General features: G+C 29.5%; 36 protein-coding genes. 18 read left to right on the forward strand and 18 right to left on the reverse strand.

The genetic code is table 11. From position 1 onward, the window contains the following. Window positions 1–80 precede the first annotated feature (80 nt). Both ABF633_RS13720 and ABF633_RS13725 read right to left on the reverse strand, forming a co-directional pair. The gene (locus ABF633_RS13720) at window positions 81–326 is read right to left on the reverse strand and encodes a DUF370 domain-containing protein (protein ID WP_415524453.1); all 246 of its coding nucleotides are present in this window, start codon (window positions 324–326) and stop codon (window positions 81–83) included. 209 nt (window positions 327–535) lie between these two features. Then, on the reverse strand, window positions 536–1,384 hold the full coding sequence (locus ABF633_RS13725; protein ID WP_415524454.1) for a LysR family transcriptional regulator: 849 nt from the start codon (window positions 1,382–1,384) through the stop codon (window positions 536–538). Window positions 1,385–1,590: 206 nt separating this feature from the next. Between ABF633_RS13725 and ABF633_RS13730 the strand changes: the two genes are divergently transcribed. Together ABF633_RS13730 and ABF633_RS13735 are read left to right on the forward strand one after the other, a co-directional pair. Then, window positions 1,591–2,166, forward strand: coding sequence for a flavodoxin family protein (locus tag ABF633_RS13730; protein ID WP_415524455.1), 576 nt, complete (start codon window positions 1,591–1,593; stop codon window positions 2,164–2,166). Window positions 2,167–2,355: 189 nt separating this feature from the next. Then, window positions 2,356–3,228 (forward strand): DMT family transporter, encoded by an 873-nt coding sequence (locus ABF633_RS13735; RefSeq protein ID WP_415524456.1) that lies wholly within the window; start codon window positions 2,356–2,358, stop codon window positions 3,226–3,228. Between the two features lie 211 nt (window positions 3,229–3,439). Here ABF633_RS13735 and ABF633_RS13740 read toward each other — a convergent pair whose 3' ends face one another. The 7 genes from ABF633_RS13740 to ABF633_RS13770 form a co-directional block, all read right to left on the reverse strand. Further along, complete coding sequence (locus tag ABF633_RS13740; RefSeq protein WP_415524457.1) at window positions 3,440–4,138, reverse strand: response regulator transcription factor; 699 nt, start codon at window positions 4,136–4,138, stop codon at window positions 3,440–3,442. After that, window positions 4,107–5,591 (reverse strand): sensor histidine kinase, encoded by a 1,485-nt coding sequence (locus ABF633_RS13745; RefSeq protein WP_415524458.1) that lies wholly within the window; start codon window positions 5,589–5,591, stop codon window positions 4,107–4,109. Before ABF633_RS13745 ends, ABF633_RS13740 begins: the two co-directional genes overlap by 32 nt. Window positions 5,592–5,712: 121 nt before the next feature. Next, window positions 5,713–6,918 (reverse strand): ABC transporter permease, encoded by a 1,206-nt coding sequence (locus tag ABF633_RS13750; protein ID WP_415524459.1) that lies wholly within the window; start codon window positions 6,916–6,918, stop codon window positions 5,713–5,715. Between the two features lie 38 nt (window positions 6,919–6,956). Next, complete coding sequence (locus tag ABF633_RS13755) at window positions 6,957–7,649, reverse strand: ABC transporter ATP-binding protein (protein WP_415524460.1); 693 nt, start codon at window positions 7,647–7,649, stop codon at window positions 6,957–6,959. A gap of 4 nt (window positions 7,650–7,653) precedes the next feature. Continuing rightward, window positions 7,654–8,916 (reverse strand): efflux RND transporter periplasmic adaptor subunit, encoded by a 1,263-nt coding sequence (locus ABF633_RS13760; RefSeq protein ID WP_415524461.1) that lies wholly within the window; start codon window positions 8,914–8,916, stop codon window positions 7,654–7,656. Window positions 8,917–9,656: 740 nt separating this feature from the next. Further along, window positions 9,657–10,310, reverse strand: a complete 654-nt coding sequence (locus tag ABF633_RS13765; RefSeq protein ID WP_415524462.1) for a hypothetical protein — start codon at window positions 10,308–10,310, stop codon at window positions 9,657–9,659. After that, window positions 10,310–10,888: an NAD(P)H-dependent oxidoreductase gene (locus ABF633_RS13770; RefSeq protein WP_415524463.1), complete on the reverse strand. Its 579-nt coding sequence runs from the start codon at window positions 10,886–10,888 to the stop codon at window positions 10,310–10,312. The genes ABF633_RS13765 and ABF633_RS13770 overlap by 1 nt, the downstream gene beginning before the upstream one ends. Before the next feature lie 128 nt (window positions 10,889–11,016). Between ABF633_RS13770 and ABF633_RS13775 the strand changes: the two genes are divergently transcribed. Further along, on the forward strand, window positions 11,017–11,607 hold the full coding sequence (locus ABF633_RS13775) for a TetR/AcrR family transcriptional regulator (protein ID WP_415524464.1): 591 nt from the start codon (window positions 11,017–11,019) through the stop codon (window positions 11,605–11,607). 127 nt (window positions 11,608–11,734) lie between these two features. On the opposite strand, the gene ABF633_RS13780 is transcribed toward ABF633_RS13775, so the two are convergent. Beyond that, on the reverse strand, window positions 11,735–12,223 hold the full coding sequence (locus tag ABF633_RS13780; RefSeq protein WP_415524465.1) for a hypothetical protein: 489 nt from the start codon (window positions 12,221–12,223) through the stop codon (window positions 11,735–11,737). Between the two features lie 69 nt (window positions 12,224–12,292). Further along, entirely contained in the window at window positions 12,293–12,592 is a 300-nt protein-coding gene (locus ABF633_RS13785) for a hypothetical protein (protein ID WP_415524466.1), read from the reverse strand. 518 nt (window positions 12,593–13,110) lie between these two features. Between ABF633_RS13785 and ABF633_RS13790 the strand changes: the two genes are divergently transcribed. The 8 genes from ABF633_RS13790 to metA all read left to right on the forward strand — a co-directional run bounded on the left by ABF633_RS13790 (window position 13,111) and on the right by metA (window position 24,019). After that, complete coding sequence (locus ABF633_RS13790) at window positions 13,111–13,566, forward strand: YhcH/YjgK/YiaL family protein (protein WP_415524467.1); 456 nt, start codon at window positions 13,111–13,113, stop codon at window positions 13,564–13,566. A 288-nt stretch (window positions 13,567–13,854) separates the two neighbouring features. After that, window positions 13,855–15,210, forward strand: coding sequence for a glucose-6-phosphate isomerase (locus ABF633_RS13795; protein WP_415524468.1), 1,356 nt, complete (start codon window positions 13,855–13,857; stop codon window positions 15,208–15,210). 421 nt (window positions 15,211–15,631) lie between these two features. Beyond that, window positions 15,632–16,291 (forward strand): DedA family protein, encoded by a 660-nt coding sequence (locus tag ABF633_RS13800; protein ID WP_415524469.1) that lies wholly within the window; start codon window positions 15,632–15,634, stop codon window positions 16,289–16,291. A gap of 251 nt (window positions 16,292–16,542) precedes the next feature. Next, window positions 16,543–16,893 carry a hypothetical protein gene (locus tag ABF633_RS13805; protein ID WP_415524470.1) on the forward strand — a complete coding sequence of 117 codons (351 nt, stop codon included), beginning with the start codon at window positions 16,543–16,545 and terminating at the stop codon, window positions 16,891–16,893. After that, complete coding sequence (locus ABF633_RS13810) at window positions 16,890–18,272, forward strand: putative bifunctional diguanylate cyclase/phosphodiesterase (RefSeq protein WP_415524471.1); 1,383 nt, start codon at window positions 16,890–16,892, stop codon at window positions 18,270–18,272. Before ABF633_RS13805 ends, ABF633_RS13810 begins: the two co-directional genes overlap by 4 nt. Window positions 18,273–18,331: 59 nt before the next feature. Beyond that, window positions 18,332–20,317 carry a PAS domain S-box protein gene (locus tag ABF633_RS13815; RefSeq protein ID WP_415524472.1) on the forward strand — a complete coding sequence of 662 codons (1,986 nt, stop codon included), beginning with the start codon at window positions 18,332–18,334 and terminating at the stop codon, window positions 20,315–20,317. A gap of 128 nt (window positions 20,318–20,445) precedes the next feature. Then, window positions 20,446–22,929, forward strand: coding sequence for an MBL fold metallo-hydrolase RNA specificity domain-containing protein (locus tag ABF633_RS13820; protein WP_415524473.1), 2,484 nt, complete (start codon window positions 20,446–20,448; stop codon window positions 22,927–22,929). A gap of 172 nt (window positions 22,930–23,101) precedes the next feature. Beyond that, window positions 23,102–24,019 carry a homoserine O-acetyltransferase MetA gene (gene metA, locus ABF633_RS13825; RefSeq protein ID WP_415524474.1) on the forward strand — a complete coding sequence of 306 codons (918 nt, stop codon included), beginning with the start codon at window positions 23,102–23,104 and terminating at the stop codon, window positions 24,017–24,019. Between the two features lie 59 nt (window positions 24,020–24,078). On the opposite strand, the gene ABF633_RS13830 is transcribed toward metA, so the two are convergent. Beyond that, window positions 24,079–25,251, reverse strand: a complete 1,173-nt coding sequence (locus tag ABF633_RS13830; RefSeq protein WP_415524475.1) for a hypothetical protein — start codon at window positions 25,249–25,251, stop codon at window positions 24,079–24,081. A gap of 383 nt (window positions 25,252–25,634) precedes the next feature. Between ABF633_RS13830 and ABF633_RS13835 the strand changes: the two genes are divergently transcribed. Continuing rightward, window positions 25,635–26,249 carry a DNA-3-methyladenine glycosylase gene (locus ABF633_RS13835; protein WP_415524476.1) on the forward strand — a complete coding sequence of 205 codons (615 nt, stop codon included), beginning with the start codon at window positions 25,635–25,637 and terminating at the stop codon, window positions 26,247–26,249. Window positions 26,250–26,265: 16 nt separating this feature from the next. On the opposite strand, the gene ABF633_RS13840 is transcribed toward ABF633_RS13835, so the two are convergent. Further along, window positions 26,266–26,712 carry a hypothetical protein gene (locus ABF633_RS13840; protein ID WP_415524477.1) on the reverse strand — a complete coding sequence of 149 codons (447 nt, stop codon included), beginning with the start codon at window positions 26,710–26,712 and terminating at the stop codon, window positions 26,266–26,268. Window positions 26,713–26,910: 198 nt separating this feature from the next. Between ABF633_RS13840 and ABF633_RS13845 the strand changes: the two genes are divergently transcribed. The 3 genes from ABF633_RS13845 (at window position 26,911) to ABF633_RS13855 (ending at window position 29,330) form a co-directional block, all read left to right on the forward strand. Further along, window positions 26,911–27,198, forward strand: a complete 288-nt coding sequence (locus tag ABF633_RS13845) for a hypothetical protein (protein WP_415524478.1) — start codon at window positions 26,911–26,913, stop codon at window positions 27,196–27,198. Window positions 27,199–27,390: 192 nt separating this feature from the next. Beyond that, window positions 27,391–28,458: a mannose-1-phosphate guanylyltransferase gene (locus tag ABF633_RS13850; protein WP_415524479.1), complete on the forward strand. Its 1,068-nt coding sequence runs from the start codon at window positions 27,391–27,393 to the stop codon at window positions 28,456–28,458. Between the two features lie 188 nt (window positions 28,459–28,646). After that, window positions 28,647–29,330: a phosphatase PAP2 family protein gene (locus ABF633_RS13855; protein ID WP_415524480.1), complete on the forward strand. Its 684-nt coding sequence runs from the start codon at window positions 28,647–28,649 to the stop codon at window positions 29,328–29,330. 69 nt (window positions 29,331–29,399) lie between these two features. Here ABF633_RS13855 and ABF633_RS13860 read toward each other — a convergent pair whose 3' ends face one another. Beyond that, window positions 29,400–29,642: a GIY-YIG nuclease family protein gene (locus ABF633_RS13860; RefSeq protein ID WP_415524481.1), complete on the reverse strand. Its 243-nt coding sequence runs from the start codon at window positions 29,640–29,642 to the stop codon at window positions 29,400–29,402. 192 nt (window positions 29,643–29,834) lie between these two features. Between ABF633_RS13860 and ABF633_RS13865 the strand changes: the two genes are divergently transcribed. Together ABF633_RS13865 and ABF633_RS13870 are read left to right on the forward strand one after the other, a co-directional pair. Further along, entirely contained in the window at window positions 29,835–30,521 is a 687-nt protein-coding gene (locus tag ABF633_RS13865; RefSeq protein WP_415524482.1) for a Crp/Fnr family transcriptional regulator, read from the forward strand. A gap of 32 nt (window positions 30,522–30,553) precedes the next feature. Then, on the forward strand, window positions 30,554–31,879 hold the full coding sequence (locus ABF633_RS13870; protein WP_415524483.1) for a glycosyltransferase family 39 protein: 1,326 nt from the start codon (window positions 30,554–30,556) through the stop codon (window positions 31,877–31,879). Window positions 31,880–31,993: 114 nt separating this feature from the next. Here ABF633_RS13870 and hcp read toward each other — a convergent pair whose 3' ends face one another. Further along, window positions 31,994–33,286, reverse strand: a complete 1,293-nt coding sequence (gene hcp, locus ABF633_RS13875; RefSeq protein ID WP_415524488.1) for a hydroxylamine reductase — start codon at window positions 33,284–33,286, stop codon at window positions 31,994–31,996. A gap of 934 nt (window positions 33,287–34,220) precedes the next feature. Between hcp and ABF633_RS13880 the strand changes: the two genes are divergently transcribed. Continuing rightward, a complete protein-coding gene (locus ABF633_RS13880; protein WP_415524484.1) occupies window positions 34,221–37,649 on the forward strand; it encodes a pyruvate carboxylase in 3,429 nt (1,142 codons plus the stop codon). A gap of 265 nt (window positions 37,650–37,914) precedes the next feature. Here ABF633_RS13880 and ABF633_RS13885 read toward each other — a convergent pair whose 3' ends face one another. From ABF633_RS13885 to ABF633_RS13895, 3 genes are all read right to left on the reverse strand, one after another. Beyond that, window positions 37,915–39,021 carry an ABC transporter substrate-binding protein gene (locus ABF633_RS13885; RefSeq protein WP_415524485.1) on the reverse strand — a complete coding sequence of 369 codons (1,107 nt, stop codon included), beginning with the start codon at window positions 39,019–39,021 and terminating at the stop codon, window positions 37,915–37,917. Between the two features lie 112 nt (window positions 39,022–39,133). After that, window positions 39,134–39,916, reverse strand: coding sequence for an ABC transporter ATP-binding protein (locus tag ABF633_RS13890; RefSeq protein ID WP_415524486.1), 783 nt, complete (start codon window positions 39,914–39,916; stop codon window positions 39,134–39,136). Next, entirely contained in the window at window positions 39,913–41,010 is a 1,098-nt protein-coding gene (locus ABF633_RS13895) for a FecCD family ABC transporter permease (protein ID WP_415524487.1), read from the reverse strand. Before ABF633_RS13895 ends, ABF633_RS13890 begins: the two co-directional genes overlap by 4 nt. Window positions 41,011–41,446: the final 436 nt, after the last annotated feature.

The raw sequence follows: 41,446 nt of genomic DNA on the forward strand, positions 1-41,446 counted from the left end.
GTACTATTGCTAATATCAAGGTTTGAATAATTGTCATTAAAACTCCACCTTTACTAGTTATTTATTTTGTGTATAGTTAATTATTTTTTTACTATGCTTTTGTATTTTTCAATTAGTATTTCTTTACTAACAGCACTGAGTATGATTTTGTTATCCTTAGTAAATATTATAGATAATGTTTTTCTTCCAGCAGTACAATTTATAAGCTCATTATATTTTGCATCTTTAATAATTCTTCTAGCTGGTGCTGACGAATATTGTGTTATTTTTCCTATCTTATTTATATTTACGTAATTATCAAACCCTATATCTAAAAATTTACACATTATTTTACTCCTAAAAATATATAATTATTAATGTTAATGTATCATTTCATAAACAGAGTTCTTTGCATCAGGTGGAGTTTTTATTCCATCTGATACTTATTGACAAAGTTCTTATTATTTATGATGCTTTTCTATAATAATGTTTCAACATTAAGATTTGATTAAAATATTATAAACAATTAATTATTTTAATTTTATTTGATATTAATTTACAGTAAGAGTGGCAGGTAAGAAGATGCCTGATCTTTTTTTAATACAGCAGAAATAACTCTATGAATAGGAAATTTTTTGATTTCACGTACTACTATTGAGGGATTATTAATACTGTCAGCTACCATTTTAGGAAGGAGTGTAATACCAAAATCTTGTTCAACATAACTGATTATAGATTCAGTTGATTCAAGTTCAAGTACAATGTTTGGTGAAACATTCATTAAATTGCAGTGTTCTCTAATGGTGGCTCTTATTGGGCACGGATCTTTATACATAATCAGCTTTTCTTTTGCAATAGTAAGAAAATCAATATCTTCTAATTTGGATAAATAATTTGAATTTTTCATAGCTAGAAAAAAAGGTTCAACTAACAATGGAATAGTAACCAGTTCAGGCTTTTGCAATGCATCAGATACAAATACTATATTGAAAAAATCATCTTCTAAACTCCTTATTAATTGAGTGTTTGTATCCATGGCCTCAATGAAAACTTCATAATCCATATGTTTAATCTTATTAATATATTTGGGCAAAAAATAAGTTATTAAATTAGATAGTCCACCAATTCTTATAGTATCTTTACCACCAAAACATCTAACTCCAGTTATAGTTTCGTTTAGCATTTTCAGGATTGTGTTACAACGCTCATAAAAATACCTCCCTGAAGGAGTCAATTTTATTCCAGTAGGCGTTCTTAATAATAATGAACGCTTTAATGATTTTTCTAATAAAGCTAATTGTTTTGTCAAAGCTGGTTGAGAAATATATAAATATTGTGAAGCTTTATTTAAGCTTCCATGTTCAACTATTGCTATAAAATATTTCATTTGATCAATACTAATCATTTAAATCCTCCTATATAACTTATAGTTATATACTATATATTTTATTTATATTATCCAAATATAAAAATATATATTAGAATAAATATATGTTGTACAACATATATAGTGATTTTATCAGAAATATTAATAATTTTAAATGAAAATATTGATTTTAATCAAGAAAACTATTTATTAAGTTAAACTAAAATTTTAGGAGGAATATATAAATGAAAGTTATAGCTATTAATGGAAGTGCTAGAAAAGATGGAAATACTGCTATTATTATAGAAAAAATATTTGATGAATTGAAAAAGGAAAATATAGAAACTGAATTAATTCAATTATCTGGTGACAATATACAAGGATGTATAGGATGTGGTGGTTGTTTTAAAAATAAAGATAAAAAATGTGTTTTTAAAAATGACATTGTAAATGAGTGTATTGAAAAAATGATAGAAGCTGATGGTATTATTTTAGGTTCGCCAGTATATTTTGCAGATGTAACAGCAAATATGAAGGCATTACTTGAAAGAATTGGTATGGTTTCAATTGCTAACGAAAATCTTTTCAAGCACAAAGCAGGATCTGCTGTTGTGGCGGTTCGTAGAGGCGGTGACATGCATGCCTTTGATACTATGAATTATTTCTTACATTGCACTCAAATGTATTCAGTAGGTGGAACTTATTGGAATATGGTACGCGGAAAAGAAATAGGGGAGGTATTAAATGATGCAGAAGGTATGGAAAATATGAAATCCATAGGAGAAAATATGGCATGGATTTTAAATAAAATGAACAAGTAAAAATTTAATAATTTAAAAATTCCGTATTATTTTAATAAATTTTACGGTATTTTTATGTGCTGATTTACCAAAAATTGATAATTAATGTATCAAAAAATTATAAATAAATCTTATAATAAACGTGCATTTTACTTATCTTAAAAATTATTGTATCATTTATAATGATTAATTATAGGAAGGAGGATGCAGATGGAGCAAATTTCTCGTAAAAAAATGAGTATATACTTATTATTCTTGGTATTTGTATGGGGGATTAACTGGCCATTAAGCAAATATGCGTTGTCTTTTTCTCCACCATTGTTATTTGCAGGCTTGCGTACTTTAGGCGGTGGGTTAATCTTAATGATTTTTGCATCAAACAGAGTTGAGATGCTTAAATTCAAAGAAATGTGGCCTATTTACGTTACATCATCAATTCTAAATATTGTTTTATTTTACGGGTTGCAAAGCGTTGGGTTGCATTATATGCCATCAGGATTGTTCTCGGCAATTGTGTTTCTTCAGCCAGTTCTATTGGGAATGTTTTCTTGGCTGTGGCTTGGGGAAAAAATGCATACTCTAAAAGCATTAGGTTTGCTGCTTGGGTTTGCAGGGGTTGCCGTTATGAGCAGCAATGGAATTCGGCAAGGTGCCTCAATACTTGGTATTTTATTGGCTTTTGCTACAGCCCTTAGCTGGACATTTGGAACTATATATATCAAAAAATCATGGGAAAAAGTTGATTCTATTTGGTTGACAGCAATGCAGCTTACTATTGGTGGAATAATCATGCTAGGATTTGGAGGGAGATTTGAAAGCTGGTCAAGTATTATTTGGAATCGATCCTTTGTTTATGACACTTTGTTTTTGTCTCTTTTTGTTATTGCAATGGGATGGCTAATATATTTCAAGCTAATTAGTACAGGGGATGTTAGTAAGATAGCTTCGTATACGTTTTTGATTCCATTTATTTCTATTCTTTGCAGTGTTTTTTTTCTAAATGAGAGAATAAATATTAATTTAATAGTAGGATTTCTTTTAGTTATTTCAAGTATAGTATTTGTTAATTATAAAGCGACCTGATTGCATTAGAGTATTCAGAGTATTTTACATATTATTTGATCCGATACTGGAGAAAGGTAATTATCCACTGAATTATTTAATCAATTATTTTTTAGTAAATTATTGGTAGGGATTTGGGCTTAGGCTTTGACTGAGTATAGAAAGGCCCCCTAATCCAATAATTAGAGTGTCTTTCTCAATCAATTATAAGTATCGTCAGTAAAACTGAGTTCTATACTTCAAATCTGTAACCTACTCCCCAAATAGTTTCGATATATTGAGGATTTGAAGGATCTATCTCTATTTTTTCTCGTATCTTTCTTATATGCACAGTTACAGTTGCCAAGTCTCCAAGTGAGTCCATGCCCCATATCTTATCAAACAATTCCTCCTTTGTGTATACTCTGTTGGGATTTGATGCTAGAAAAGTTAATAAATCAAATTCTTTTGTGGTAAAAATAATTTCATTATTATTTAAAAATACTCTTCTAGATACTTTATCTATAGTTAGAGACCTTATTTTAATTTCATCTCTTTTATCTTCCTTATTGCCTATAAGTCTTTCATATCTTGAAAGATGAGCTTTAACTCTTGCCACCAGCTCTCCTGGACTAAAGGGCTTAGTAATATAGTCATCAGCCCCTAAACCTAAGCCTCTTATTTTATCTATATCTTCTTTTTTTGCAGAAATCATTATAATAGGTATATCCTTTATATTTCTGACTGCTTTGCATATTTCAAATCCATCTATTTCTGGAAGCATTACATCTAATATGAGAAGGTCATAGTTGTTGTTTTTTGCCTTAATGAGTCCCATTTTTCCGCTGCATTCTATATCTACTTCATAATCACTAATTTCAAGATAATCTCTTTCAAGTTCTGCTATACTTCTCTCATCCTCAACTATTAATATCTTTTTCAATACAATCATCTCTCCATTTTTTTAATGTAAATATTATATCTGTTCCACTATTTTCAGCGCTTTCAGCCCATATCTTTCCACCATGTTCCTCTATAATTTTTTTCGAAATGGCAAGTCCAAGGCCACTTCCTCCAGTATTGGAATTTCTTGAACTATCTGCTCTATAAAATCTATCAAATATATATTGCAATGATTTTTTAGGTATTCCCATACCATTATCCTTAAAGCTGACATACACATATTCATGATTCTCATTAATTTTAATATCTATTTTTCCTACTGACTTATTTATATACTTAACGGAGTTTTCAACTATATTCATTATAACTCTTTTAAGTTTTTCTCTATCAGCAATTACATAGGAAGTTTCTTTTAACTCATTTACAAAGGTTATATTAATGTTTTTCTTTTCTAGGTCAAATCTTAATTCTTCTATACAATCATTCAGATAATCTGAAAGTTCTACTTTTTCAAAATTAAAGGGAATCTTTTTTAAATCCAATTTTGAAAATAAAAACAACTCATCTATCAGCTTATCCATATCTACAGCTTTTTTATATATAGTATTTACATATCGCTCCATCTTTTCTGGGGTATCGGCTATTCCATCCATTATACCTTCTATATAAGCCTTTATAGCTGTTACAGGAGTTTTTAAATCATGGGATATATTAGAGATTAATTCTTTTCTGTTATTTTCATATTGAAGCTGCAATTCCAAGGATTCTTTTAATCTGAATCTCATCTCTTCAAAAACTCTGCTCAGTTCTCCAATTTCATCATTTTCACTACTGCTTAATTTGAAATCCAAATTTCCATTTTTGATTAATACTGCACCATTTTTAAGTTTTTCCAGAGGCTTAACTATACTCTTTGACATAAAAAAGGTAAGTATACCATTGGTAATAATTAGTATTGATATTAATATACCTATTTCTACGGCTATAAACTCGTAAAAAATACTTTCACTGGAGGTGGTATTTAAAACTAAAAATATAGATATCTTGCTTTCATCCTCCATATAAAAATCATATTGTTTTAATATTACAAATTTACTTTGTCTTAAAAAATCAATTTTGCTGTTCCTGGTGTTTTTACCGAATTGGGGCAGTAGATTGTAAGTAAAATTATTTTTTAGAAAGGGAGAAACATATATAAATTCATCATTTTTTCTTACAATTACTCCTGTATGTTTATTTAAATATTTTTCTTGTTCTGAAAAAAACTCATCCTGTAATAAATCTTTTTTATTCTTAAGGATATAATCTTTTATATTATCTATTGCTCTTGAATCCTTTTCAATAATGTTCTCTATAGGTGCTTCTCCCAAACTGACATTATACGCATTTCCCAATCGATTTTTGAAAATTGTCCCTGTAAAAAATGTGATAACTATAAATGAAATAATTGGTATTAATAACATTGCAATATAAGATACAGTAAGCTTTCGTCTTATTGACATAGTACCTCCGATTTTTATTAATAAAAGGCCAACATAGCATGCTGACCTTTTATTTTTCTCTTGGAATCTTCAAAGAAATAACTAGTATATATTTTAATGGTTATTTTTTAAAATGACTTACCTATTCATATCTTAAGGCTTCAATTGGATCAAGTGCAGCTGCTTTTCTAGCGGGGTATATTCCGAAAAATATTCCCACTGCTGATGAAAATAGTATGGCAGCTATAACTACCGCTGGAGATACTACTGGCACAACATTTACAGCCATTCCGGCAAGTTCAGCTCCGCCAATTCCGATTATCATTCCAATTATTCCACCAATGAGAGAAATAATAACGGATTCCGTTAAAAATTGCAGCATTATATTTTGTGTTGTAGCTCCAATAGCTTTTCTTATACCAATTTCCCTTGTTCGTTCCGTCACTGATACAAGCATTATATTCATAACGCCTATACCTCCAACTACTAAAGATATAGCAGCAACCGCACCTATAAAGCTTGTAAATATTCCAAGTACCTTATTTATTTGATCTAGCTGCTGAAATAAATTACTTGCTGTGTATATACTTTTTCCCCTGTTATTATGTCTGCTTTCCAGTATACTGATAGCACTATTTCCTGCATCTTCTGCATTTTCCTTGGAATCTGCCGCTATAGTTAAGCTATTTATTTGAAAATTGCTTGAATACATGCTCTGTAATAGGGTAATGGGAACCTCTACACTAATTGGCATGTTAGGTGGACCACCTCCAAACATGGCAGAAGAAGCTTTTATCCCAATAATAGTAACTTTTTTACTTCCATTTCCAGGTCCAATGTTCATAGTTTTTCCTACAGCATCTGAATATCCAAATAAAGTCTTTGCTGCATTTTCATCTATAACAGCCACAGCTTTTCCTTCATTTTGTTCCATTTCGTTATAGTATCGTCCATAAATTATATCTTCATTTTGGATATCTGCGTAGTCAATGGTTGCTCCAGTTATTGTAGCATTTTTAGATGCAATACCCGTTACTGCCAGTCCCCTTTCTTGAACTGTTGGGCTGACATATTTTATGGTACTTACATCACTTTTTATTTGAGCTGCATCCTTTAAAGTGAAATAATCACTTTGTTGTGCCTTACTTGTATCAAGACTTATAGTTACCGTTGTGGCTCCTATTTTATTAAACTCATCTGTAACAGCACTTTGTCCTCCTTGACCTAGTGATACAATTGCTATTACAGAACTTATTCCTATAATAATTCCAAGCATAGTAAGAAAGGATCGCATTTTATTTGCTTTAATGCTTTCAAGTGCTATTTTAAAACTCTCTAAAAAATTCATGTTTACCTCCTTTACAAAACCTTAGCAAATAATTGCTGTTATAGTCTTATTCTATCCTTTACTTCTTCATCAGATGTTATTTCTCCATCCTTAAATCTTACAATTCTCTTGGTATATACGGCAACATCAGGTTCATGAGTTACCATAACAACTGTAGAACCTTCATCATTTAAATCCTGGAAAATTTTCATTATTTCAAAGGTGGATTTTGTATCAAGGTTTCCTGTTGGCTCGTCTGCCATAATAACATTTGGCCTATTCACTATGGCCCTTGCAATTGCAACTCTCTGTTTCTGTCCGCCAGAGATTTCATTAGGTCTATGTTTAACCCTATCTCCCAGTCCCACCTTTACCAGTGCTTCCAATGCTCTCTCTTTTCTTTCCTTAGCAGGAACCCCTGCATAAACCATTGGAAGAGCAACGTTATCCAGTATTGTGAGTCTTGGCAATAGATTGAAGGCTTGAAATACAAAACCTATTTCTTTGTTTCTCACAAGAGCTAATTCGTTACCACTTAAATTGGAGACATCTTTTCCATTTAGCATATATGTGCCGCCGTCCATTTTATCAAGACATCCCAATATATTCATGAAGGTAGATTTTCCTGAACCGGAGGGACCCATAATTGAAGTGAATTCTCCCTTTTCAATTTTTAAATTAACACCTTTTAGTGCAGTAAAATCTATTTCTCCAGTTACATATTTTTTAACTATGTTTGTAACCTCAATCATTATTTTACCTGCCTCCTGTACTTGTACTGTCTTTCACTGCTGTACCATTCTGTATTGAGGCACTTGGATTAAGTATGATCTTATCACCAACATTGACTCCACTGTTTATCTGTGCCTCTGTATCTGATTGTAATCCCAATTGCACTTCTTTTTGCACAGCCTTATTATTTGATACAATAAATACGTAGTTCTTTCCGGATTTATCTGTCTTTATGCTTTCTGCAGGAATCTTTATAATATCGTTAACTTGTCCAGTCAATATATTTACATCAGCATCAAAGCCTTCAACTAATCCATCTTGTGGAGCGTTAATATCAATATCCGCCGTGAGAGTTGTGTTTTGTCCTGTAGTAGAAGTTGTTGTCTCAGCAGCTGGTGCTACATAGGATACCTTGCCTGTATAGTCTTTATTTGCAAAACTTAAGTTTGCAGTCTGTCCGACCTTAACTTCTGTGGCACTATATTTATCTAAATTTACTTCTGCCTCTAGACTACCTTGATCTTCTATGGTTACTGCAGCACCTGCGGATCCACCTGATGCACCTGCAGCTGACGCACTTACAACTTGGGAACTTCCTACAACAGCATTTACAGCTGTAACTACTCCATCAAAATCTGCTACATTTCTATCAGTATTTTGAGCTGCATTTGTGTTTGCAGTATCTAAATTTATCTGTGCCAAAGATATTTGATTGTCAGCCTGTTTTAACTTTTCTGTTAGATCTGGTATTGAACTCTTTGTGCTGTTTAATTGAGATAATGTAGAATTCAACTGCTGCAGTTGAGTAGCGCCTCCATCCTTTTGAAAATTAGGATCTTTACTTTGTTGTTCTTTTAAAGCATTTATTTGATTTGTAATGTCGTTTATCTGATTATTTGTATCATTAAGCTTTTGATTATTGCTTGCCACTGTATTCAATAGATCCTGCTTTTGACTTTGAGCATTATTTAGATTAATTTGTGCTTGCTTTACTGTCGCAGAAGTATCTTGAACTTGATATGTAACCAGTACATCTCCTTTTTTTACTTTATCTCCAACTTTTACATTTACTGATTTAACCTTTGACTGCTGTGGTGCAAAATAGCTCTTGCTGTTTTTTGATTTTATTGCAGCAGTTGTAGATAAATAGGCATTTATGTTTCCTTTTGTAACACTTGCAGTTCTGACAGCGGTAAAATTATTCTTATTTTTAGCTGACATTCTTAAACCTACAATTCCTACGATAACTACTGCTGCTATAATAGCAATAATAACTTTTTTCTTCATAGTAAATTATATCCCCCTTATTAATTTTAAGACATGGTAAATAAATAATTAGTAAGTATGTTATATTTAACTTTTTATTTATTTTCATATGATCAGATTGTTTTCTAAATATATTTTATAATTTGTTTCTAAATAAGTAATAAAATAATTCTAAAATTTTTCTAAAGTATATAAATTAAATTTTTCCTTTTTTAACAAATAAATTCTTGTAATAGGCAATGCTTATTCAAATGAACAATATAACAAAGTAAGGGCATCAGCTTTTTTTAATTAGCTAAGTGTAATCAACTCTTATTTTTACAAAATAAACTTATTAATTCCATTATACCAAAAATTGACTCGTCTTAAGTCATGATTATTAGTTATTAAGGTAAATTTTTATTGTATATCTGATAACTAGTTGCTGTAACACTCCAGTGCATGCTGCGAAAGTGATTCACACAAAATCCAAGATTGTGGTTCTCTACTTGTGCTCAAAACAAAATAAATTTTGTTTTGTCTGCTTTCTACGAGGCAAAAATAACAGTGACACACTCATGGATAATTCATCTAAACTTAGCAGGAGTATAGGACTCCCACTTGCAAGATCAACTGATAAAAAATATTATAAACAAAGATAAGGAATATATCGAAAAAACTCAATATATTCCTTATTAAATATGTTCTGTGGATAATTTTATTTATAGTCTTTGAATCGGAAAAAATTACCCATTGAATATATTATTACGGGATGGCTTCAATTATTTTGTGATGCTGACAAAAGGTCTAGAGTATAATTGTTCTTCACTTACAGACATGTTTTTTGCTGCTTCTATCCAATGTGTGCTGCCTGTAGAAATAAATGAAGACTTGGGAATTTTAGGGGATAGAAAAAAATTATCTTTAATATCTTCAGAAGTGATGTTAATATCATTCTTTATTTCCATAAAAGCTTCATATATGTCATGTTTAATTTCACTATTAAGCGGGATACTTGCTTTAGTGTGTTTCATAAATTCACCAGCACCTATGCCCACACCAAATCTCCATTTATATCCTGTTTTATCACAAAAGTTCTTTATAATCTGTATTGCATGTTTATTTTGAATTCCTTCGAAAAATCCACAATTAACCACTGAATATACCCTTGGTGAATTTTTACTGTCTTTAGCATACTTTTCTAAATTTACTAAGAATTCAATTACTGTTGAAGGCAAAGTGTCTACATATAGAGGAAAAGCAATTACAATAATATCTGAGTTATCCACATCGCTATAATTTACCTCATTATTAAGTGAAATATGATTTATTTCATGATTATCATTTTGAACAATTTTACATAATTCATTTATGAAATTATTAGAGGCACTGTTATTTCCTCTTGGACTGCCATTAACAAAGCATAATTTTCCCATTATATCTCACCTTCTTTTTGTTTAATATAGCCTAATAGACTATGAATGGAATTTTCTGTTGTCTCTAAATTTTTACATATATAAGTATTAGATTTATCTATTTGAAAATTTATTGCGTTAGCTTGGTTTAGTCTCCGGAAAGTTTTTTCCTCTTCGGTAGTAATGTCACTACCATAGCCAAGAAAAACTAATTGAGGATACTTATCATATCGTGGTGCATGGTGCATTTCTCCATTTACATCTTTAAAGAAAGGAAGAATTGTACATATGCTTCTATCTAATACTCTTTTTATCTGTGAACTGTAACCACCATATTTTATTTCACTCAATATAATATATACATCACTACCTATATTATCCTTGCATATATCTCTCGTAATATCATTATAAATACAAATTCCGGGTGTTTTTAACCAACAATTAAAGCAGCCTATACATTTCTTTATTTCCGTATTTTTTACATTATAATGTTTATAATTGTAATTACTGTCTTTTAATTCTCTAATTAATTCTTCCTCAAGTTTTTGTCCAATAGTATTATCCTGTGTTGAATTATCACTTACAATTAAAATTTTCATGATTTCCCCCTTATAAATTTATGTTTACAGTGTCAACATTGTATTTATATTATAACCAACTATGTTTACAGTGTCAACATTGTATGTTATAATTTTTTTATCAAATAGATGTCTTGGAGGGAATTAAAATGTCTAAAGATAAATATCATCATGGTACTCTAAAGCAGGATATGATTACAAAAGGTTTGCAACTCTTAAATAAGCAGGGATTTGAAGGCTTTTCTCTAAGAAAGGTTGCAAGCATGTGTGGTGTAAGTCATACTGCGCCCTATAAGCATTTCAAAGATAAGGATGAACTAATAGCAGCTATTGTGCTTGAAGTTTCAGAAAGCTTTAGAGATTCATTGCTGGAGTCAACAGAGATGCATCCTGATAATCCCAAACTGCAAATTATTGAGATGGGAAAATCCTATGTAAAGTTTATGGTTGAAAATCCTGAGTATCTAAAATTTTTATTTCTTACAGAGCATAAATATCCCGTTATTATTAGTAATAGTAAATTGATGCATTCAGAGGGTACTCCTTTTGATGTTTTTAAAAAAAGTGCTGAATATTATCTGTCATCCATTGATTCAGATAGAGAATCATATTACATACATACTATGTCAATGTGGAGTTTAGTACATGGTATAGCACTTTTGATTGCTAATAAGGTTATTGAGTATGATGGTGATTATTTAGAATTGGTTGAAAAAATGATTAATGAGAAAATAAGGTAGCGACTTCGTGAGATGAACAACTCCATTAAATAGCACATTTTCATATATAATAGACATATAACCTGGAGTTTGAGTTATTCTTCCACTCCAGGTCTATGTATACTACTATTAATATGCTGTAAAAATTTTATTTTTTTATAGAAACGCCTAAAATATTAGCAACTGTATCAAGATTATCTCTATTTACTTTTATAAGTTCTGCAATCTTTGTTGTGTTTTTACTTTTAACGGCATCTTGTAATTCATCGTATTTATTATGAATATCTTCTGCATAGTCTTTTCCCTTTTTATCAGTTAAAGGTGGCACAATTGCCATGTGAAATGTTTCATGGAGCTGATCCGCAAGTTTTTGGGCGTCAGTAAAATGATTTTTCTTAACATCTTGTTCAATAGTATTAAATCCAGTTAATTCATCATTGAAAGCTTTGCTCAGTTCATCATTTGGGGATGAGGCAGAACCATTAGCTTGATTTTGAGTATTTTCAGCAGCATGAGCAGTATTTGTAGTATTTTGAGTGGTACTTTGAACAGTTTGTTCTGAAGAAGCAGCACAACCTGTCAACAGTGAGATAGTTGTTAAAGATCCTATTATTAAGCTTATAATTTTTTTATTCATTATATTCATTTCCTTTCATTTTTTAATTTTCTTATGTTAAAATATATAATAAAAAAACATATATGGTATTTATTGCTTTAAAGTATTTTTACTCTTTACATACCTAATGTTTACCCACATAATTATTCCAGTAATGGTGCATATTATCATACAAAGAGCTCCAATATTTATTAACCATACAATAGATATATTTCCTATAGTTCCAGTATGAAGTGCAAAAATAAATTTTTGTATGTTTAGTTCTGTATCTGTTGAATAACCGATTATTGATTTATTGTTTAATAGAAATCCAGTTATGCACATAATTAAAATTAATAGAGAACTAATTAATCCAGTAATTTCATGTATAGTTTTTAATTTTGAAAACATTTATAAGACAACTCCTCATTTGTGGAATAATTAATAATTTTAATAAATAAACATTGGTAATAAAAATAGAAAGGCTAAAATTATTTTCCAAGAACTTAAGAAAATAATTTTAGCCTCCAGTTTACTGGTTAACTAAAATAAAGATTATTTATAAACACATAGTATTAAAGTTTGATTTGTAAGAATTATTTTATTGAATATTATAATATTGTATTATTATAACTTTGTCAATAGATAGTTTATAAGTTTTTATGTAATTATTGTGTTGAAATTGTAAATAAAATATTAATTATATTTAAGGATATTACAAATAAAAATTATATCATAGAAAAATGGAGTTGCTGGTGGTGAAGTTATTGTTTCTTATTCAATAGCGCAAGCAAATTTACAAAGGAAAATTAATTCCCAATGGCAATAAGTATATATTGATTACTAACTACTTTAATATTATGCTTATATATAAGATGTAAATTAAATAAAAATATATTAAAAAATTAATATTGAAAAGAGGATATAAAATGATTTTAGACAAATTAGAAAATATAGATTTATATGCCAATGTGAATAGTAACTTTGAAGAAGCTTTTAAATTTTTAAAAGATAATGATCTTGAAAAACTTACAGATGGTAAACATGAAATAGATTCAGATAAGGTGTATGCATCTGTACAATCTTATACAACAAAAAATAATAGTGAAAACAAATGGGAATCACATGAAAAATACATAGATATTCAGTTTATTGTAAAGGGCAAAGAAACCATTGCATGGTCTCCAATAGATCAATTAATTGTGCAGGAAGAGTACTCAAAAGAAAAAGATGTGACTTTTTATAGGGAAGGTTCTTATTCTTCAAAAATAAATTTAAAAGAAAATTATTTTTGTATACTTTTCCCAGAAGATGCACATAAACCAGGTTGTGTTTTTGATGAAGAAATAAATGTAAAGAAAATAGTTGTGAAAATCAAACTATAGAAGTCGTTATCCAAGGACATACCACTCTTTACTCAAATTTTACGAAAAGCAGAGAACAAAAATCTTCGATTTTCTGTGAATCGCTTTCGCTGTGTGCAAGCAGAGAACAAAAATTTTTGATTTTCTTGAATCGCTTTCACAGAGTGCCATGGGAGTATTAGAGTGGATAGTCATTGGGTAAATTATGGAAACGTTGTATTGAAAGCCAAAAATAAATACGGTATAATCATAATTAAGAGTGAAAACTATATAAAGTATAGTCATTAATATATTTTAGGAGGTAAGATTATGACAAAAAAATTATCTTTAGACCTAACCAAATTAGATTCTTTTCTAAATGAAAATGAGATTACATATCTTAAACCATTGGTAACAGAGGCACATAATATGCTTCATAATAAAACAGGACAGGGAAATGATTTTTTAGGATGGATTGATCTTCCAGTAGACTATAATAAAGAGGAATTTGAAAGAATAAAAAAAGCAGCAGAAAAAATAAGAAGTGATTCAGATGCACTTATAGTAATTGGAATAGGTGGATCTTATTTGGGTGCTAGGGCCACTATAGAGACTTTATCACATACTTTTTATAATAGTCTTCCAAAAGAAAAGAAAAATTCACCAAATATCTTTTTTGTTGGAAATAATATAAGCTCAACTTATATGTCAGATTTATTGGAAACGATTGAAGGAAAGGATATTTCAGTTAATGTTATATCAAAATCCGGTACTACTACTGAACCTGCTATAGCTTTTAGAATTTTTAAAGATTATTTGGAAAAGAAGTATGGTAAAGATGGTGCAAAGGAAAGAATATATGCAACCACTGATAAAGAAAAGGGTGCTTTAAAATCTTTAGCAGATGCAGAAGGCTATGAAACTTTTGTTATTCCAGACGATGTTGGAGGAAGATTTAGTGTGTTAACACCAGTGGGTCTCTTACCAATAGCAGCTGCAGGTATAGATATAGAAGAATTACTTAAAGGTGCAGCAGCAGGCAGAGAAGCATACAGTTCTCCTAATTTAGAAGAAAATGATGCTTATAAATATGCAGCAGCTAGAAATGCTTTATATAGAAAAGGTAAAACTACGGAAATATTAGTTAATTATGAACCAAGCTTACATTATTTTGGAGAATGGTGGAAACAGCTATATGGTGAAAGTGAAGGAAAAGATGGAAAGGGAATATTCCCAGCATCCGTTGACTTCTCAACAGATTTGCATTCCATGGGGCAATATATTCAACAGGGTTTAAGAAATATATATGAAACTGTAGTTAATATAGAGAGTCCTAGAAAGAATATTGTTATTGAAAAAAGTGATGAAAATATAGATGGCTTAAACTTTCTAGCAGGCCAGACAATGGATTATGTAAATAAAAAGGCCTTTGAAGGAACAGTTTTGGCTCACAATGATGGAGGAGTACCTAATATTGTAGTCAATGTTCCTGAATTAACACCTTATTATTTAGGATATTTAATGTATTTCTTTGAAAAGGCTTGTGGTGTAAGTGGATATCTATTAGCTGTAAATCCATTTGATCAACCTGGAGTAGAAGAATATAAAAAAAATATGTTTGCTCTTCTTGGAAAACCAGGTTATGAGTCTAAGAAGGAAGAATTAGAAAAGAGATTGGGCAAATAGTTAAAAATTAGGCATGTAAAATAGTTAGCATACTAACTAGTCATTTATTTACCATGCTTTAGTTATTTATTATAATAGAATTTTTATTAAAATCATACAATAAATCAGGATGCTTCATTAGCTGTATTATATAGTTATTAAGCTTCCTGATTTTTTTATTAATTTCTAAGGGAAAATCAAATTTGTACCAGGAGTAGAGGCAACAATTCTGGAGGATGCAAATTTTGTGTGAGTTGCTATCATAGAGTGCGGCGGAGTGCTATATCCACTAGTTATACAATAAAATATAATATTAATAACAATATTTTAATCTAATTTTAATCTTTTAATGAGATAATAGATATGATATTATTATAAAATTCAGATTTAATGGTAAAAATGTAAATGAAAATTTAAAATCAAAAGAAGAAAGGATGATAATATGGGAAAAATAATCAACATTATGCTGCATTTCGATAAATACTTAGATTTAATTATTCAGAACTATGGCGCATGGACCTATGCTTTAGTATTCTTGATTATATTTTGTGAAACTGGTTTGGTAGTCACTCCGTTCTTACCAGGAGATTCTCTTATTTTTGCTACAGGGGCACTTGCTGCCAGAGGATCACTTGATATAATTGCACTTTTTGTAATATTTTTATCTGCGGCAATTATTGGTGATACAGTTAATTATCACGTTGGCAAAAGAATAGGTTCAAAGATTTTTGAAAAAGAAGATATAAAATATATTAATAAACAGCATCTTAAGAAAGCAGAAAGTTTTTATAAAAAACATGGATCTATGACTATAGTATTAGGTAGATTTATACCTATAATAAGAACTTTCGTTCCCTTTGTGGCTGGTATTGGAGAAATGCATTATTATAAATTTATAATTTACAATATGTTAGGTGGGCTTTTGTGGGTTTCTCTATTTTTAGGAGGAGGATACTTCTTTGGAAATTTACCTTTAATAAAAGAAAATTTTTCATATGTAGTAATCAGTATTATAATAATATCCGTTATACCTGCCATTGCTGCATTTATTAAAGAAAAAAGAGATAGTAAAAGTGGAGAGATTAATATAATAGAAGAATAAAATATTATAATTATGTATTAAAAACATGAAGAAATTACCGTAAATTAAACTGTAAGTCTTCATGTTTTTTATTTTTGTAAATTTTAATATGACAATAATTTATAAATATGAAAATAATAATCTATTTTACTTGTAAAATTAATTGTATATTCACATAAAGTCATAAATATAGTAAAATTATATTTATATGTTACATATTGCTATATTTTGGCTAAAAAATTTGTACAATAGTAATTAGGGAGGTGGTCAGATTGAAAAATTTAGAAGGGGATCTATGGAATACATTCACTGGAAAAACTAAGTTTTTAAATTTAGGAAATGAAGTTAAATATAAATTAATGTTAGAAGCAGTAAATGATATTATGTGGGAATGGAATATATCAGAAAATAAGCTTAGTATGTTTGGAAATAATGATTTCCTTATTAATTTAAATATGAAAGATATAAATGATATAAATACTTTTATAGATAGAGCAGCCTGCCCAGAATATAAAGATAAAGTTAAGTTAAATTTGAAATCCTATCTAGAAGGTAAGTGCATGCATTTTGAAAGTGAGTTTAAGATATACACAAAGAATAATGAAAAAAATGGGTTTTCATGAGGGGAAAGGTACTAAAAGATCAGGATGGCAATTCAATCTGGATGGCAGGCTCTATTACGGATACCACAGAAAGAAAAATGGTGGAAGAACGTATTGAATATTTAGCCTATCATGATTTATTGACTAGACTACCAAACAACGTTTATTTTTCTTCAATCTTGAATCATTTTGTGAATAATGGCCAGGGTGCTGTACTCTTTATTGGAATAGATAATTTTAAAAATATAAATGATGCTCTAGGGCATAATTATGGAGATTTATTGCTAACAATATGTGGGGAGCTGTTTAAGTCATTAATTGATAACCGTGGAATAGTAGCACGATTTGGGGGAGATGTATTTTCCATTCTCATATATGATGAAAATAATAAGGATATTTTGGATGATATCTGCAGAAAGATAATCAATAGCTTTAAAAGTCCCTTTGAACTTAGAGATAAGCAGGCATATTGTACTGTAAGTATTGGTATTGCTGTTTTCCCATGCAATGGAAGCACTGTTGCAGAAATATTAAAAAATTCGGATACTGCTATGTACAGCTCAAAAGCTGCAGGAAAAAACAGTTATTCCTTCTATAATGAAGAAATAGCTGAAAAGATTATAAGAAAAAGCAATATAGAAAATGCACTTAGAGATGCCATAGAAAATGATGAGTTGCATTTATATTATCAACCTCAAGTGGATATAAAGAACAATAGAATTAAAGGACTAGAGGTACTTTTAAGATGGTTCTCTCCAGAACTTGGATTAATTGCACCAGATGAATTTATACCTATAGCAGAAGATACAGGATTAATATTAAAAATTGGAGCCTGGGTTCTTCATAATGCTTGTAAGCAATGCAGAGAGTGGATTGACAAAGGGTATAGTTTTGATACAATTTCTATAAATATATCTCCTGTTCAAATGAATGAAAAATGTTTTTTTAATTTAATAAAAAGAGTCATGTCACAAAATAATTTAAATCCTCAAATTTTAGAATTAGAAATAACTGAAGGAACATTAATCCAATCTATTAGAGATAACGCGGAGTTATTAAGTGAACTTATGAATATAGGTGTGAGAATTTCAATAGATGATTTTGGAAAGGGCTATTCATCCCTGAATTATCTAACTGAACTGCCTATAGATACATTAAAAATTGATAAGTCTTTTATAGATAGCATTAATGAAAATAGCAAACAAAGAGCTATAGTAGAATGTATAATTAGGCTTGCAAAAGATTTAAGGTATAGTTTAATTGCTGAGGGAGTAGAGGAGAAGGAACAAAAGGAAATACTTGAAGCTATGGGATGTGACTATATACAAGGGTATTATTATAGTAAGCCTCTACCTAAAAGAGAATTTGAAAAACTTTTAATTAAAAATAATTTTAGCTAAACACATGAAAAAATAGAAAATCCTAGATGGTTTGAAGGATTTCATGGAGGAATATGATAATGAAAATTGAGGAAAAGCTTAAACTTTACACAAATATTATTGACACTTTAAGAGACATTATTTTTATTATAGATTATTTGGGAAACATAATTTTTGCCAATAAAGCGGCTGTCAACACATATGGATATAGCTATGAAGAATTTTTGAATATGAATATTCTTCAATTAAAAAATGTTGAGGAATTCTCAAAATTAAAATTTAATGAGGCAAAATTAAATAATATAGATATAGAAAGTTTGCAATATAAAAAAGACGGCTCAACTTTTGTTGCGGAAGTGAAATCTTCTATAGTAGAGGATTTTCATACTAAATATATTTTAGTTAGTATTAGAGATATAACAGCAAGAAAACTTAAAGAAGAAGAAAATAGGAATCTGGCATACATAGTAGAATCTTCTGATGATGCTATTTTAGGGAAGGATATGAATGGCATCATTTGTAGTTGGAACAATGGTGCAGAAAAAGTGTACGGATATAAAAAAGAAGAGATAATTGGAAAACACATTTCTAGTATTATTCCAAAGGAAAGTAACGATAGTGCTGAAATGATTTTAAGTAAGATAAAAAATGGTGAAAAAATAGATCATTATGAAACTATAAGAAGAAAGAAAAGTGGAGAGATTATTAATATTTCAGTTACAATTTCTCCTATTTATAATGAAAAGGGCAATATAATAGGTGCGTCTACTATAGGAAGAGATATTACAGAAACAAAATTAAAAGAACGGGAAATTGCAGAAAAGTATGAGGAATTGTCAGCAGTATACGAAGAACTTACTGCAACAGAAGAAGAACTTAGAACCAATTATGATGAACTGGAAGAAGCTAAAGAAGTGGCAGACAAGGCTAATATGGCAAAAAGTCAATTTCTCGCCAATATGAGTCATGAAATAAGAACACCAATGAACGGTATATTAGGAGTAGCACAGCTGCTGGAGTTTACAAAATTAAATGAGCAGCAGATTGAATATTTAGATATACTAAAAACTTCATCTAATCATTTACTTGACATTATAAATAATATTCTTGATATTTCAAAAATAGAATCTGGTAAATTTCAATTAAATTTTGATAAATTTGATATCAGAGATGTAGTGGACATGATTACAAAGGAAGTGTCTGTAATAGCACATAAAAAGGGGATAGAAATAATGTATTATCTGGATCCTTTTATAAAGCAGGAACTTGTTGGTGATGTAATGCGCTTAAACCAGATATTAATAAATCTAATGAATAATGCTATTAAATTCACAAATTATGGACATGTTTATTTAAAAGTTAAAAAGATAAGTGAAGATGTAAATAAAATAAAATTGGAATTTTCTATAGAGGATACGGGTATTGGTATAGAAGATAATTTTAAGGATAAAATATTTAAAATATTTACTCAATCAGAAACTACATATACTAAAAAATATGGTGGTACAGGTTTGGGGCTTGCTATATCTAAAGAACTTGTAAGAATGATGAAAGGGGACATATGGTTTGAAACTAAAATAGGGGAAGGTAGTATATTTTATTTTACTGCTGAATTTTCTTTAGGTGAAAAATATATAGTCAATGGAAGAGACAAACATAATGGAAGGAATATCTTAAAAGAGAATAAAGCAGTAGAGCATAAAACTATTCTTGTGGTAGAAGATAATGAAATAAACAAGAAAATAGTGTATGGTTTTTTGAAACAGTTAGGATATAAGTACATTAGCGCTTCTAATGGAAAAGAAGCTGTTGATATTTTAGAAGAGAATTCCGTGGATTTGGTATTAATGGATATACAAATGCCAATTTTAGATGGATATGAGGCTACAGAAATTATAAGGAAGAAAGAGGCTTTACTTGGAAAACATACACCAATTATAGCTATGACAGCCTATGCCATGATTGGAGATAGAGAAAAATTTATAAAATGTGGCATGGATAATTATATCTCCAAGCCATTTAGTATAGATAGTCTTGATGAAATATTAAAAAATAGTATTAAATAATAATCAATTTACAACATGTAGTAGTCAGCTTTTATTTACTATTTATTTTTGAATGCCTAATGTACTTTTTTGGATATAATTATATAATGTATACATGAATTCAATTAAATTAGTAGGTGATAGTGCATATGAATATTTCATTTTTAGGAGGAGCCAGTGAAGTTGGAGGAAGCTGCATACTCATTAAAATTTATAATAAAAATATATTATTGGACTGTGGAATAAGGCAGAGTAATTCTAAGGATCCTTTGCCGAATTTTAAAACTATTCAAGATAAGGGCGGAGTAGATGCCATTGTTATAAGTCATGCACACATGGATCATATAGGTTCTTTGCCAATTATAAGCAAGGAATATCCATATGCTAAAATATATACAAATAGAATGACAAAAGATTTAATGAGGGTTCTTCTTTATGATAGCTTAAAAATAATGAACAATAGAGAGCTGGAAATCCCACTGTATGCAGAAGCAGATGTGAAGGACATGCTTAATAGAATAGTTGCCATAAATTATATGAGAGAAATTGATATTTTTGAAAATATAAAGCTTACCTTTTACATAGCTGGACATATAGCAGGAGCATCTTGTGTGTATATTACTTCTGATGAGGGAACTGTATTTTATTCAGGGGATTTTTCTATATTTGCTCAAAAAACTATAGAAGGCTTAAAGGTACCCAAATTAAGGCCAGATGTAGCAATTTTTGAGACCACTTATGGAGACAGACTCCATTCCAATAGAGAAGTTGAGGAACAAAGACTTTTGGAATTTATAAAAGAATGTGAGATAAATAAAGGAAAGATGCTGATTCCAGCTTTTGCATTGGGAAGAGCACAAGAAATTTTACTTATTATAAAGAAGGCATTAAATAAAAAAAGTATAAAAAATATAAAAGTTTATGTAGATGGCATGATAAGGGACATAAATAGAGTATATAAGCTTAATCCTTTATATTTGAAAAATTCTTTGGGTAAAAAAATATTGAGGGGAATTGAACCCTTCTATGATGATAATATAATTTCTGTAGATAATAGGGAATTAAGAGATAAAATATTGGAGGAAAAAGAACCCTGTATAATAATTTCAAGCTCAGGAATGCTTACAGGAGGATATAGTCAGTATTATGCAGAAAAAATAGCTCCTATGGAGAATGGATACATAATCATAACCGGATATCAGGACGAAGAATCTCCAGGAAGAAAATTATTAAAGCTTTTAGAGGAAGATGAGGAGAGAAAGCTGGAGCTTAACGGGAAAATAATACCTGTAAAATGTAAAGTGGAAAAAGTAGGACTTTCTGCCCACAGCGATAAAAGTGAAATAAAATCTCTTATAAATTTATTAACTCCTGGTAATATATTTATGGTACATGGGAATGAAGATGTAGTAAAAAGTTTTACTAAGGAGCTTTCAGAAGAAGTAAGAGGAAGAGTCTATGCACCAGAATGTGGAGGAAGCTATGAAATAAGTATAAGAAATCCAAGAAAACAGTGGAAAAGGCAGATACAAAATACTGTGGGAAGTTCTAAAGAATTAGATGAAGATAATATAAAAGAATTATGGGAGTTTATATTTGAAAACTATGGTCAGAGGCTTTTTACCATAGAAGAAATTATTTATATATGGAATGGAAATAATAAAATATCGTCTATGGATTTAGATAAAATTGAAAAATTGATAGTTCACAGCGTATATTTTGATAACGACACAAGAAGATTATTTTTATTTAAATGTAGATCCAGAGAAGAAATAGAAGAGGAAACTAAGGATAGAGAACTAAAGCCAAATGAGCTTAATGAGAAGATAAGCTTATATTTCAGTGAGTTTAATTTTAAGAAAGCCAGCATCATATACGAGGATAAAAAAATTGTTTTAAGTTTTGATTTCCCGGATATTATAAGCGAAAGAATATATGATAGTATAGAGGATTTTAAAAAGCAAGTTCAGTGGGATGTGGATATAAATTTCTCCATAAATATAAATGCAGTGAACATATTAATTAAAGAACTTTTTTATGAGGCGGACATAAAGAAAATATCTTATAAATTAGAAAACAAGAAAGTATTATTGATATTAAATTCAGAATACAGCTTTGATAAAAGAAGATTACAGAAATTTAAAGAAAAAACAGGTCTGGATTTGATAATACAAAATAATGGAGCAGTTAAAGAAATCAATGATAATATTGTGGAAGATAAAAATAAACTCAATGCAATGGAGCAAAATCAAGCTTTGAGTTTTATAGATAATAGTTTTAAGGAAGAGGAATTTAAACCTTATAAAAAGAGTATAAAAGTATCAAATAATGGTAAATACATAGAATTATTCTTTATAACTCCAGTTATAGGTGATAAATACAAAGAAAAACTATATAGTTTAGTAAAACATACTGGATGGACTATGTGCATATCCCGTAGTGCAAATCAAAATGAAATAATAAATTTTGCAGTGATGCTTTGCGCAAAAAATGAGATAATTTTAAGAAAAAATCCATCTTTTAATGGCTCTAATTTAAGTGTAGAATTAAAACTTGAAAACAAGGATGAAAATAAACTTAAGCTTATAAAAGAAGAATTTGAGTATAATACAGGATGTATACTAAGATGGTAATGTTTATAGAACTCCAATTAGTAATTTAAGAAAGTTACGAACTAAAAATGGAAAAAATTATGAATTAAGTCACAATTGTAGTTTATTTCACCATTTATGCATTAATATATGATATAATAAAAATTAGCGTAAAATTAATAATAGTTAATAAGAACTTTAGAGGTGAGTAACTATGCCTATTAAAATAAGAGATGATTTACCTGCTGCTGGAATTTTAAATAATGAAAATATATTTGTAATGCCTGAAAATAGGGCAGCACATCAGGATATTAGATCATTAAGAATTGCAATTTTAAATCTTATGCCTAATAAAATTTCTACGGAAGTTCAGCTTTTGAGATTGATTAGTAATACTTCTTTACAGATTGATATTGAATTACTACACCCTAAGACTCATGTATCAAAAAATGTATCTGAAGAATATTTAATGACCTATTATAAGACTTTTGATGAAATTAAGGATAAAAAATTTGATGGTTTAATCATAACAGGGGCACCTGTAGAACAATTAAGCTTTGATGATGTTAATTATTGGGATGAACTAAAGGACATAATGGACTGGAGTGTACATAATGTACATTCGACTTTGCATATATGTTGGGGTGCCCAAGCTGGGCTGAATTATCATTATGATATACCAAAGTATAATTTAGAAGAAAAAATGTCAGGTGTATTTTCACACAAGGTAATGAAAAAAAATACAAAGCTTCTTAGAGGTTTTGATGATGAATTTTTTGCACCTCATTCAAGGCATTCAGAGGTTAGAAGTTCCGATATAGAAAAGGTAAAAGAATTAACACTATTATCTGAATCTGAGGAGGCAGGAGTATATATAGTCTCTGCAAAAAATGGAAGACAAATTTTTGTGGTAGGACATTCTGAATATGATCCTTTGACTTTAAAACAGGAATATGAAAGAGATTTAGCTAATGGACTTAATCCCAATATACCTAAAAACTATTTTCCTAAAGATGATCCAAAGGAAGCTCCTATAGTAAGGTGGAGAAGTCATGCTAATTTATTATTTTCAAATTGGTTAAATTACTATGTTTATCAGGAAACTCCATATGATTTAAAGAATATAGGGTAAGTTTATAAAGGCTTACCTTATATTTTTTATGTGTTTGTTGATATATTTTAGTTATAGAATTATTTAAAAGTTATAAAATCCTTTAACCTAATTTCATTAAAGCTGTTTAACGTATTTAGAGAATGATTAAGTTTTCTATAGTCAATATTTTCTGGTATATGTTCAAGTTTTTTTCCTTTTGCCTTGGAGCCCATATAAATTTCTCCAAAATTTGAAAGATCATAAAGTGAAGATGGACTAAATAAAAATATTTCTTTAGTACAATCTATATTATAATTATTTGTATACTTTTGTATCTCTATAGGAAATATAAAAGTAAAGGTATTAATAGGATTTATTATTCCTAAATATTGGCCCATTATTGTTATAAAATAGGTTTCTATAAAACATCCAAGTTTATTAAATAATTCTAAAATTTTAAGCTCATCTTTTGATAACTTATTCGGGTCCTTTACGATAATTGACATAATATAGCTGAGATTTAAGTTTAGTTTATTTAAATAATCACTTTCAATGGTATTTTCTATATGTATTCCATTTTTAAGTAATGATTTTAAATAATCAACATTAAAAAAATTATTTACTTCAGAAAGAACTTCCAATAATTTTTTTGAAGATAGTTCAATAGAAGCTGTTACAATCTTATTAAATTGTATTTTATTATCATTCTCCCAAAAATCAGCATTATAGCAAATTTGAGCACGATTACAGTTTATTGAGGGCAGTTTTTTTATAATTCCTAGTTTAAAGGATAGCTTCGTCAGGTAGTTTATATAGAAAATATCTGGTATAGTAAATTTATATTTAATAGATTCAGCAAGATCTGTCTGCAAAAGTCCGCTATTTTTAATTTCTCTATCTGGGGTAAAAAAACTTGTAAGTAAACAGATATCTTTTATAACAGGATGATTTTCTATATTATATTCATATGAATTAAAATTTATATCACGAATTTTATTATTCTTTAGTACTGGCCTTGCTATAGTTAACATAGTAGTATTGGTAATATTATTTTGTAAAAAAATTTTATTTATTATATTTGAAGGTGAAAGATAATTATTAAATATTAAGGAAGAATAGTACCAGCGTCTAAAAATATGTTGAAAATATTTTTTCATTAATGTTTTAGACTTAATTGAGGAGTTATTATATTCAATAAAAAAATCTCTTTTGAATCTATTTAAAACTACTTGAGCATTGTTTGGAATTTTATTTTTATTGAGATTATACATTGAAGCACCTACCTATTATATGTATTGTTTTTTATTGATAAAATATATATTTGTAGTATATATTAATTAATTTTGACATTAAATGCATGTTTTATTCAATTCATATTCTAAGTATAGTAAATACTGATACTTAGAACTCTGTTTATTAAGAGACAATGGTTTTTTATTTTAATAGGTTAGGCATATTCAAAAAATAAATAGGCCAGTATGCTAGTATATTTTAAATTCTACTGCGTCAACAGAACCCTCTGATAGCCCACTATCATCAGAACCTGTTTCCTTGTTTAATTTAAAATATACGTCACATCTTTGATCTATTATTTATTTTCATATGCCTGATATTTTGATTAATTAAATTTAGTAGCATTGTGGAGTGATTTACTATGAAATTAAAAAGAGAATTTTATAATAGGGATACTGTAGAGGTGGCTAAAGATCTTTTAGGTAAGATATTGGTTCACAGCGTTGGAGGTAAAATAACTTCTGGGAAAATTGTTGAGGTTGAAGCCTATAAGGGAATTATAGATAAAGCAGCCCATACTTATAATGGAAGAAGAACAGAGAGAGTTGAAGTAATGTATGGTAAGCCAGGGCTTTCTTATGTGTTTTTTATATATGGAATGCATTACTGTATGAATGTGGTTACTAGAGAAGAAGGAATAGGTGAGGCAGTACTCATCAGAGCACTTCAGCCTGTTGATGGCATGGAAATAATGAGTGAGAGAAGATATAATCTGCCTTTTGAGGAGCTTAAAGAGAAGCAGATAATAAATTTAACAAATGGGCCATCAAAGCTTTGTAAAGCTATGGATATTGATAAAAGAGGATGTAATGGAATAGATTTATGTGAAGATATTTTGTTTATTAAAGAGAGCCATAAAGAACCCTTTGATATAGGTATATCAAAGAGAATAGGAATTGATTATGCAGGGGAAGCAAAAGATTTTCCCTGGAGATTTTTTATAGAAGGGAATAAGTTTGTTTCTAAGAGCAGATAACTTAGGTATAGCTTTGCTAATAAGAGAAATTATAAAGACTGATTACATCTGCTATAACTTTGAGTATGTTTGTAAAATTATCTATTTCTTTTAATAGTTTTTCAAAATCTTCATTAACTGTTGTTTTATTATTTATTTTTATTATATCAAGATATATAAAAGATTGAGTGAAATCATTAAAACACATATCTATTTCATTTATTAGATATTTTAAAAGAGAAGGAGCATAAAATTTAGAAGCTATAAGACATTTTAGGTATCCTTCACATTTAAAACTAGAAAAACTTCCATTTTTAAAATATATTATAAATTTTAAAAAGTCTGCACTTTTATTAAATTTATCAAACATTAGCAATTCATCTATTATTCCATTTATGAATTTAATGGATTCATTTGAATTTGATATTAGATTAAAAAGATATTTAGATACTTTATCATGGGAATTAGGAGTAAATGGATACATATATTAACCTCCCCTTATTTGTGTACTATTATAGATATATTCTTATAAAATTTTAGATATGCATTTGAAATTTAACAATTTATTAATACTTTATTAAGTGATAATAAATAACTCTTTATAAAATTGTGATATAATGAATATATAAATAAAAGTAACAATTTATACATACTATAAATTGTAAAGAAAGAAGTGAATTAAATGGATTTTGTGGGGAAAGGTTTTTCAGAAATATTATGGCTTATGGGTATAGTGGCAGCTGTATTGATTGGGGGCTATCTATTAATACATTTAATACCTTTATTTATAATTGCAGGTGTGGTGATTTATGCTATAGTAATGGGAAAGAGATATTTTAAAAAGTATTTTAAAAAGAGTAAATCAAAAATAAACACAAGTTCAAAAAATAATTATAATAATACTTCTGCTTTTACATCAAGTGATGAGTTGGATGGAGAAGTAATAGATGTAGATTATAAAGATGTGTAAGTAATAAAACATAAGGGATTTACTAACTAAGTAAATCCCTAAAATTTATTTAAAAATTGTTCTAACAAGATTTATTTTCTCTATCTGTAATAACGCATCATTAGTTTAAGGTAAACCGTTTACAATCATCACCTTATAATGTATTTGTTCATATTATGTTAGTGTGAGCAATAATTATTTGAGGTGTTTTTTTTGTTATATGCACTAATATTGGCAGGTGGAAAGGGAACAAGACTTTATCCTCTATCTCGTGAAGAGAATCCCAAACAGTTCTTAAAAGTAATTAATAATAAAAGCTTTCTAAGAAACACCGTTGATAGAATAAAGCCTTTAGTTAATAAGGAAAATATATATATTGTGACTAATGAAAATTATATACAGAAAGTATATGATGAGATTCCAGAAATAAGCAAAGAAAATGTTTATGCAGAGCCTATTAATAAAGAAACTGCTACCTGCATTGGATTGTCAGCTATAAAATTGTTAAAAAAAGATAATGATGCAGTGATGATGGTTCTTCCTTCAGATCATCATGTAGAAGGAAATAAAGAATTTATAGATACATTAAAACAAGGTGTAGATATAGTGCAGAGAAGAAGAGGACTCGTAACTATAGGGATTCCACCAACAAGACCAGAAACGGGATATGGGTATATACAAATGGGAGAAAAAATTTCTTCCTCCAGTTCTGCGTATAAGGTTGAAAGATTTGTTGAGAAGCCCAATATTGAGGTGGCAAAGGATTTTTTACTGGCAGAAAATTATTTGTGGAATAGTGGAATGTTTATCTGGCGAGCAGATTCATTTTTAAGAGAAATGGAAAAATATCTGCCAAAGATGTATAAGAGCCTTATGACTATATATCAATATTTGGGAACAGAAAAAGAAGAGGAGGTTATAAGGGAACAATATGAGCTTATAGATGGAATATCAGTAGATTTTGGTGTAATGCAAAAAACTAGAAAAGCATATGTAATAAAATGTGACTTTGGATGGGATGATATAGGCAATTTTGTTGCTTTGTCCAGATTTTTGAATGAATATCGAGGGAATAGCATTAATGGTAATACATTTTTAGAGCAGAGTGAAAACTGCTGTATATTTGGAAAAGATAAGCTTGTTATAGGCTTTGGAATAAAGGATTTAATCGTAGTGGATTCAGGGGATGTAATTCTAATAATGGACAAAAACAAAGATCAAGAAATAAAGTCTCTAGTAAACACCTTAAAGGACAATAATATATTGGATAAATATTTATAGGTTAAAACCACCAACTAGTATTTATAGTATACTAATTGGTGGTTAAATAATATCTACAGGAACTAATGCTAAATTTCCATGATTCAATAATCAGTTATTGGGTCATATTTTTAAATTACCAATGGAAATTATGATATAATGATATCTGATAGTATATTTGATTTATTGATCTAATAAGGGGGACTAAAATGAATAAGATACGTGATAATATACCAGCTTTTTGCTTTATGCTTCCAATATTAATATTGAATGGAATATATGGACTTTTAAATTCACCTAGTAGAGGAATTACCAGTTTAGCTACTAATCTGGATATGAGTATACCTTTTATAAAACAATTTATAATACCATATGTTGTATGGTATCCTTTAGTGCCAATAGTTTTCATATATATATGTACAAAGGATAAATTAACCTATTGCAAGCTTTTAGTTAGTTTGGTTTGTGGTTTGGTAATATCTTATCTTACCTTCTATTTTTTTCAAACTACAATTTCAAGGCCAACTCTAGTAGGTAATGATATATTTACAGATATAATTAGAATTTTATATAAGATAGATAATCCATATAATTGTTTTCCAAGTATACATGTAATGACCTGCTTTTTTATGATTGAAGGCATATGGAAGTGTAGAGAAAGAAATAAAGCCATTGGTATTTTTGTGACCATATTAAATATATTGATAATTGTATCTACATTTTTTGTGAAACAGCATGTTATTTTAGATGCAGTATATGGTATTGCCATAGCTGTAGTTACATTTGCTATAGCCAATATAGTGATTAAAGATGAAGTGGCAGAATTCTGTAAGAAACCTTATTTAGCAATCAGCAGCTTTTCACTTGGAAATAAAAGTGATGTAAAGTATTAATAAAAATATTATAAGCTATATATAGTAAAGAAATAGCGAGTATCTTTGACTTATTATTTTTTAAGCAGCTTAAAGCTTCTGAATAATTTTTATTTTTTCTATTCTTGGAAGCTGCTTTATATAGTATTCTCTTTTTGTGGCTTCACTTTTAGTTTCAAATTCTTCATAGTATATGAGCTCTACAGGGAGTCTACCTCTTGTGTATTTTGCACCTTTTCCACTATTATGTATCTTTAATCTTTTCTTTAAATCATTTGTATAACCAGTGTATAAAGTTCCATCACTGCATTTTAAAATATAGACATAGTTCATAATGTAAATCCTTTTTAAATAGTTTATTTATAGATAAGTATATTGTATCACTATTTTTGTATACTTAAATAGAATCATAAGCATTTAAATCTTGTAAATATTATCATGATTATTATATAATTTAAAAGAGTTGTATGGATATTTAAAAAATTATGTTATTTCTTAGAGTAATAATATATTGAGGACGTGATAATGTTGCAAGATTCCATAAAAGTAATAAAAAATATACCTGTGTTTTCGCAGCTTTCTGAAAATATATTAGAGGAAATATTAAAATTACAAAGCACGAAAAAATATAAAAAAGGTGAAATAATATTTTTCGAGGGAGATAAAGGTGAGGCATTCTTTTTTGTTAAATCTGGTAAGGTTAAAATATATAAAACCTCTCTTGATGGAAGAGATATTACATTAAATATATTGGGCGAGGGTTCAATTTTTGCCGAAGTTACGCTATTTAATGACGTTTCCTATCCTGCTACTGTGGAAACTATGGAAAATAGTGAAATAGGTATAATTTTAAATAAGGACATTGAAAAAATGATTTTAAGTAATAATGAGTTGGCACTACAAATAATAAAGGTACTTAGTAAAAGGCTGTATCGATCCCAAAAAACAATTAAAGATATGGCGTTCAGTGATACATATAATAGGACTTCAAGGACTCTGCTTGATTTGTGTGAAAGGCATGGGAAGGAAACTAAAACTGGTATTGAAATCGATATAGATATTACAAGACAAGATATTGCAAATATGGTTGGAACCTCTAGAGAAACTGTAAGCAGAATCATAAGTGATTTAAAAAAAGAAGGTGTAGTAGATACCTCAGCTAAAAAAATTATAATTATTGATAAAGGTGAACTTGAAAAGTGCACTGAGTAGAAATATAAATTACACTTATAATTATAATATTTATGGATTATTTTAACATGTTATATATTAAAATAAAAGTTGGTGAAAGATTGTTTAGTTTAAAGAATGAAAATAAATTGACAAAAATTATACTTTTTTTAAGTTGTATAATTTTATTTTATTTAATATTAATTTCTATTTTTTATTATGGAAATAGTACTCTTTTAGGAGATTTTTATGAACCCAATAATGATGATGTAAAATTTATAAGAAGTGCCTGGAACTTAGTACAGACGGGAGTATATACTTATCATAAACCACCGGCTCCTACTGTTTTTATGATGCCTGGGCTTTCATACACTTTAGCTTTTTGGATGAAAATTTTTGGCGAGTTTGGTGGAATAACAGCCTTTAGGATTATGCAGGGCGTAGCTCAGGTCCTATCACTACTTTTATTGTTTTACATATCTAGAAAAGCATTCAACAGTAAAGTAGCTATTGCTGCAGTATTGCTTGATTTAATTTATATACCTGAAATTTGGGTTCCAAACTTAATATTGACTGAAAGCTTTTTTAAGTTTTTTGTATTGGGACTTGTATATTTTTCAATATGGGCTATAGATAAGAATGAGACTAAATTTTATATTTTAGGAGGTATAGCCTTGGGTTTTGCTACTTTGTTCAGACCTACTATATCTACCTATCCAATAGTAATTTTAATTATTTGGATAATAAAAAAAATAAGCTTTAAAAATGCTATTAAATATGTTGTAGTTGTAGCTGCAGTATTTTCTTTAATATTAAGTCCTTGGTGGATAAGGAATTATAAAACATTTAACAGGTTTATTCCCTTTACTTTAGCTACAGGAAATCCCATGTTACAGGGAACATTTATTAATTATGATCAAACTACTAAAGCAATAGATGGGCTGGATTACACTCATTATAATACTAAGGATCCTAAACTTTCAGAGATACAGAGAAATACTATGGAAATATCTCTTTCAAAGTACAGGTTAGATACTCTTTTTCCAAAGGAACCTTTAAAATTTATTTATTGGTATACTATAGGAAAAGGTGCTATTCAGGTTAGAACTCCTTTTTATTGGAAAAGTATTTTCAATGTGAAGTATGCAATGGAAGATAAATATCATGTATTATTACTGGTATTAAGTTTATTTGGTGCTATTTTATATTTTATAAGGCGTAACAAGGATGTTTCTGGAATTTTGATTATAGGAACTATAATATATTTTATTATTGTATATCTGCCATTCTTCACTATGAGTAGATATTTTTACCCCGTAATGTCTTTGGTAATAATGCTTTCTTCATATTTCTGTATAAGTGTATTGGAAACTGTACGCTATTTCAGATTAAAAAGGTAATCTTTTGAGAGTATTTAGCTGTATTTACAATAAAAATTAGGGACTATTCACTAAGTTACTCTATTCTAGCAAGAGGATAGATTTCATAGTTTATAGTCCCTGTATTTTTTAATATTAGCCCATCATTTTAGCAAGATCTGCCTTTGCATCTCCACTTACTAGGTTTAAATTGAAGTTGTCCTGTAATACCTTTAATACACCCTCTGATATAAATTTAGGTGCTGAAGGTCCTACATATATATTTTTAACACCAAGACTGAATAATCCAAGTAATATTGCCACAGCTTTTTGTTCAAACCATGATAATACGATACTTACTGGAAGGTCATTAACTCCGCAGCCAAAAGCTTCTGCTAGTGCTAGTGCAATTTTTACTGTTGAACCAGAATTGTTACATTGTCCAAGGTCTATATATCTTGGTATATCTGTTCCTGGAACTGTTCCAAAGTCTATATCGTTAAATCTGAATTTACCGCAGGAAGTAGTTAATATTACACATTCCTTTGGAAGTGCTTCTGCAAGATCTCTGTAGTAATTTCTTCCCTTAGTAGGTGCATCACAACCAGCTATTACGAAAAATCTTTTGATTTTTCCAGCTTTAACAGCCTCGATTATTTCTGGTGCTATAGATAGTACTGTATTGTGATGGAAACCAGTAGTTAAAGTTTTATCTGACTGAATATTTGCTTCTGGTAATTCTAAAGCTTTATTTATTAATGGAGTGAAATCATTATTTTGAATCTTTTCAATTCCTTCAAGCCCTGCTGTTCCGTAAGTCCAGAATCTGTCTGCATAAGTTCCTGTAGTTATTGGCATTAAGCAGTTTGTAGTTCCAAGAATTGCTCCTGGGAATTTCTCAAATAATTGTCTTTGATCATACCATGCTTTACCTACATTACCTTTTAAGTGAGGATATTTTTTTAGTTCTGGATATCCATGAGCAGGAAGCATTTCTGAATGGGTATATATGTTTATTCCTTTTCCTTCTGTTTGCTTTAATAATTCTTCTAAAGCGTATAGATTATGTCCTGTAACTAATATGCTGTGACCTTCAACTTTGTCCTGTGTAACTACTGTAGGTACTGGTACCCCTAGTCTAGAAGTATGTGCACCATCTAGAAGATCCATAACCTTAACTGCTGCTGTACCAACCTTTAATGCCATGCCCACATTTTCTTCTAAACTGAAATTTGAATTTGTAAGTGTTGTATATAATGCTTCACTAATTATCTTGTCCACTTCTGGATCTGTTTTTCCAAGTTCTGCAGCATGAGTTCTATATGCAGATACTCCTTTTAGTCCAAATATTATTGTATCCTGAAGACTTGCTATTTCTGGATTTTTACCGCAGACACCAAATTTTGTACATCCACCTTCTGGAGTTTGTTCACATTGATAGCAGAACATTGGATTGCAAGTATTTTTGTTTTCTTCTTTTTTAAATATATTAATCATTATAAAATCTCTCCTTTTTATATGTGTTATTCAACTCTATGTATGTATTTTATTATAATTAAGCGAAAGTTTCAGTGATATATATCACAGTTGTGAAAGTTTTTATCATATTTTTGAGTTATTTTTTTATTAAAGAGTCTTCAAAAAATGCAGAAAAATTAATAACCACCAATTAGCTATAATTTACAACTAATTGGTGGTTAAACAAATCCTAACTCATCTATACAGCCTGGTTCTTCTGATTGTATTTCGATCACCCTTTTCTATAATTTATTTTTTATAATATTTTATATATTATAAAATGTGAACTACCATCACTTATAGAAGTGGATGGCTTCCCTTAATCCTGCTTAACCATATAGGAAATGTTATTTTACAAGCTATCAGTTTCCGGGGCTATGGGTTTTTTATAGAAACCCTTTCCGTCATTCCAACGGTAATTTGAAAAACTATTATTTACATATTATCACATTCCTTGCCTGTCGGTAAGTGCTATCCATCTTCAACCTATTGGGGTTGGAGAATTCCGCACATTTGATTAAATGTGATTTATATCCTTATAGTCATCAATTATATATTTATACTTTAGTCAAATAATTAATATTTGTACCATGTATATCTATAATATGACAACTATTAGATATTAACTAACTCCATTCTTATCTTATGAGTTAGGACTTGTAAGAAGATTTAACTTTCTTCTTGAATTCATTATAACACTAGTATATAAGAATATCAACTGAATATTCAAAAAATTTAAAAAAAATAAATGATATGAATTTTAAGTGTTTTCAATATTGCATTTTTCGTAAAAAAACGTTATTCTATTTAGTAGGAATAAATGAGATTCTTTATATGATAATGCAGACAAACTAGGAGGATTAAAATGAAAGAATTTAAAAGAGTATTGGTTGCCAATAGAGGAGAAATTGCAATAAGAATTTTTAGAGCTTGTAAAGAGCTTGGAATACGTACCGTTGCAATTTATTCTAATGAAGATAAATATTCTTTATTTAGAACAAAAGCAGATGAGGCTTATCTAATTGGTGAAAATAAAAGTCCGGTTGAAGCTTATTTAAATATTGAAGAAATTATTAATTTAGCACTAAAAAAAGGCGTAGATGCTATCCATCCTGGATACGGATTTCTGTCAGAAAATGCTGAATTTGCAAAAAAATGTGCTGAAGCAGGAATAGAATTTATTGGGCCCACATCAGAAATGATGGATAAGCTTGGCGATAAAATTAAATCCAAAATAGTTGCAAAGGAAATAGGGGTTCCAACTATACCAGGATATGAAAGGGATATAAAAACAGTAGAAGAGGCAAAAAAGCTTGCTAGAGAATGTGGATATCCTATTATGCTAAAGGCTGCTGCTGGTGGCGGTGGAAGAGGTATGAGAATTGTAAGGAATGAAGAAGAACTGCCATCCTCTTTTATGAGTGCAAAAAGCGAAGCTAAAAAAGCTTTTGGTATAGATGTTATGTTTATGGAGAAATATCTTGAAAAACCAAAACACATAGAAGTACAGGTTTTAGGAGATAAATACGGGAACATTGTTCATTTACATGAAAGAGATTGCTCTATACAGAGAAGACACCAAAAGGTTATTGAATTTACACCAGCAATTTCAATTTCAGATGAAAAGAGAAATCAAATTTGTGAAGATGCTTTAAAGATAGCAAGATCAGTAAATTATAGAAGCGCAGGAACTTTAGAATTTTTAGTAGATATGCACGGAAATCATTATTTTATAGAAATGAATCCTAGAGTTCAGGTAGAACATACTATAACAGAAATGATAACTGGAATAGATATAGTCCAAAGTCAAATTTTAATTGCAGAAGGATATAAACTTGATTCTGAAGAAATAGGAATTTACTCACAAGATGATATAAAAGCAAGAGGATATTCTATTCAATGCAGAATAACTACAGAGGATCCTTCTCATAATTTTGCGCCGGATACAGGAAAGATAGAAGTTTACAGAACTAGTTCAGGTTTTGGTATAAGACTAGATGGAGGAAATGGTTTCTCAGGAGCAGTAATAAGTCCATATTATGATAGTCTTCTAGTTAAGAATATATCATGGTCAAGAACTTTTAAAGACTGTGTAAGAAAGGCTATTCGTGCAGTTAAGGAAACTAATATTTCTGGAGTAAAGACTAATATAGGATTCTTAATTAATGTACTAAATCATCCTACTTTCTTAAAGGGTGAATGTGACACTGGTTTTATTGATGAAAATCCAGAATTAATTAATATTTTACCTCATGAGGATGAAGAGTTAAGATTACTTAAATTTATTGGTGAAAAGGTAGTTAATGAAACTAAGGGTATTAAAAAGGAATACGATGTACCAGTAGTGCCTAAGGTTGAAATTCAAGATAGCCTAGTTGGAACAAAACAAATTTTAGATATTAAGGGCACAGAAGGTCTTGTAAGCTGGATTAAAGAGCAAAATAAGCTGCTTTTAACAGATACTACTATGAGAGATGCCAATCAATCTCTAATGGCTACTAGGGTAAGAACAAGAGATATGATAAAAATAGCTGAGGCTACCTCTGCTTATGGAAAGGACTTATTTTCCTTAGAAATGTGGGGAGGAGCTACTTTTGATGTGGCTTATAGATTCCTTGGAGAATCACCTTGGGAGAGACTTGCACAGCTCAGGAAAAAAATTCCTAATGTTCTTTTCCAAATGCTTATACGTGGTGCCAATGCAGTAGGATATAAAAACTATCCAGATAATGTAATACGTGAATTCATTAAAGAATCAGCTAATAGCGGTATAGATGTATTTAGAATATTTGATTCTTTGAACTGGCTAAAGGGAATGGAATTATCCATAGATGAAGTATTAAAGAGTGGAAAAGTTGCAGAAGCCTGTATTTGTTATACTGGAGATATATTAAATGATAAAAAGACTAAGTATAATTTGGATTACTATATAAACTTGGCAAAAGAAATTGAAAAGACAGGAGCACATATTTTAGGAATTAAAGATATGTCAGCACTTTTAAAACCACATGCTGCTTATAAATTAGTGGGAGCATTAAAACAGGAAGTTGGAATGCCTATACATCTTCATACTCACGATACTACTGGAAATGGAGTAGCTACAGTTTTAATGGCTGCAGAAGCTGGTGTGGATATTGTGGATACAGCCTTTAACAGTATGTCAGGGCTTACAAGTCAGCCTGCATTAAATTCAGTAGCAGCGGCATTAAAGAATACAAGAAGAGATACTGGTATAGATTTAAGAGGTATTCAGCAAGTATCAGATTACTGGGCTGCAGTTAGACCGGTTTATTATAAATTTGAATCAGAGCTTAAATCTGGTTCTGCTGAAATCTATGAATATGAGATTCCAGGAGGTCAGTATTCAAATTTAAAACCTCAGGTAGAGAGCTTTGGTCTTGGTCATAAATTTAATGAAATTAAGGCAATGTACAAGAAGGTAAATGAGATGGTTGGAGATATTGTAAAAGTAACACCATCTTCTAAAATGGTAGGAGATTTTGCTATATTCATGGTTCAAAACGATCTTACACCAGAGAATATATATGATAAAGCTGTTAATATGGCATTCCCAGATTCTGTAGTTGCTTATTTTAAGGGAATGATGGGTCAGCCTATGGATGGCTTCCCTAAAAAGCTGCAGAATTTAGTATTAAAGGGAGAAGAACCTATTACTTGTAGACCAGGAGAATTACTTCCAGATGAAGATTTTAATAAGGTAGAGGAATATTTAAAGGATAAATATGATATTGCTCCAAATAAAAAAGATGCCCTTAGCTATGCATTGTATCCTGATGTATTCGAAGATTATTTAAATTATACTAAAGAGTTTGGAGATTTAAGCAGATTAGGTAGTGATGTATATTTCCATGGTCTTGCTGAAGGTGAAACCTGTGAAGCTGAAGTAGCTAATGGTAAGACCTATATGATAAAACTTGCAGGAATCGGAAAGATAGATGCAGAAGGTAATAAGACACTTTATTTTGAAGTGGATGGAAATCGTAGAGAAATTAAAATCAAAGATAAGGATAGCAATAATGTAAATGAAATCTTCTCCACAAAGATGGCAGATAGCTCAAATCCTTTAGAGGTGGGAGCACCTATTCCTGGAACTATTCTGAAAGTACTAGTTTCAGAAGGGGAAGAAGTAAGTGAAAATCAGCCTTTAATGATTGTAGAAGCTATGAAAATGGAAACTAGAGTATCTGCTTCTGCTTCAGGTACTGTTGAATCAATAAATGTATCAGAGGGTCAACAGGTTAAGGCAGGAGAATTATTAATCAGTTTGAAATAGTTTAGTTCACTGGCTAGTTATTTGTTTACCGTGTAATTAGTTTAAAAATATTCAATTGAATAAGAGAATCCGCTTGAAAATAATTGACAAGTGGATTCTCTTGTTTTATTTTAATAAGCAATAGTCAATATAGTGTACATAATTTTATAAGTACAATATGACTGGTATGTCTAAATAATAAGAGTTAATTAAATTGTAGTTTATATTAGTTATAAGATAAAAAAGCGTGGAATAAATCCACGCTTTTTATCTCATAAAAGATTTATTATTTAGTTGCTGGAGGTAAAGCTTTAAGTATTCTGTCAGTTTCATCATCAGTAAGATTATAATTTAAGAATGTTTTATAGAAACTCTTTGTTTCTTTAGTCATATCTATGTTGGTAAATTTATCAGGATATAATGTTTTAGCAGCCCATTGTATTTGCAATGCTTCTTCTGCGCCATATCTATCCCATAAGAAAGCTCCATCTGGATTTACGTACATTTTTTTATTCTTTACAGCATTTATTTTTGACCAAGTTGGATCGCTAGATAATTTTTCAATAGCTGTTGCTCTATCATTTGAATTAGTAACTGTATTACTACTGAAGATAATAACATCAGGATTCCACTGTAATATGTTTTCCATAGATACTACCTTCATATTACCACTTACACTGCTAGCTGCATTTATACCACCAGCTACCTTTATCCAGCTATCTATTATTGTGTTGCTACCATCTATAGTTAATGGGTTAAGAGCTGTTATATGTAAAACTTTAGGCTTTTGATTTTCTGGAATCTTTGAAGTTACAGCTTGTATTGAAGTAAGCTTACCATCTAAATATTTTATATAGTTGTTTGCTTTTTTCTCTGCATCTGGTCCTAATATTTTACCGGATAATGTAAATACATTTTTTAATTCATCAAAATTTGTATAAGTCAATTGAACAACTGGAATCCCAAGTTGAGTTACTGAATTTGCAATTTGTGGTACTACAGAGTTAAATACTATATCTGGCTTTGTTTTTAATAGTTCGTCTGTATTTACAGCAGTATTGGTAAAAGCAGTTGTTGCTTTTTTCATTTGTGGATTTACTACAGCAAGCCATGGTCTACTTTGTGGAGCATCACTTTTGTTAGTTGAAACTATTTTACTGCCTTGACCAAGCATAACTAACACTTCATTATGAGCAGGCCAACCATCAGCAATAGTATTTATTGTAGTTGGGACTTCTACTTTTGCACCAGTTGAATCTGTAATAGTCTGTTTAGCTGGTTTTGAAGCTGTGGAATTTGATGTATTTGATGAAGTTGAACTATTACCACATCCAACTAATAAAGTAAAAATTAAACAAATAACGAGTACGATAGAAATTTTAAATTTTTTCATAAGAACACTTCCTTTAAATTAATAATATAATTATCTTTATATAAATTATTTAATGAGATATGGTTATACATTCTATTAAATAAATATAAAACTAGTTATTGTGTTTTTTAATTTATGCCAATAAAGGTACACAGGACTTAATAACGCTGCCATCTTTATCAATTGTAGTAGCAATTTTTACATTAACTCCATAGGCAGATTTGAGATTCTCCTCTGTTACTACATCGTCGGAATAACCTACAATAAAATTATTATTTCGCTGAAATAAAGCAACTTTACTGGAACAGAGAAAAGCATGATCTGGAAAATGAGAAGTCATAATAATTCCCAAACCAGTTTCAGAAAGTCTGTTTATTTGCTCAAGAACTCTTATCTGATTACCAAAATCCAAATTAGAAGTAGGCTCATCCATAATTAAAAAATCTGGTTCTTGAGTTAATGCTCTGGCTATGAGAACCATTTGTCTTTCTCCACCGCTTATTTCTGTATATATTCTGTCTTTTAAATAGGATATTTCAAGGAGTTCCATAGCTCTTTCTGCTATAGCTACATCATTTTTAGAGGGAGAAGCAAAGGTTCCAAGATGAACAGTTCTCCCCATTGTCACTACATCCTTAACTAAAAATGGGAATGGAGGAGTGTGAGCCTGAGGCACGTAAGCAATAACTTTAGCTAATTTTTTTCGTGACCAATTGTGTATATTATCACCATCAATACTGATTTCTCCACCTTGAATTTTTAAAAAGCCTAAGATAGTTTTAAAAAATGTAGTCTTACCTACACCATTTGGTCCAAGAATACATAGAATTTCACCAGAATGTATATCCAAGGACAATCCGCTTATTACTGTTCTTGAACCATAACCACAAGCTGCATCTTTTATTTCTAATATCATATCCAGCCTCTCCTTCTTTTTAATAATAAGTATATGAAAAATGGTGCTCCTATTAATGAGGTAAGTATTCCTAACGGAATTTCCATGGAAAATAAACTTCTTGCCACATCATCTACTAACAATAAATAAGCACTGCCAATAAGCACAGATGCTGGAATCAAAATTCTATAATTAGGACCTACTATCATTCTTGCCAAGTGTGGAATAATGAGTCCTACCCATACAATCATTCCGCCTAGAGCAACAGAAGAAGCAGTCATTAGTGTTGAGCACACTAGCATTATAATTCTAAGTCTAGAAGTATTTACACCAAGAGATCTTGCTTCTTCTTCGCCAAGGGAAAGGACATTTAGATTCCATCTTAAAAGAATTATTGGAAATAATCCGAACACCATAGGAATAATCATGAATAAAACATTTTTAGTGGTTATGGATGAAAGTCCACCCATGAGCCAAAAAGTGATTTCAGGAAGCTTGTTGTATGGATCACCTACATATTTTACTAGAGATATTAAGGCTAAGCAGAGATTTGAAATTACCATACCTGTAAGTACAAAACTCAGTATTCCGTTATCCTCTCTGCTTATTATGGAACTAATAAAATAAGTTAAGAGGACAGCTAGTAATCCGAATACAAAGGAACATATTTGAACTTCTACAAGGTTAAAGGAAAAAAGAATTGCAATAGCTGCACCAAAGCCTGCACCGGCTGAAGTGCCTAGAGTCTCTGGAGCTACCATAGGATTTTTAAATAAACCCTGATAAGTTGCACCTGATACAGAAAGAGCGGCACCTATCATCATGGCAGCGAAAATTCGTGGAATTCTAACTTTGAACAGTACTGTAAGTAGAGTATCAGGATAATGTATACTCAATCCGAACAACTTAGAATAGAAAACATCAAAAAGTGTAGGTACTGAAATAGAATATCTTCCAACACTAAAAGATATAATAAAGGCGAATATTGGTAATAGCACTAAAATTATAAGAAGATAATTTTTTTTTTGCTTTAATTTAGTGTGTGTATTCGTAACTGAATCTGAAAGTAAAATTGTTGAGTCTTGTTTTACATTTACTTTGTTTATAGTTTTCATAATAGCCTCCTCTATCAAATATGATATATTTTTATATTGAATTTTCAAAATTTAAATAATAGATATTAAGTTTTGTAGTGTTATATATAAATTCGTATTATTAAATTTATAAAAAGTTACCTTATGTAAAGTAAAATAAATGAAAGTATACATAAAACAGAGTCTATATGATTAAAACAAATTAAAACATTACATAAAGTTAAAGATGTATTACGGGATAACTTGTTAAATCAATTATATTTTATTTGATTTTCAAAATCAAGAACTTTTGATTAATTTGACGTAATAAATTGCAATTTCACTAAAGATTTAAACTGAAATTTGATGAAATTAAATGAATAAAGTTGTTAATATAATAAATTTATATTTAATATTTTGTTAGTAATCGTTATTTTATTTATAGTTATATAAATTTTTATAATGTTTTATTATTATA

Origin of the sequence: Clostridium sp. (assembly GCF_047718555.1) — a bacterium.
GTDB lineage: Bacteria > Bacillota > Clostridia > Clostridiales > Clostridiaceae > Clostridium_I.

What these genes read in the sequence shown, in the direction of transcription:
- ABF633_RS13865 (WP_415524482.1), top strand. Translation starts at nt 29,835, where the DNA reads ATGTTGCAAGATTCCATAAAAGTAATAAAAAATATACCTGTGTTTTCG.
- ABF633_RS13840 (WP_415524477.1), bottom strand. Translation starts at nt 26,712, where the DNA reads ATGTATCCATTTACTCCTAATTCCCATGATAAAGTATCTAAATATCTT.
- ABF633_RS13725 (WP_415524454.1), bottom strand. Translation starts at nt 1,384, where the DNA reads ATGATTAGTATTGATCAAATGAAATATTTTATAGCAATAGTTGAACAT.
- ABF633_RS13860 (WP_415524481.1), bottom strand. Translation starts at nt 29,642, where the DNA reads ATGAACTATGTCTATATTTTAAAATGCAGTGATGGAACTTTATACACT.
- ABF633_RS13845 (WP_415524478.1), top strand. Translation starts at nt 26,911, where the DNA reads ATGGATTTTGTGGGGAAAGGTTTTTCAGAAATATTATGGCTTATGGGT.
- ABF633_RS13895 (WP_415524487.1), bottom strand. Translation starts at nt 41,010, where the DNA reads ATGAAAACTATAAACAAAGTAAATGTAAAACAAGACTCAACAATTTTA.
- ABF633_RS13870 (WP_415524483.1), top strand. Translation starts at nt 30,554, where the DNA reads ATGGATTATTTTAACATGTTATATATTAAAATAAAAGTTGGTGAAAGA.
- metA (WP_415524474.1), top strand. Translation starts at nt 23,102, where the DNA reads ATGCCTATTAAAATAAGAGATGATTTACCTGCTGCTGGAATTTTAAAT.
- ABF633_RS13790 (WP_415524467.1), top strand. Translation starts at nt 13,111, where the DNA reads ATGATTTTAGACAAATTAGAAAATATAGATTTATATGCCAATGTGAAT.
- ABF633_RS13795 (WP_415524468.1), top strand. Translation starts at nt 13,855, where the DNA reads ATGACAAAAAAATTATCTTTAGACCTAACCAAATTAGATTCTTTTCTA.
- ABF633_RS13720 (WP_415524453.1), bottom strand. Translation starts at nt 326, where the DNA reads ATGTGTAAATTTTTAGATATAGGGTTTGATAATTACGTAAATATAAAT.
- ABF633_RS13730 (WP_415524455.1), top strand. Translation starts at nt 1,591, where the DNA reads ATGAAAGTTATAGCTATTAATGGAAGTGCTAGAAAAGATGGAAATACT.
- ABF633_RS13820 (WP_415524473.1), top strand. Translation starts at nt 20,446, where the DNA reads ATGAATATTTCATTTTTAGGAGGAGCCAGTGAAGTTGGAGGAAGCTGC.
- ABF633_RS13735 (WP_415524456.1), top strand. Translation starts at nt 2,356, where the DNA reads ATGGAGCAAATTTCTCGTAAAAAAATGAGTATATACTTATTATTCTTG.
- ABF633_RS13880 (WP_415524484.1), top strand. Translation starts at nt 34,221, where the DNA reads ATGAAAGAATTTAAAAGAGTATTGGTTGCCAATAGAGGAGAAATTGCA.
- ABF633_RS13810 (WP_415524471.1), top strand. Translation starts at nt 16,890, where the DNA reads ATGAGGGGAAAGGTACTAAAAGATCAGGATGGCAATTCAATCTGGATG.
- ABF633_RS13830 (WP_415524475.1), bottom strand. Translation starts at nt 25,251, where the DNA reads ATGTATAATCTCAATAAAAATAAAATTCCAAACAATGCTCAAGTAGTT.
- ABF633_RS13750 (WP_415524459.1), bottom strand. Translation starts at nt 6,918, where the DNA reads ATGAATTTTTTAGAGAGTTTTAAAATAGCACTTGAAAGCATTAAAGCA.
- ABF633_RS13800 (WP_415524469.1), top strand. Translation starts at nt 15,632, where the DNA reads ATGGGAAAAATAATCAACATTATGCTGCATTTCGATAAATACTTAGAT.
- ABF633_RS13835 (WP_415524476.1), top strand. Translation starts at nt 25,635, where the DNA reads ATGAAATTAAAAAGAGAATTTTATAATAGGGATACTGTAGAGGTGGCT.
- ABF633_RS13780 (WP_415524465.1), bottom strand. Translation starts at nt 12,223, where the DNA reads ATGAATAAAAAAATTATAAGCTTAATAATAGGATCTTTAACAACTATC.
- ABF633_RS13815 (WP_415524472.1), top strand. Translation starts at nt 18,332, where the DNA reads ATGAAAATTGAGGAAAAGCTTAAACTTTACACAAATATTATTGACACT.
- ABF633_RS13785 (WP_415524466.1), bottom strand. Translation starts at nt 12,592, where the DNA reads ATGTTTTCAAAATTAAAAACTATACATGAAATTACTGGATTAATTAGT.
- hcp (WP_415524488.1), bottom strand. Translation starts at nt 33,286, where the DNA reads ATGTTCTGCTATCAATGTGAACAAACTCCAGAAGGTGGATGTACAAAA.
- ABF633_RS13890 (WP_415524486.1), bottom strand. Translation starts at nt 39,916, where the DNA reads ATGATATTAGAAATAAAAGATGCAGCTTGTGGTTATGGTTCAAGAACA.
- ABF633_RS13740 (WP_415524457.1), bottom strand. Translation starts at nt 4,138, where the DNA reads ATGATTGTATTGAAAAAGATATTAATAGTTGAGGATGAGAGAAGTATA.
- ABF633_RS13855 (WP_415524480.1), top strand. Translation starts at nt 28,647, where the DNA reads ATGAATAAGATACGTGATAATATACCAGCTTTTTGCTTTATGCTTCCA.
- ABF633_RS13760 (WP_415524461.1), bottom strand. Translation starts at nt 8,916, where the DNA reads ATGAAGAAAAAAGTTATTATTGCTATTATAGCAGCAGTAGTTATCGTA.
- ABF633_RS13765 (WP_415524462.1), bottom strand. Translation starts at nt 10,310, where the DNA reads ATGGGAAAATTATGCTTTGTTAATGGCAGTCCAAGAGGAAATAACAGT.
- ABF633_RS13775 (WP_415524464.1), top strand. Translation starts at nt 11,017, where the DNA reads ATGTCTAAAGATAAATATCATCATGGTACTCTAAAGCAGGATATGATT.
- ABF633_RS13885 (WP_415524485.1), bottom strand. Translation starts at nt 39,021, where the DNA reads ATGAAAAAATTTAAAATTTCTATCGTACTCGTTATTTGTTTAATTTTT.
- ABF633_RS13755 (WP_415524460.1), bottom strand. Translation starts at nt 7,649, where the DNA reads ATGATTGAGGTTACAAACATAGTTAAAAAATATGTAACTGGAGAAATA.
- ABF633_RS13770 (WP_415524463.1), bottom strand. Translation starts at nt 10,888, where the DNA reads ATGAAAATTTTAATTGTAAGTGATAATTCAACACAGGATAATACTATT.
- ABF633_RS13745 (WP_415524458.1), bottom strand. Translation starts at nt 5,591, where the DNA reads ATGTCAATAAGACGAAAGCTTACTGTATCTTATATTGCAATGTTATTA.